The organism is Aeromonas eucrenophila (genome assembly GCF_000819865.1).
Lineage (GTDB): Bacteria > Pseudomonadota > Gammaproteobacteria > Enterobacterales > Aeromonadaceae > Aeromonas > Aeromonas eucrenophila.
Window position 1 is genome coordinate 746,252 of sequence record NZ_CDDF01000005.1, and the last position, 57,671, is coordinate 803,922.

45 protein-coding genes and 1 tRNA gene (1 of these 46 cut by a window edge) are annotated in these 57,671 nt (G+C 59.1%); 33 read left to right on the forward strand and 13 right to left on the reverse strand.

Annotated features, from left to right (window positions below; translation table 11 throughout):
- From BN1124_RS07330 to BN1124_RS07340, 3 genes are all read left to right on the forward strand, one after another.
- Positions 1 to 2,134, forward strand: a 2,134-nt coding sequence (locus BN1124_RS07330; protein ID WP_197066181.1) for a type I secretion C-terminal target domain-containing protein, incomplete at its 5' end; no start/stop codon positions are given.
- A gap of 88 nt (positions 2,135 to 2,222) precedes the next feature.
- Entirely contained in the window at positions 2,223 to 2,780 is a 558-nt protein-coding gene (locus BN1124_RS07335; protein WP_042640462.1) for a hypothetical protein, read from the forward strand.
- Between the two features lie 55 nt (positions 2,781 to 2,835).
- Positions 2,836 to 3,537 (forward strand): SIMPL domain-containing protein, encoded by a 702-nt coding sequence (locus BN1124_RS07340; RefSeq protein ID WP_042640464.1) that lies wholly within the window; start codon positions 2,836 to 2,838, stop codon positions 3,535 to 3,537.
- A gap of 593 nt (positions 3,538 to 4,130) precedes the next feature.
- Here the strand turns inward: BN1124_RS07340 and BN1124_RS07345 are convergent.
- On the reverse strand, positions 4,131 to 5,474 hold the full coding sequence (locus BN1124_RS07345; RefSeq protein WP_042640466.1) for a carbohydrate porin: 1,344 nt from the start codon (positions 5,472 to 5,474) through the stop codon (positions 4,131 to 4,133).
- 635 nt (positions 5,475 to 6,109) lie between these two features.
- Here BN1124_RS07345 and BN1124_RS07350 point away from each other — a divergent pair.
- The 8 genes from BN1124_RS07350 (at position 6,110) to chbA (ending at position 13,559) form a co-directional block, all read left to right on the forward strand.
- Entirely contained in the window at positions 6,110 to 7,054 is a 945-nt protein-coding gene (locus BN1124_RS07350; protein ID WP_042640468.1) for a DUF7916 family protein, read from the forward strand.
- A gap of 130 nt (positions 7,055 to 7,184) precedes the next feature.
- A complete protein-coding gene (gene celB, locus BN1124_RS07355) occupies positions 7,185 to 8,495 on the forward strand; it encodes a PTS cellobiose transporter subunit IIC (RefSeq protein WP_197066182.1) in 1,311 nt (436 codons plus the stop codon).
- A 64-nt stretch (positions 8,496 to 8,559) separates the two neighbouring features.
- Positions 8,560 to 9,933 (forward strand): nucleotidyltransferase family protein, encoded by a 1,374-nt coding sequence (locus BN1124_RS07360; protein WP_082041480.1) that lies wholly within the window; start codon positions 8,560 to 8,562, stop codon positions 9,931 to 9,933.
- A gap of 81 nt (positions 9,934 to 10,014) precedes the next feature.
- Positions 10,015 to 10,731, forward strand: a complete 717-nt coding sequence (locus BN1124_RS07365; RefSeq protein ID WP_042640474.1) for a sugar isomerase domain-containing protein — start codon at positions 10,015 to 10,017, stop codon at positions 10,729 to 10,731.
- A 10-nt stretch (positions 10,732 to 10,741) separates the two neighbouring features.
- Positions 10,742 to 11,452 carry a GntR family transcriptional regulator gene (locus BN1124_RS07370; protein ID WP_197066183.1) on the forward strand — a complete coding sequence of 237 codons (711 nt, stop codon included), beginning with the start codon at positions 10,742 to 10,744 and terminating at the stop codon, positions 11,450 to 11,452.
- A 13-nt stretch (positions 11,453 to 11,465) separates the two neighbouring features.
- Positions 11,466 to 12,815 (forward strand): 6-phospho-beta-glucosidase, encoded by a 1,350-nt coding sequence (locus BN1124_RS07375; RefSeq protein ID WP_042640478.1) that lies wholly within the window; start codon positions 11,466 to 11,468, stop codon positions 12,813 to 12,815.
- A 45-nt stretch (positions 12,816 to 12,860) separates the two neighbouring features.
- A complete protein-coding gene (locus BN1124_RS07380; protein WP_042640480.1) occupies positions 12,861 to 13,178 on the forward strand; it encodes a PTS sugar transporter subunit IIB in 318 nt (105 codons plus the stop codon).
- A 30-nt stretch (positions 13,179 to 13,208) separates the two neighbouring features.
- Positions 13,209 to 13,559, forward strand: coding sequence for a PTS N,N'-diacetylchitobiose transporter subunit IIA (chbA, locus tag BN1124_RS07385; RefSeq protein ID WP_042640915.1), 351 nt, complete (start codon positions 13,209 to 13,211; stop codon positions 13,557 to 13,559).
- Positions 13,560 to 13,627: 68 nt separating this feature from the next.
- Here chbA and BN1124_RS21525 read toward each other — a convergent pair whose 3' ends face one another.
- Positions 13,628 to 14,032 carry a hypothetical protein gene (locus BN1124_RS21525; RefSeq protein WP_197066184.1) on the reverse strand — a complete coding sequence of 135 codons (405 nt, stop codon included), beginning with the start codon at positions 14,030 to 14,032 and terminating at the stop codon, positions 13,628 to 13,630.
- Between BN1124_RS21525 and BN1124_RS07390 the strand changes: the two genes are divergently transcribed.
- From BN1124_RS07390 to BN1124_RS07400, 3 genes are all read left to right on the forward strand, one after another.
- A complete protein-coding gene (locus BN1124_RS07390; RefSeq protein WP_197066185.1) occupies positions 14,031 to 16,907 on the forward strand; it encodes an Ig-like domain-containing protein in 2,877 nt (958 codons plus the stop codon). The two genes, BN1124_RS21525 and BN1124_RS07390, sit on opposite strands and share 2 nt — an antisense overlap.
- 82 nt (positions 16,908 to 16,989) lie before the next feature.
- A complete protein-coding gene (locus BN1124_RS07395; RefSeq protein ID WP_042640484.1) occupies positions 16,990 to 17,895 on the forward strand; it encodes an ROK family protein in 906 nt (301 codons plus the stop codon).
- A gap of 123 nt (positions 17,896 to 18,018) precedes the next feature.
- Positions 18,019 to 19,404 carry an SVAGG family GlyGly-CTERM protein gene (locus BN1124_RS07400; RefSeq protein ID WP_042640486.1) on the forward strand — a complete coding sequence of 462 codons (1,386 nt, stop codon included), beginning with the start codon at positions 18,019 to 18,021 and terminating at the stop codon, positions 19,402 to 19,404.
- 135 nt (positions 19,405 to 19,539) lie between these two features.
- Here the strand turns inward: BN1124_RS07400 and BN1124_RS07405 are convergent, their stop codons facing one another.
- A complete protein-coding gene (locus BN1124_RS07405; RefSeq protein WP_042640488.1) occupies positions 19,540 to 20,916 on the reverse strand; it encodes an amino acid permease in 1,377 nt (458 codons plus the stop codon).
- Positions 20,917 to 21,275: 359 nt separating this feature from the next.
- On the opposite strand from BN1124_RS07405, the gene BN1124_RS07410 reads away from it, so the two are divergent.
- Complete coding sequence (locus tag BN1124_RS07410) at positions 21,276 to 21,569, forward strand: hypothetical protein (protein ID WP_042640490.1); 294 nt, start codon at positions 21,276 to 21,278, stop codon at positions 21,567 to 21,569.
- Positions 21,570 to 21,680: 111 nt separating this feature from the next.
- Here the strand turns inward: BN1124_RS07410 and ppsR are convergent, their stop codons facing one another.
- Complete coding sequence (ppsR, locus tag BN1124_RS07415) at positions 21,681 to 22,493, reverse strand: posphoenolpyruvate synthetase regulatory kinase/phosphorylase PpsR (protein ID WP_042640492.1); 813 nt, start codon at positions 22,491 to 22,493, stop codon at positions 21,681 to 21,683.
- A 308-nt stretch (positions 22,494 to 22,801) separates the two neighbouring features.
- Between ppsR and ppsA the strand changes: the two genes are divergently transcribed.
- On the forward strand, positions 22,802 to 25,174 hold the full coding sequence (gene ppsA / locus BN1124_RS07420) for a phosphoenolpyruvate synthase (protein WP_042640494.1): 2,373 nt from the start codon (positions 22,802 to 22,804) through the stop codon (positions 25,172 to 25,174).
- Between the two features lie 320 nt (positions 25,175 to 25,494).
- Positions 25,495 to 26,472: a helix-turn-helix transcriptional regulator gene (locus BN1124_RS07425; RefSeq protein WP_042640496.1), complete on the forward strand. Its 978-nt coding sequence runs from the start codon at positions 25,495 to 25,497 to the stop codon at positions 26,470 to 26,472.
- Positions 26,473 to 26,550: 78 nt separating this feature from the next.
- On the opposite strand, the gene BN1124_RS07430 is transcribed toward BN1124_RS07425, so the two are convergent.
- On the reverse strand, positions 26,551 to 28,935 hold the full coding sequence (locus BN1124_RS07430) for a beta-glucosidase family protein (RefSeq protein ID WP_042640498.1): 2,385 nt from the start codon (positions 28,933 to 28,935) through the stop codon (positions 26,551 to 26,553).
- Positions 28,936 to 29,871: 936 nt separating this feature from the next.
- Between BN1124_RS07430 and BN1124_RS07440 the strand changes: the two genes are divergently transcribed.
- From BN1124_RS07440 to BN1124_RS07455, 4 genes are all read left to right on the forward strand, one after another.
- Positions 29,872 to 30,279: a winged helix-turn-helix domain-containing protein gene (locus BN1124_RS07440; RefSeq protein ID WP_042640502.1), complete on the forward strand. Its 408-nt coding sequence runs from the start codon at positions 29,872 to 29,874 to the stop codon at positions 30,277 to 30,279.
- Positions 30,272 to 30,967, forward strand: coding sequence for an EAL domain-containing protein (locus tag BN1124_RS07445; RefSeq protein ID WP_042640504.1), 696 nt, complete (start codon positions 30,272 to 30,274; stop codon positions 30,965 to 30,967). The genes BN1124_RS07440 and BN1124_RS07445 overlap by 8 nt, the downstream gene beginning before the upstream one ends.
- Before the next feature lie 766 nt (positions 30,968 to 31,733).
- Positions 31,734 to 32,438 (forward strand): EAL domain-containing protein, encoded by a 705-nt coding sequence (locus tag BN1124_RS07450; protein ID WP_042640506.1) that lies wholly within the window; start codon positions 31,734 to 31,736, stop codon positions 32,436 to 32,438.
- A gap of 362 nt (positions 32,439 to 32,800) precedes the next feature.
- Positions 32,801 to 34,294, forward strand: coding sequence for a sensor domain-containing diguanylate cyclase (locus BN1124_RS07455; RefSeq protein WP_048822936.1), 1,494 nt, complete (start codon positions 32,801 to 32,803; stop codon positions 34,292 to 34,294).
- 219 nt (positions 34,295 to 34,513) lie between these two features.
- Here BN1124_RS07455 and BN1124_RS07460 read toward each other — a convergent pair whose 3' ends face one another.
- Positions 34,514 to 34,975, reverse strand: coding sequence for a serine protease chaperone (locus BN1124_RS07460; RefSeq protein WP_042640508.1), 462 nt, complete (start codon positions 34,973 to 34,975; stop codon positions 34,514 to 34,516).
- A 19-nt stretch (positions 34,976 to 34,994) separates the two neighbouring features.
- A complete protein-coding gene (gene asp / locus BN1124_RS07465) occupies positions 34,995 to 36,872 on the reverse strand; it encodes a serine protease Asp (protein WP_042640510.1) in 1,878 nt (625 codons plus the stop codon).
- A gap of 327 nt (positions 36,873 to 37,199) precedes the next feature.
- Here asp and modF point away from each other — a divergent pair, with 327 nt between their 5' ends.
- A complete protein-coding gene (gene modF / locus BN1124_RS07470; RefSeq protein WP_042640512.1) occupies positions 37,200 to 38,657 on the forward strand; it encodes a molybdate ABC transporter ATP-binding protein ModF in 1,458 nt (485 codons plus the stop codon).
- Here the strand turns inward: modF and BN1124_RS07475 are convergent.
- Positions 38,650 to 39,189 (reverse strand): isochorismatase family protein, encoded by a 540-nt coding sequence (locus tag BN1124_RS07475; protein WP_042640514.1) that lies wholly within the window; start codon positions 39,187 to 39,189, stop codon positions 38,650 to 38,652. The two genes, modF and BN1124_RS07475, sit on opposite strands and share 8 nt — an antisense overlap.
- A gap of 243 nt (positions 39,190 to 39,432) precedes the next feature.
- On the opposite strand from BN1124_RS07475, the gene BN1124_RS07485 reads away from it, so the two are divergent.
- Both BN1124_RS07485 and BN1124_RS07490 read left to right on the forward strand, forming a co-directional pair.
- Positions 39,433 to 39,630 (forward strand): hypothetical protein, encoded by a 198-nt coding sequence (locus BN1124_RS07485; RefSeq protein WP_042640518.1) that lies wholly within the window; start codon positions 39,433 to 39,435, stop codon positions 39,628 to 39,630.
- A 471-nt stretch (positions 39,631 to 40,101) separates the two neighbouring features.
- Entirely contained in the window at positions 40,102 to 40,923 is an 822-nt protein-coding gene (locus tag BN1124_RS07490) for a MetQ/NlpA family ABC transporter substrate-binding protein (RefSeq protein WP_042640519.1), read from the forward strand.
- 78 nt (positions 40,924 to 41,001) lie between these two features.
- On the opposite strand, the gene BN1124_RS07495 is transcribed toward BN1124_RS07490, so the two are convergent.
- Entirely contained in the window at positions 41,002 to 41,724 is a 723-nt protein-coding gene (locus BN1124_RS07495; protein WP_042640521.1) for a phosphatase PAP2 family protein, read from the reverse strand.
- Positions 41,725 to 42,022: 298 nt separating this feature from the next.
- On the opposite strand from BN1124_RS07495, the gene BN1124_RS07500 reads away from it, so the two are divergent.
- The 7 genes from BN1124_RS07500 (at position 42,023) to dedD (ending at position 50,864) form a co-directional block, all read left to right on the forward strand.
- The gene (locus BN1124_RS07500; protein WP_042640524.1) at positions 42,023 to 43,144 is read left to right on the forward strand and encodes a 4-phosphoerythronate dehydrogenase; all 1,122 of its coding nucleotides are present in this window, start codon (positions 42,023 to 42,025) and stop codon (positions 43,142 to 43,144) included.
- Positions 43,145 to 43,282: 138 nt separating this feature from the next.
- A complete protein-coding gene (locus tag BN1124_RS07505) occupies positions 43,283 to 44,299 on the forward strand; it encodes an aspartate-semialdehyde dehydrogenase (RefSeq protein WP_042640526.1) in 1,017 nt (338 codons plus the stop codon).
- A 296-nt stretch (positions 44,300 to 44,595) separates the two neighbouring features.
- Positions 44,596 to 46,704: a FimV/HubP family polar landmark protein gene (locus tag BN1124_RS07510; protein ID WP_042640528.1), complete on the forward strand. Its 2,109-nt coding sequence runs from the start codon at positions 44,596 to 44,598 to the stop codon at positions 46,702 to 46,704.
- A 160-nt stretch (positions 46,705 to 46,864) separates the two neighbouring features.
- Positions 46,865 to 47,674, forward strand: coding sequence for a tRNA pseudouridine(38-40) synthase TruA (gene truA, locus BN1124_RS07515; protein ID WP_042640530.1), 810 nt, complete (start codon positions 46,865 to 46,867; stop codon positions 47,672 to 47,674).
- A gap of 118 nt (positions 47,675 to 47,792) precedes the next feature.
- A complete protein-coding gene (gene accD / locus BN1124_RS07520; protein WP_033130918.1) occupies positions 47,793 to 48,656 on the forward strand; it encodes an acetyl-CoA carboxylase, carboxyltransferase subunit beta in 864 nt (287 codons plus the stop codon).
- A 13-nt stretch (positions 48,657 to 48,669) separates the two neighbouring features.
- Positions 48,670 to 49,938: a bifunctional tetrahydrofolate synthase/dihydrofolate synthase gene (gene folC, locus BN1124_RS07525; RefSeq protein ID WP_042640532.1), complete on the forward strand. Its 1,269-nt coding sequence runs from the start codon at positions 48,670 to 48,672 to the stop codon at positions 49,936 to 49,938.
- 152 nt (positions 49,939 to 50,090) lie between these two features.
- Positions 50,091 to 50,864 carry a cell division protein DedD gene (dedD, locus tag BN1124_RS07530; RefSeq protein ID WP_042640534.1) on the forward strand — a complete coding sequence of 258 codons (774 nt, stop codon included), beginning with the start codon at positions 50,091 to 50,093 and terminating at the stop codon, positions 50,862 to 50,864.
- 100 nt (positions 50,865 to 50,964) lie between these two features.
- Here dedD and BN1124_RS07535 read toward each other — a convergent pair whose 3' ends face one another.
- From BN1124_RS07535 to BN1124_RS07545, 3 genes are all read right to left on the reverse strand, one after another.
- Positions 50,965 to 51,321, reverse strand: coding sequence for a TusE/DsrC/DsvC family sulfur relay protein (locus BN1124_RS07535; protein WP_042640537.1), 357 nt, complete (start codon positions 51,319 to 51,321; stop codon positions 50,965 to 50,967).
- Between the two features lie 22 nt (positions 51,322 to 51,343).
- Entirely contained in the window at positions 51,344 to 53,500 is a 2,157-nt protein-coding gene (yccS, locus tag BN1124_RS07540) for a YccS family putative transporter (protein WP_042640539.1), read from the reverse strand.
- A 444-nt stretch (positions 53,501 to 53,944) separates the two neighbouring features.
- Positions 53,945 to 54,601: a Bax inhibitor-1/YccA family protein gene (locus BN1124_RS07545; RefSeq protein ID WP_042640542.1), complete on the reverse strand. Its 657-nt coding sequence runs from the start codon at positions 54,599 to 54,601 to the stop codon at positions 53,945 to 53,947.
- Between the two features lie 184 nt (positions 54,602 to 54,785).
- On the opposite strand from BN1124_RS07545, the gene BN1124_RS07550 reads away from it, so the two are divergent.
- Positions 54,786 to 54,873 (forward strand) — tRNA-Ser (locus BN1124_RS07550).
- A gap of 112 nt (positions 54,874 to 54,985) precedes the next feature.
- On the opposite strand, the gene BN1124_RS07555 is transcribed toward BN1124_RS07550, so the two are convergent.
- The gene (locus BN1124_RS07555; RefSeq protein ID WP_042640544.1) at positions 54,986 to 55,909 is read right to left on the reverse strand and encodes a helix-turn-helix transcriptional regulator; all 924 of its coding nucleotides are present in this window, start codon (positions 55,907 to 55,909) and stop codon (positions 54,986 to 54,988) included.
- A 130-nt stretch (positions 55,910 to 56,039) separates the two neighbouring features.
- Between BN1124_RS07555 and BN1124_RS07560 the strand changes: the two genes are divergently transcribed.
- On the forward strand, positions 56,040 to 57,671 hold the 5' portion of the coding sequence (locus BN1124_RS07560; protein ID WP_042640545.1) for a TonB-dependent siderophore receptor. It continues 525 nt past the right edge of the window; 1,632 of the gene's 2,157 nt are visible here — the first part of the coding sequence; it begins with the start codon at positions 56,040 to 56,042; its stop codon lies beyond the right edge, outside the window.

The window sequence follows — 57,671 nt, forward strand, 5'->3', positions numbered from 1 at the left end:
CAAGGACGACGGCCCGAGTGCAAATGCAGTGACCAATGCGGGCCAGGCCACTCAGGTACAGAACACGAACCTGATGTTGATCCTCGATATCTCCGGCAGTATGGGCAATTCATCGGGGTATCAAGGCATGACCCGGATGCAGGTCATGCAGAAGTCAGCTCTTGAGCTGCTCGACAAATACAGTGCCTATGGCACCGTCATGGTCAATATCGTGACATTTGCCACATCAGCGGCCAACCCCACAGGGGTCTGGGTAAGCGTCGACGCAGCCAAGGCAATCATCCTCGGGTTGTCGCCGACAGACGCAACAAACTATGACGATGCACTCAATGAGGCCATCAAGGCGTTTGGCGATACCGGAAAATTAGCCGGTGCCCAGAATGTGTCCTACTTCATGTCGGATGGTGAACCCAATGAGAGTGCATTGAGTGGATCTTCTGCGACGGTCCCTGATGGCAACAACTCCCTGGGAGGAGGTGACGGCATTGATGGCGATGGCTCGACTCTGACGAATGAGGCCAAAGATTGGGCTGACTTCCTGAAGGCGAATGACATCAACTCATTCTCACTTGGTATGGGGTCAGGCTCTACCGCATCGGCGCTCGATCCTATCGCCTATAACGGTGTCAGTGAGGTGAATACAACATCGATCATTGTGACTGACTTCAGTCAGTTGGCGGCCACATTGCTCAGCACAGTGGTAGCTCCGCCTCTGTCCGGACAACTGATCGATGGCGTGACGGCGAGCACGGGGGCAGATGGCGGTTGGATCAATGCCATTACGGTTGCAGGCGTCACTTATACCTATAACCAGAAGACCGATGTGTCTGGTTTCAGCGGTGGGGCCTCGGCTGGTACCTTCAATACGATCACCAACGAATGGTCAATCACGGTGGCCGGTGGCACCTTCAAGATTGACATGGACAACGGTCTGTATACCTATACGCCGCCCTCTTCCATCCCGGTGGGAGGGATCAGCCAGGTCATCGGTTACAGCGTGATCGATAACGATGGAGATACCGCGTCCAATACCTTGTCTCTTATCGTCAACCCGGCGATCGGACCCACAGTGGTACGCGATGACTTCATCGTCACCAATCAGGATCCGTCAACCATCCCGGATTGGGCTTTGCTGGCCAATGACACCGGGCCGCTGGCTGCGACCCAGACGATCACTGGAGTTTCTGGGGCCGTGAGTGGCACAGTGACTGACAACGTGGGCTCAGTAACATTTGATGATACGTCTGGCAATATCACGCCCAATACCTATGAGGGGTCGTTCAACTACATCAATAGCACGACAACGGATACGGCCAAGGTATTCGTGGATGTGCAGAGTGGCTCGACGCTCACCGGGGGCTATCTCGACGAGATCCTGATTGGTGGTTCAGGCAATGACACCATCAACGGCAATGCCGGCAATGACATCCTGCTCGGTGGTGCCGGCAACGATGCACTGAATGGAGGCGAGGGTAACGACATCCTCGCCGGTGGGGCTGGCAGCGACATCTTGAATGGTGGAAATGGAAATGATACAGCGACCTATATCGACTCTGCTTCTGGAGTAACGGTAGCGCTGAACGACAGCGGTAATAGCACACTTGTTGGAGGAGGGGCTGCAGGAGACAGCCTTAGCTCGATTGAGAATCTGATCGGATCCAGTTCCAACGATACTCTGACCACCGGCAATGGAGCCAATATCCTCAGTGGCTTGGCCGGCGACGATATCCTGAACGGTGGTGGCGGCGACGATTTGCTGATTGGTGGCACTGGGAGTGACACTATGACGGGGGGCGTTGGCAAGGATACCTTCAAGTGGATGGCGGGGGATGCTGGCGGTACAGATACCATCACCGACTTCACGACAGGAACAGGGGCAAATAGTGATGTGCTCGATTTGAGTAGCATGTTGACGGGAGAACATGCGACTGGAGCGTCGCTGGATTCGTATCTTAACTTTGCCTATGATTCGGTCTCTAATAAGTCCATATTGACCGTTGATCTAGATGGGGTTAGTGGTGGCACGACCCATACCATCAACTTTAATGGTGTGAATCTGACAACGCTTGGAGGCTCCGAGGTAGATATCATCAATAACCTGCTCACCAACGGCAACCTCAAGGTTGATCCATAATCAAACCATGGGGACCGGGCATGCCCGGTCCCTGTTCTTTGATGGCGAGGACGGCTAAGATAGCGGCAGTATCAGGAGTAGAGTCACCATGCAGTCATTCAACTGGGTCGACATCGATGGCATTCGCTACAGCTGGGACGGGCAGGACTGCATCATCTGCACCGGCCGTTTTGGCTATCAGGCCACTATGCAGGGCGACAAGATAAGTGCCCTCGATCTGGAGAACGAGGATGGTGAGGTAGCGGGGCGGCTCAATGTGGACTTTGCCGCATCCCATATCAGCTTCACCCCGACGGAGGATGCTCCCTTGCCCCACATGATGGTGCTGGTTGGCCATGAACAGGGGCAACAGGAATACTCGTTGCAGAGCCTGAGCGACGGCGCCCTGCAGGGGCTGCTCAGCCAAGAGGACGATTTTGACTGGAGTTCGCTGGCGGTGGTGACGGCAACTGAGCCCATGTCCCCTCCCCAGGGTCATGTTCTGTCGTGGGACTCCTTTCATTTCGAGGATGACTCGCTGCTGGGAGCTCAGGGACCTGCGCCCGTGCTCGCGAGCCGTGGCAGTCCGCTGGACGGCGAGATCAGTATCAACATCGACATGACCAATCAGGTGTTGGAACATATCCCCCCGTTGCACGATATATGAATCTCATTCGACGACGGGCATAATGACCTCCATCAAATTGATGGAGGTTTTTTCTATGTGGCGTCCCCTTCTTACCCTGTCTGCGCTGGTCATCAGTGCCCCCTTGCTCGCCATTGAGGTGCCTCAGGCCCCTCATCTGGTAGTCAGTGGCTACGCCGAACAGAAGGCCGAACCCGATATGCTGACGCTCAATGTCTCGGTCACGGCCCTGGAGAAACAGGGCATCAAGGCCAAACAGCAGGTCGATACCAAGGTGGCCGCCTTCTTTGGCCAACTGGAGAGTCTCGGCATCGAGCGCAGCGATGTGGAGGCCGGTAACCTGGTGATCTCCCCCGAGTATCAATATCCCCAGAACAAGCAGCCCGAGATGGTGGGCTACCGTGCCCAGCGCCAGCTCTCCGTCAAACTCTATCAGCTCGACAAGCTGAGCCAGCTGATGGACACCGCCCTCAAGGCGGGGCTGGAGTCCGTCTCCCAGATTGAGTACGGCCTCAAGTCACCGCAGGTCATCAAGGAGCAGGCCCGTCTTGGCGCGGTAGCCGATGCCACCAACAAGGCTGAGTCTTTGGCCAAGGCGTTTGGCATGAAGCTTGGCAAGGTTTACAGCGTCGAGTACCGCAACAACTCTCCCATGCCGGTCTACAGCCGGGCCATGAAGGCCGCCGCGGCCCCTGCCGCCGATATGGTGGAAAACAGCTACCAACAACAGCAGATCAGCATCACGGACAATGTGGAAGCCGTGTTCCTGCTGGAATAACGGAATGGCTACTTGGCCCTGTTTCATCATGGTTTTTAAAACAAAACCCGGGGCTGATACCCCGGGTTTGTTGTTTTTAACAACTATGGTCTCTTGGCTTGATACGACGGGGGAGGAGGCCGACGATCTGCCCAACGTCATGTGAACGGGCCAGAAAGCCATTGCTGCAGGATAGGGATAACCCGCTGTCGCCGGCAATAAAAAGCGGATAGCCAGATCTTGCTGCACGACGAGCTATCTATGCTTAAAAAGCAAAGGGACGGCGAAGGGTGCTTGGACAGAGAACGTAGCTATTCCACATTTTGTGGTGAATGACCTGCTACCACAATCCGGGGCACAAAGCCGGGCATGAGCAAAAAAGCCCCCGCTCTGTAACGGGGGCCATGATGTTGATCCTAGTGTTACTATCGGATCCTGTGGATCTCCTCTCCGTGTCGATGCCAGGTTACACCCTCAGGTGGCCCATCGGGCTAATTGTGTGGTTCATATGTGTTCTCCCTGGTGATGAATGCAATTTATGCAGGGTTATCGTAAGGGAATCCATCGAACCACTGTTGTGGAAAGAGATCCGGGTTTATTTCAACTTACGGTGCTTACCACCACACATTGACCATGGCGCCGACAGCCCAGGTATCGTCGCTGTTATGGCCTTCGAAGCTATGAGTGGTGTCGTCCCAGTTGCTGTTGTCGCTGTCCAGATAGGAGGTGTAGACACGCAACTCTGGCTCGCCACGGCCAAAGGACAACGCTTGGGCGAGTGTGACTTTGGAACCGCTGCGGTCATAGTCGATACTGTTGACGCTCTTGTCGTCCTGGAAGTACCCAACGTCGAGATAGGTGCGGGTGATATCCGACCAGTGATAAACCACACCGGCGTTGACGGCCATGCTGGAGCCATCACCCTCGTCACCATTCCACTGCTCGACGCTGTCGGCCTCGGCATAAGTGAGCACATGGGTAAAGTCCCAATCAGCAGAGAGCGGGATGGCGCCAAAGTTGCGGATGGCAAACCCTGAACCGTCTTTCACTTCCCCGTTCAGCACATCGGCTGCACCAAATTGGACGCCTTGCAGGGCCGAGCCATCCAAATAGTACTGCAGCACGGTGCGGTTATAGCCAGATTCGCCAATTTCCTGTTTGAGTTCCACCAGGAAGGCATGGCCATCGGCGTAATCATGTTCACCCAGTTCCGGATTGTCGATTTGGGCGTCGGTGGGGTCGGCATGGAGGAACCTGTAGCCCATTGCCAGCGTGCCTTTGTCCCAGACAGGGAGATTGTCATAGAGGATCTCGTAGTTCATGGCGTCGATGAGGGTGCCTTCCAGGGCTCCTTCTTCAGAGTCGATGCTCGGATTGTGAATGACGCCATCGAGATCCCGATGCAGCACGGCGAGGGAGAGGTTGCCCGGACCAACTTTAATATCCTCTACACCGGCACCCACTGTGGTCTGACCCCAGTAATAGTGGTCGGTCATATCGATGTAGTAATTGCTCTTGTATTGGCGGATACCCGCCCATGCGGTTTCGCCCTGGCCCATGAAGTTGCGCAACTGCATGTTCATGTTTTCCCAGCCGAAGGGGCTATCGTCGGCGTTGCTGTTGGTATCGCCGTCCCACATGTTGAACATGGTCTGTACATAGACGGAGCGATCATTTTCGTTATACAGCTCGGTTCCGAAACCGATCTCGGCGTAGTTATCAAACTCGTTGCCGATACGGCCTATTTTATTTTTCTCGAAAGAGTCGCCGCCAATGTTGTTTTCCATGCTGCCATCGGCACCACCCGCAACACCGGCTCTAAAATAACCAAAAAAATCAATGTTCTTGGCTGCAGTGGCCAGAACGTCAGCGGTCGTTGTCCCCTCGGCCGCCATGCTATTCGTTGCCCCGAGGGCGAGTGCGGCGGCAACCATGGTGTAACAGATCGATTTTTTCATAACTCTAAATCCCTATCATTAGTTATGTGACTCACCCAGCCTTGGCAAAGGCAGCAACCTAGACCCGTGAACGGCCGATTGAGCACCGTATATCGGTATCCTGACCTCAAGGTTCGGACTCATTCTTTTGCCTCCCCCTCCGGATTGGTATCAACATACCAGACCAATATTTTCATTGAAACACTCTGTTACATAATCGTGAGCACAATCACAGTCAGGGACTTGTTTTCGAACGAAAGCCACATCTCATCCGATGAAAAACCATGGAAAGTGATGGAGAAGGGCATTCTCCAGCAAGGTTCTGATGAATCCAGGTGGTAACAGATAGTGCTGTCACGCTTGGTTGTACTCGATCGGAAATTTCATAATATGTTGATTTTATTGATATAAAAATAGATCTTGTTTGTTGATATAAATATCCATATAAGGGGTGTTATTGGTTGTTCAGCGCGGTGTGACAGGGATCTGGCGGGCATGGAAGTGGTGATGCAGATGACTGAGTATCATCTGAATCATGGGTTTGGAGGGGTTTTGCAATCGCCCTCACATTTCGGTGAAATTGTGGTAGATACCAAAAGTGGTCTTTGTTATTTTGCGACCAATTGGTATTCATCTGCGATGTGGTTGGAGTCTTTATGAAGCGAATGTTTGAAGTCCTCAGCGCCGATGTCCTGGCGACGACGCCGGAGCAGCTGCTGCAGATGATCCGGCATAGCGAGGGGCGGACCCTGATGGCCGAGACGGTGGTGAGCTGCCAGCCCTTCTCCGAGGGGGTGAGCAATCCAGAGCTGGCGGCATCGTTTGGCGCAGACATGATCACCCTCAACACCTTTGACCTGGGCCAACCCTTTGTCGAAGGTCTGTATGACGAAGCGGTCGACGACGATGCCTGCCTCGCCACCCGCTATGAGCAACACGCCAGCTTCATTCGCCAGCAAGCGAGCCTGAATCGGGTGGTGCAGGATTTAAAGCTGGTATCGAGTCGTTTTATTGGCTGCAACCTGGAACCCGTGCCGCAAGACATTAAGTATCCGGCCGGTTTTCGGGTATCGGCAGACAACATCAAACAGGCGGTGGCCCTGGGTCTGAATTATGTCGTCATCACCGGTAATCCCAATACCATGATCACCGAAGAGGGGATCATCGACGCCATTCGCATGGCCAAGGCGGTGGCTGACAATCAATTGCTGATCATTGCCGGCAAGATGCATGGCGCCGGTACAGGCACAGAGGTTGCGGCTGACGCGCTGCTCAAATATTGCCAGGCGGGGGCCGACATCATCATGATCCCGGCACCTTACACCACCCCAGGCATGACACCAGAAACCGCCAAGGCGCTGATAGAGGTTATTCATGGTGCCGGCAAGCTGGCCTTATGTGCCATGGGAACCTCTCAGGAAGGCGCCGACAGAGCGGTCGTCGAGCAAATTGCACTTAATTCCAAGGTGGCCGGCGCAGATATTATTCACATCGGTGATGCGGGCTTTGCCGGTATTGCCGACCCGGAGAACATCAAATATTGCTCAATCGCCATTCGTGGCAAACGGCACACCTATCGCCGGATAGGATTGCGCCGTTAATTAATGTCATTAAATGCTTTTTGAAATGGAGCCTGTTATCAGGCGTATTTAAACAATTCTGTTGCGTTGATATATGGCGAGGGATGCTATGAATAATGCCAATACGAAAGATCCAATTGAAAAATATGTGATGCCGCTGGCTCAGCGGTTGGGAAATAACCGTCATCTGATCGCTATCCGCGATGGGATGGCACTGGTCATGCCCTTCATGATCATTGGCTCGCTGTTTTTGATCCTGGCTTTCCTGCCGTTCCCCGGCTACGAAGAGTACATGACCGAGAGCGGTCTGATGGACAAACTGCTGCTGCCGGTCGGTGCAACCTATGATCTGATTGCCATCTTTGCCACCTTGGGGGTGGCCTATCGTCTGGCACAGAAATATACCCAGCTCGATCCCATTATCGCCGCCGCCGTTGCGCTGGCCGCCTATATGCTCGTCACGCCCTACAACATTACCCACACCATAGAGGCAACCGGTGAGGAGATCAGTGTCAGTGGCATCAACCTGGCCTACATGGGTAGTGCCGGCATGTTCCTGGGGATCCTCATCGCCATCTATGCAACCGAGGTCTATCGGTGGTTGATGGTCAGGAACATCAGTTTCAAATTGCCCGATTCCGTCCCGCCCGCGGTGTTGAAATCCTTCGCGGCCCTGATCCCGGCGTTCGTTGTGCTGACCTCGCTGTGGCTGGTGCGTCTGGCCATCGAAGCGGCTGATCTTGGCAATTTGCACACCATCATCGAGAACATCCTGACGGCCCCGCTCAAGTTGATTGGCGGCAGTTATATCGGCGCCTTGGTGGCCACCACGATGGAGCATGCGTTGTGGGCCGTGGGTATCCATGGCAGCAATATCGTCTCCAGCATTATGCTGCCCATCTGGCTGGTCTTCACCGATGAGAACCGGATCGCCTTCCAGGCCGGTACCGAAATCAAAAACATCATCACCGATCAGACCAACTCCATTTTCCTGAACTTTGGTGGTTCTGGCAGCATGATGGCACTGGTGCTGTTGCTGGCCTTCCGCGCCCGCAGTGAACAGTGCCGCTCCATCGGCAAACTGGGCCTGCCTTCATCGCTGTTCAACATCTCCGAACCCATCATGTTTGGTCTGCCCGTGGTGCTCAACCCCATCATGGTCATTCCCTTCATACTGGCGCCGGTTGTTGGCCTGACCCTGACCTATATCGGCATGGCCAGTGGCCTAGTAGCGCTGCCGGCAGGTATTTCGGTGCCTTGGACAACCCCCATCTTCATCGGTGGTTACCTCTCCACGGGGGGGCATATCTCGGGTGCCGTGATGCAGCTGATAAACCTGTTGGCAGCCATGGCCATCTACTACCCCTTCATGAAGAAATGGGACAGCATCTGCCTCGCCAATGAAAAAATGGTGACGCAAGAGACGCCGGAAGAAGACGAAAAGGCAGCACTCTCCTTCTAAGTGGATCAGCGGCAGACGTTGAGTCATCGGGCTTAACGTCTGCGAATAAACGGGGTAAGGCATCATGCAGGCAATCGTGGTTACGGCAGGAAAGGGCACCAGGTTATGGCCATTTACCGAGATAAGAAGCAAATCCATGCTGGCCGTCAGTAATATGCCGATCCTCTATTGGTTGCAGCAGGCCTTGGCTGCCGCCGGGGTCAATGAGGTGACCATACTTGCCGATGCGCATGAAGGCCAACTCGCCCAGTTTGTTCACCACAATAAGGCAGCGTCTGCGACCCGCATCCACTCGGTGGCCGGGGCCAAGGATATAGTCGAGGCCTTGCTGGGGTATCAGCAGCACAACCCTGTGACCGATACGGTGCTGGTGATCCCCGGGGATTGTCTCATTGAGGCGGAAGATCTGGCGCGGCTGATCAACAGCCCCTCTGCCAACGCCGTCTTGCTGAGAAAATTGCGTACCGAGGAGCGCTCAGATCGGTTGTGTTTCAATGCCGAGCAGGATTTCAAGTTGTTGGCGCACCCACGGCGGGAGGGTTTCGATTGCGAGATAGTCGCCTATAAGCTGAGTGCCGATTTTTTCAGTGCGGCACTGCCTTACACAACAGAAATCTATGACCATGTTCAGGTTGGCATGATGCCTTCGAGCGAGAAATTTCTGGAGTCAGCCCTGGTTGGCTGGGCGCAGCAGGTTGCCGTCGACTTTATCCATTGCGACCAACCCAGCTTCAACCTCGACTACCCCTGGAATATTCTGGAGGTCAACGGCTATCTCAATCGTCAGCGCTGTCAGCAACTGAGCGCGAGCGAGATCGCACCGAGTGCCACCGTCTCGCCCCGTGCCGTGATCCGCGGGCACATCAAGCTCGGCCAGCACAGTCATATTGGTGACGGGGTTATTTTCCAGGGCAATGCGATTGTCGGCGATCATTGTCAGATAACAGACGGCGCCATCATAGGCCAGAACGTGGTTATCGGTCATGGTGCGACCATCAAGGAGTATTGCAAGCTGGCCGATGAGACGACGGTGGGTAATCAGGCCATCATTGGTCACTGCGCCGAGTTGGCGGGTGTTATTTTCGAGAGCACCTATCTGTATCATAACTGTGAGATTGCCGGGGTACTCGGTCGCAATGTGGATATAGGTGCCGGCACAGTGTTCGGTACGCTGCGGTATGACGATGCCAAGACCAGCCATCTCATCAATCAAAAGCGAGTGACGCCTCATCATTACAGTAATGTCGTCTACATGGGGGATTTTACCCGCACCGGGGTGAATACCGTCATCATGCCCGGTGTGAAGGTTGGCTGTCGTTCCGTAGTCGGCTCGAATGTTGTGTTGGCCGATGATCTTCCCGATGAGCGCATTATTCAGGTTGAACAAACATTGATTAGCAAACCTTGGGGCAGTCAGCGTTATGGCTTTAATAGCTAGGGCCTCTCCATAGGAATACAGAATAATGTATTGGTAAATTCCTGAGCTTATATTTATGGTCAATCGTCGACAGGGTGACTTATGTTTGAATATGTAGAACTATTGCAGCGCAGGCTTGATACCTTGATCAGCTGCAATGCTGACAATATGAAAAAAGTCATTTCATTATTTTCCGATGCGATATTGAACAACCACATGATTCATATCCTTGGCACAGGTCATTCTCATATGGTCGGCCTGGAAGGGTTCATTCGTGCCGGGGGGCTTGGCAATATCAATGCAATCCTCGACTCAACGGTGACGACCAGTGACGGTGCCCTGCGCAGTTCCAAACTGGAGAAGTTGCCGGGACTGGCGGCCATCCTGTGGTCAGAGCAACCCATCAGTGCCGGTGATTTGATTGTCGTGGTCTCCAATTCGGGACGCAACGCCTTGCCGATTGAATTCGCCCAGATAGCGCAGGCGCGTGGCCATAGCGTGGTCGCCATCACCTCGGTAGAGCAGTCGAGCGCCTACCCAAGTTTGCATCCTTCGGGGCAAAAACTGTTGGATGTGGCAGACATAGTCCTTGATAATTGCGTTCCGAGTGGAGATGGCTTGTGCCTGGTCAACGGCCGAGTCACTGGCGCATTTTCTACAGTGGCAGGTGTCGTCCTGCTCAACAACATAGTAGTGGAAGCGCAAAAGCAGGCATTGGCTCGACATGGTACGCCCTTGATATTCTCTAGTCAGAACGTCGATGGCTTTAATAATGATGATGTCTATGCCCACTTTGCCGGTCGCTTGAAGTCAATGTGAGGAGATGATTTTGTCCAGTTACCGTTATCAAGAAGTCTGTGCACAGCTGAAAGAGTTTATTCTCAATGAGAAGGACTTTCAGAAATTACCCGATGAGAGAACATTGGCACAGCAATTCTCGGTAAGCCGGGTAACCATTCGCAAGGCACTGGCATTATTAAAAGAAGAAAAGATAATTGACGTTCGTCACGGTTCGGGAATATATATAAACAATAATAAGATGATTAACTCGTTTGAATTTGGTAGCCTGACTCAAGACATGAAGACAATTGGTAAAGAAGTGGCTACCGAGCTTCTTAATTGTTACGTGATGACAACTCCGGCGCACGGAGAGTTGAGCGGTTTTTCAGGTGAGCATATTATTTGTCTGGAACGGGTGCGCAGTGTCGACGGTATTAAATCTATTCAAGAACTCAATTATCTTTGTGCCGAGCGGTTTCCTGAATTAGACAGAAAAGTAGAAAGCAATCAGTCTCTTTATCAGCTGTTGCTGCAAGAGTATCAAGTCAAATTCGATCGTGGTGTTGAAACATTATCTGCTGGTTTTATATTGCTGGATACGGCCGGTAAATTAGATGCATCGGCACTCAGCTGCGCAGTAAAAGTAATTCGTGCGGCTTATGAAGGGGACCGACTGGTTGAATACACAATCTCCTATACATTGGCCGAGCATTATAGTTGGCAGTATGAGTTGAATAACGTCACTTTATTACACAGATAATCAGGTTGGTCATATGCAGAAAGCGATTAAAGTGGTGACTATCGGCGGGGGCAGCAGTTATACCCCGGAGCTGATGGAGGGATTCATCAAGCGTTATCATGAGATGCCGATCAGTGAATTCTGGTTGGTGGATGTGGCCGAAGGGGCAGAAAAGCTGGGCATCATCTTTAACCTGTGCCAGCGGATGATCAAAAAAGCGGGCCTGCCCATCAAGCTTTATCAAACCCTGGACAGACGCGATGCCCTGCCTGGTGCCGATTTTGTTACCACGCAGTTTCGCGTCGGGCAATTGGAGGCGCGAGCCAAGGATGAAAAGATCCCGCTTTCTCACGGGGTGCTGGGGCAAGAGACGAACGGTGCCGGTGGGCTGTTCAAAGCGCTGCGAACGATCCCGGTCGTCTTTTCCATCATCAAGGATATTGAAGAGCTGTGCCCGAATGCCTGGCTTATCAATTTTACCAATCCGGCGGGTCTGATCACCGAGGCGGTCCAGCGCCACACCGATTTCCGCCGCTTCATCGGGGTCTGTAATGTCCCCGTTGGCATGAAGATGTTTGCCAGGGAGTTGCTCCGCTGTGATGAGCATGCCGAGGTGAATATGGATCTCTTTGGCCTGAATCACATGGTGTTCATGCAGGATTTCCTCGTCGATGGTGATTCTAAGATGGAACAACTGCTGGCGGAGGTGACCAGGGAGAGCAACCAGCAATCGGCCTCGGTAAAGAATGTCTCCGATCTTCCCTTTGATATGGACTTTATCAATGGTTTGAAGCTGATACCTTGTCCTTACCTGCGCTATTACGTCAAAGAGAAAGAGATGTTGGCGATAGAGCTGGGTGAATATTACAAAGGCGGGACCCGAGCCGAAGTCGTACAGACGATTGAAGCCGATCTCTTCAAGCTCTATCAGGACCCCGAGCTGGATATCAAACCGAAGCAACTGGAAGAGCGTGGCGGTGCTTATTATTCTGATGCGGCCTGCGATGTCATCAGTGCAATCGTGAATGACAGTCACACCGAGCATTATGTGAATATCTGCAATAACGGTCATGTCAAAAATATTCCACATGACTGGTGCATCGAAATTAGCTGCACCATCAGTAAAGAGGGCGCCAAGCCAAAAGCCAATATCGAGTATTTTGACGAGCGGGTGTTGGGGGTGATCAGTTCAATCAAGTCTTTTGAAATAGCCGCCAGCAAGGCAGCCCTGACGGGGAATTATCAAGACCTGATCGTGGCCATGAATTTGAGTCCGCTGATTCATTCAGATACATCAGCAAAGACTATCGTGAATGAAATGCTATTAGCCCATCAAAAACACTTACCACAGTTTGAAAAAGTGATTGCGAAACTGAGTCATTAAACAGTAACGTGTATGTGAGTATTGATACCAAAAGTCAGGTGCCGTATGAACAAGAAAATATATCTGTTTTGTGCCGCGGGCATGTCAACTTCGTTGTTGGTCAATAAAATGAAGGAGCACGCAACCAAACATGCCGTGCCGGTAGATATCCAGGCATTTCCCGAAGCATTGATTCTGGAAAAGGGAGTGGAAGCCGATCTCATCCTGCTGGGTCCGCAAATTAAATATATGCTCAATGACTTTGCTTTAAAATTCCCGGATAAGCCGATGGCGGTTATTGATTCATTGATTTATGGCAAGATGGATGGCCTGGCGCTGCTGAAATCCTCCATCGCTATGATTAAGGCCCACCAAGCACAATAGTTTTTCTAAACAAGTAGGAAACAGATGGATATGTTTGATATTGAACTGCCAGCCTCGGAGGCTGCTACCTCTGATTTGGAAGAACAGGTGATGGGGTTGATCATCAATTCCGGCAATGCACGCAGTTGCGCCTATGAAGCACTGGCATTGGCTAAACAAGGCAACTTTGAACAGGCCGAGGAAGTGATGCAGGCGGCCAGAGCCGCACTGAATGAAGCCCATCTGGTGCAAACCCAATTGATCGAACAAGACCAGGGGGAAGGCAAGACCAAGATGACCCTTATCATGGTGCATGCGCAGGATCATTTGATGACATCCATGCTCGCCCGCGAATTAATAGGCGAATTGATTCAGGTTTATAAGAGGCTGTCAGAAAAATAGCCTCTATACGTCACAGTAATTAACGTTCTTTTGCTAGAAGCCAATATGTCAAACTAATTGACACCCACTTAATAGATGCCCGAATACATTTGATTATTTAAATGGAGCTTTGTCATGGAAAAAAATGGAATTTTCAATAAATCCAAAATAGCGGTGGTTATTATCACCGCGATGCTCGGCCTGTCAGCTTGTTCTGAGGACGACAGTAATTCGGCGGATACAAATACCCCGAGTAACCCGAGTAACCCGAGTAATCCAAGTAATCCAAGTAATCCGAGTAATCCAAGCAATCCGAGTAATCCAAGCAATCCGAATAATCCCAGCAATCCAGCGAATCCCACTACACCCGATAACTCCGTGGTGGATTCAGAGCCGGCACCCGTGCTCGATCTCGATGCGCCGGCAAAGATCAAAATGGGGATCTGGAATAACACCGAGCTGGTCGTCGGCCAATCCCGCTCGATCGAAGCCATGTTGATCCCCGATGAATCCTTGCCTTATCCGGGCAGCCCCGAAGAGGTGCTGCATAAGCAGGGTATCACCTGGTCCAGCTCCAACGAGTCGGTGGCAACCGTCGACAAATTTGGCCGGGTCAAGGCCCTGAGCACAGGCGCGGTGGAAATCTCCGCCCGCTCTGTGACCAACACCACGGTAGTGGGCGTCGCCAAGCTGAATGTGGTGGCGACGCCGACCCTGAACAAGCAGAACCCGACTGTGATGATCCAGGGCGACAAGCCGGCCAAGAACCCGATCTTGCTGGAGAAGCAGGTCACCCGTTATGCCTCTACCAATGTCAGCCAGGAAGCCGCTGACATTCGTGCCCAGATGGCCGCAGATGGTAGCGACGAAGTCCTGCAGGACAACATCCGCTGGCTGATCCAGGAAAATACCAACCCGGGTCGTGAAGGCGTCTATATCGTGCGGGAAGACAGAACCGCCACCAACCGTGACCGCATGATGTACTTCATGGGTAACCGTTACCTGCCCATCGAAGCGAACATCTCCATGACCGGTGAGGTGGAAGTCAACGCCCCGGTGGACTATGTGCCGCAGGTGCCCACCCAGATCATGTCTGATGGCAACAAGGGGATCTGGATCACCTCCGCCAGCGGCGCCCTGAGCCACATCGCCATGGTGCGCATGAACCCGGATGCCAAGGCGAGCCTGATGAGTGACGTGACCCAGCGCGTGGTCGATCGCCGCGGCTCCGTGTCCGATGCCAGCTATCGTCCCGATGGCAGCACCGGTACCTGGCACCCGGAGATCACCGACAACGATGGCCTCTGGACCTCCATGTACGGCGGCGGTGAGCTGATGCGTTATGCCACCCTCAAGCGGGAAGGGGCTGACAAGGGAGAGATCGAAGCCGCTCGCAAGACGGCGCTGCGTGCACTCAAATTCGATCTGCTGCTGAGCAACATCTCGGGCCGCAAGGGCGAGGTGAAGACCAAGGTCCGTCCTATCGTGGGGGCTGACGGTGGTAGCTACAAGCTGCAGACCCTGGTGCTGCGCAAGGATGGCGAATACGCCATCAACAACAAGCCGACCGGGCCGGCAGGCAATGGCGGCAAGGTGGGTCTGGTCTATAACATGAAGCCGATCGACGACAGCCAGTTTGTCGACGATCCCTATGCCATCGGTGCGCTGAACGATACCAACACAGACTATGACACCAAGACCCGCACCATCGAAGGCTTCTTCGCCCGTACCTATGCCTTCCAGGGGGCCGATACCAACGGCTTCACCGAAGGTTACGTGCAAGGCGGTGCCAACAACTATTTCCCGGGCGGACACACGGTGGCGCGTGCGGGTGAGCTCGGCACCAAGGGGGATCTGACCGGCAAGAAAATTGCCAAGTTTGTCTACTGCGATGGCGTGCCAACAGATTTGGGCGGCAACAAGGATTGCAACCCGGTTGGCGAGAAGATGGCCGGCCTCGAGATCAATGCCGAGCTGCCGATCCCGGACGTGCTGCAGTGTACCGGTGCCTTCGCCACACAGAGTGATTGCGCGAATGCCATGGAAGACGATCAGGGAACCATCTTTACCGAGGAGCAGGTGCTCTACAAGGCGGACACCAGTAACGACGAGTCCATCGGCCACTTCTTCATCTACCGCATTGCCTACGACATCCTCGACGAGAGCAACCCGGAAGAGAAGGCCACCAAGGATCTGATCCGCACCACCATGCAGAAGTGGGCCGACCAACTGATCGCCAACGAGTACAACTTCGTGGATGCCAGTGGCCAGCCGACCAAGTGGGGCAAGACCTCCCGTGATTACTTCAACAACGATTACGCATGGGAAGATGCGGCCCTGAACTCAGTGGTGCTGGTTGCCGGCATGAAGGTGGCCGCCTATGTCACCGGCGAGCAGCGTTACGAGTCTGAATATCAGGCGCTCGCCAGCAAGCAGGGTTATGACTACGCGACCCTGGCCAAGGAGTACTGGAGCCGTTGGGCGGCCTTCGCGGGTGCCCAGTACGGTGCCGACACCTCCACCATCGGCTGTCTGGATTCGACCCCTGTCGTCGAAACCGGTGACAACACCAAGAACTCCCCCTCCATCGGCACCTTTGCCAGCGGCAACGACGGTGGTGGCATGTGTGGTGACGGCATCGAAGATCCGAACGATCCGGTGCAGGTCGAAGAGTGGGTGCGTGAGGTGGTCAACACCTCCGATGAGGAGATGGCGGCGCTGGCCTGGTACATCCTGTTCACCACCGAACAGCAAGGTACCGAGCTGCATCAGCAATACGTGGAAGCTTATGACGAGTGGTACCGCTCCATGGGTTACCAGGAGAACCCCTTCTTCGATTACGTCCGCCAGCTGGGCCAACCGAAGACGGAGCTGACCAACGCCTCGGGTAACAACCTGAAGAAGACGGCCGCCTGGCAGCTGCACCGCCACCCGATCGACACCAGGCGTTGGGGTGCCTATGACTTCGCCCGTCCCGATGTATGGAAGGCGGGTATAGGTTCGGAAGCCGCGACCCGTGAGGATCGTTACCCCATCATCCGGACCAATGATGCCGCCATTGTCGATAGCCGGACCATGCGTGATCAGGTGCTGGCCGAGGGGTCACACACCACCCTGCCGCTGGATGAGCGCATGCTCACCAAGTTCAACAACAGTACCTTCAACCTGGGCTTCAAGCCGCTCCAGTATCATCAGTGGCTCGATAAGAACGCCGCTTGCTTCGACAACGATGCCAGCACGGCCTGCGCCTATACAGGCACCAAGCCGAACCCGGCTTATGGCAGCCCGACCACGTTCGAAGGCTCGACCACCTACACCTTGCCGTACTGGATGGGACGCTTCCACAGCTTCCTGGCCAAACCGGAATAACGGGGTGAGTTGTCAGCGTGCATAAACGGAGGAGGCAGATGACTGCCTCCTCTTTCTCGTTTGATTGTCGAGAGGATCACAGATGCAGGGATCAGACATTTTCATTGGCATCGATCTGGGGGGCACCCAGTTGCGGGTGGCCGCCATCACGGGGGAGGGCGTCATCCTGGAGCAGCTCAGGATGCTGACCGACAGTGCCCGTGGTTACAGGGCCATCGTTGCCGACATGCAGCGCGCCTGCCGACGCCTGACACAGGCGCATCGGGTCGCCGGAATAGGGGTCATAGCCCCGGGGCCGCTGGATGCGGTCAACGGGGTGATCCATGCGCAGCCCACCTTGCCGGACTGGGATGCGGTCCCGCTTCGGGCGATGCTGGAGGCCGAGTTCGGCCTGCCGGTACGGTTGGAGAACGACGCCAATGGTGCCGCCTTGGGGGAAGCCCTGCTCGGGGCGGGCAGAGGCCATAGCAGCGTCTTCTACATCACGGTGAGCACCGGTGTCGGCGGTGGTTTCATCTACAAGCGGCAGCTGATCAGCGGCGCACACAACTGTGCCGGCGAGATTGCCAATATGATCATCTCCGAAGAGGGCCCCCATGGGGACGGCCTGAACCGGGGCGCGCTGGAGAGCCTGACCAGCGGCACGGCGCTGGGACAACAGGCGAGGGCGTGGGGATTGGCGGATGCAGCCGCGCTGCTGACCCAGGCCGAGCCAAGAGCCCGTTTCGTCGCCAACCTGAGCACCGGCATTGCCAACGTCATTCACACCCTCAACCCGGACATCATCATCATGGGGGGCGGAGTGATGAACTCCCAGGCCCTGTTCTGGGATGAGTTGCAACGGCAGACAGATGAGAAGCTCTACCCCTACCTCAGGGGCAAGACCCGCTTCGTCCTGGCGGCGCTGGACGGCAATGCCGGTATCGTGGGGGCCGCCCTGTTGGCCCAGCAGCGGCTTGAGGAAGAGACGAGCCCGTCCCGGGGGTGAGTGTTTAAGCGCAGGCGTGAGGCTCAACCAGCAGCACCCGCCGACGCTTGCCGACAGTGACCTGCGTGATTTCCACGAACAGCTTCGATTGTTACTCAACAATCATTGACATGGATGTAGCACATGAAAGGAAACCTGATTGCCCTGAGCCTGTTGCTCGCCACCGGCGCCGCGATGGCAACCACCACCATAGACGTGAACTTCATGGTGCCGCAGGCCATGGCCGACAGCCAGGGTCGCGAGGCGCTGTTTGCCGGCCTGCGCGCCAACCTCGGCAAGGTGGACGAGTTCTACCTGTCGAAGTACACCGGCATCACCAAGAATGGCAAGCCGGAGGATATCCACTTCAACCTGCGCCAGATCCTCGTGCTCAGCGACAAAACCGCCGATCCTGAGTGCCAGGATGGCTTGGCCCATACCGCTATGGTGCTGTACCAGGACGGACAGATTGCGGCCAAGGGCAATATGGCGCCCAGTGAGCCCGGGTACGACACCGCCTGCATCTCCCCCGAAGATGCCGAGCTTATTCGGCTTGCCGGGCGCAGCTCAGGCGCGGATTTCTGGGTCACGCTGCACGATGGCTTCCTCCACGGCTATGCCATCGGGCTGGCGAGAGGCCAGATGGATGCGGAGGTGAAGCTCACCAATGTTGCCACCACCGGCGGCTACTATGCCCCCGGCAGCCTGGCACACGAGTTCCTTCACTTCTTCGGCGGGGTAGACCTTTACAACAAAGCGGAAAATGCCCTCTGTCAGCCTGACGGTGCCTGGTCGGGGCGCTTGATGTGCCGTAGCCCCCAAGTCCCGAACGCCAACCTGTTTGGCAGCACTCGGTACCTGGATGAGAAGCTGTTTTTGCAACGCTTCTACGACAGGGCCGACTCGACCATGGACGACTGGACCTATAACGGCATCAACCGCAGCCGCTCCGCATTCGCGGCATCGGGGGCGGCGGTGATGACGGCGCCAATCAACGGCAGCCGTGTCGCCAGCCTGCAGGTGAGTGGCAGCACCCTCTCCCGGGAGGTGCCCTTCCTCACGCTGAGCGTCAGGGTGAAGGGAGCGGGCCAGTATGCGCAGCCCGTCGCGGTGGAGCTCTATACCCAGGGCGTCACCGCCAGAGCCGGCGATAACTACTTCGATGATGTCACCCAGACCCTGACATTCGATCCGGGCAACCCCGACTACGAGGTCACGGCCGACGGCAGCTGGGTGAAGACCGTGCGACTCACCAGCAAAAACCTGGACTTCAGTGGAGACAAGACGCTGCTCCTGGGCCTGCGCGCTGGCAACGCCACCGCGGTCAATGCCGCTCAAACCACCATCACTGTCGCCAGAACCGGTCCGGCCCCTGCCCAGGCCGAGCCCGAGCCCGTCCAGAGCAGCGATGATGGCGCGAGTGTGCCTGTGATCAAGAGCACTGACGAGGGCTTCGGTGCTGGCGCCAGCTCGCCGCTGGTGTTGCTGGGGCTGGCTTGCCTCGCCTGGTGGCGCAGAAAGTACCGCTAATGGAGGCTTTGGGGTTGCCACCCTGGCCGAGCAGGGGAGGGGATACAAACGATGGGCATCACCGCCTGAATCAACGGTGTGCCCATATGAAAAATGCCGGTCATTGACCGGCATTTGCGTAAGAAGAGCGGAGGCTTAGCCGAGGTTGGTCGCGACAGGGCTACGACGCTTCAGTTTGAACTGATAGCCGATGGCCAGCACAATCAACCAGACCGGGATCAGCATCACCGAGATCTCCATGCCCGGGGTCAGGTACATGATGACCAGGATGGCGGCCATGAAGGCGAGGCAGAGGTAGTTACCGAACGGGTGCCAGAACGCCTTGAACTTGGGCTCTACCCCTTCGGCCTGCTTGGCCTTGCGGAACTTGAGGTGGGCGAGGCTTATCATGGCCCAGTTGATGACCAGGGCGGAGACCACCAGCGCCATCAGCAGACCAAAGGCCTTGCCCGGCATCAGGTAGTTGATCAGCACGCACAGCAGGGTCGCGGCGGCAGACACCGAGAGGGCGACCAGCGGCACGCCGCTCTTGTTGGTCTTGAGCAGGCTGCGCGGGCCGTTGCCCTGCTTGGCCAGGCCAAACAGCATGCGGCTGTTGCAGTAGACACAGCTGTTGTAGACCGACAGTGCGGCGGTCAGCACGACGATGTTGAGCACGGTGGCCACCAAGTCGCTGTCCAGGGCGTGGAAGATCATCACGAAGGGACTGCCACCTTCCACCACCTTGCCCCAGGGGTAGAGGGACATCAGCACGGCCAGGGCACCGATATAGAAGATGAGGATGCGGTAGATCACCTGATTGGTGGCCTTGGGAATGCTCTTCTCGGGATCGTCGGCTTCTGCCGCCGTGATGCCGACCAGCTCCAGACCGCCGAAGGAGAACATGATCACCGCCATGGCCATCACCAGTCCGTTGATGCCGTTGGGGAAGAAACCGCCCTGATCCCACAGGTTGGTCACGCTCGCCTCGGGGCCTGCGCCACCGGAGAACAGCAGATAGCCGCCAAAGCCAATCATGCCGACGATGGCCACCACCTTGATGATGGCAAACCAGAACTCCATCTCGCCGAACGCCTTGACGTTGGTGAGGTTGATGGCGTTGATCAGCACGAAGAAGAAGGCCGCCGACATCCAGGTCGGGATCTCGGGCCACCAGTACTGCACGTAGATGCCGACCGCGGTCAGCTCGGCCATGCTCACCAGCACGTAGAGTACCCAGTAGTTCCAGCCGGAGGCGAAGCCGGCAAAGTCACCCCAATACTTGTAGGCAAAGTGGCTGAAGGAGCCGGCTACCGGCTCTTCCACCACCATCTCGCCGAGCTGGCGCATGATGAGGAAGGCGATGAAGCCGCCGATGGCGTAGCCGAGCAGCACCGAGGGACCCGCCATCTTGATGGTCTGGGCAATGCCGAGGAACAGGCCGGTACCGATGGCACCGCCCAATGCGATAAGCTGAATGTGGCGGTTTTTGAGGCCGCGTTTCAGCTCTCCGCCCTGTTGTTGAAGATCCATTCTTCCGTCCTTACGTCGCTGAAGTCACTCGTCTGTCGCCCGTCCACCTTTGCACTTCCTGTGCCCCGGCGCGGCACACTGTGCCGAAAACGTGACGAAATCCGTATTAATTTCGTTACGGTGTGCCACTCATCGTTTTTTATGGTGGCTACCAACCCGAGCAGAATAGTGATAATCGACCGCCCATGCACCTGTTTTCCTCATCATTGGCGCGTTTTTTGGGACCGATGCAGGTTTTTTATGATCCAGACGGGGGTTTTGGGAGTGATTGCTGGTTTTATGGGCGATTGGATTTAGAGTGGTTGACATGGCGGTATCGTCGTGTCCTATTGTCGTTCTTCTTCACGAAAGGACTCATTATGGTCGAACGTATTGTCGGGGGGCTGCTGTTCGCCGCGCTCTGGTTGGGGCTCTGGCTCTCCCCCATGTTGCTGACGATGGCAGCAGCCTGCCTCATCGTCTGGGGATGGCAGGGGGCGGATTATCTGGTGGCCAACATCATCATGGTGCTGACACTGGCCGCGGGCATTGGCCTGGTACCCGCCTGCTGGCTGAGTGAGCGGGTACGCAAGGGCCCCGGTCTGCTGACCCTGCATGGCTGGCTGATGAACAATAAAGAGCTCAACAAGCCGGGCTCCCGCCCTCATTTATGATGGCAATGACGCCGACGCACCCCGTCGGCGTTATTTTTGCCCCTCTCTACTGTTCATTTATATTGCCGCACCCTTTCCTGCTGGAATTTCATACCAATCATGTCATGTTTGTCAGCACAGTTGACGGCGCAAGCCGGTGGCCTCCAGGATCTTGGCGCTGATCTCCTCCACCGAGTGAGAGCTGGTGTCGAGGAAGTGGATCGCCTCCTGACGAAACAGCCGCTCCACGCTCGCCAGCTCCTGATCGCACTGCTCAAGGGACGAATAACGGCTGTTGGCGCGGCGCTGGTTGCGGATCTCGTGCAGCCGCTGGGGCGCTATGGTGAGGCCGAACAGCTTGTGGCGGTTGGCCTTGAGGGCCGCAGGCAGCTCGAGTGAGCCCATGTCCTGTTCGATGAAGGGGTAGTTGGCTGCGCGAATGCCAAACTGCAGCGCCAGATAGAGGCTGGTCGGCGTCTTGCCGCAGCGGGACACCCCGATGAGGATGATGTCCGCCTCGTCATACTCCTTGGTGGTGATGCCATCGTCGTTGCTGAGGGCGAAGTTCACCGCCTCGATGCGATCGTCGTAGAGCTTGCGGTTCTCCATGCCATGGGTGCGATGCAGCCTGGGCTCGGCCTTGATGCCGAGCTCCTGTTCGAGCGGGCTCACGAAGGTGTTGAGAAAGTCGTGGCTGCTGGCCTGGGCCTTGAGCACCTCTTCGCGTACCTGGGGGTCGACTATGGTGTGAAACAGGATGGGGCGCACCCCGGTCTGGCGAAACTGTTCGTCGATCCGCAGCCGTACCTGGCGGGCCTTCTCCTGAGTCTCTACGAAGGGGATGGTGACCTGCTCGAACACCAGGGGGAACTGGCTCAACACGGCGTGACCGAACACCTCGGCGGTGATGGCGGTGCCGTCGGATACATAGAATACGGTGTGCAATGGGGACTCCTGTGATGCGCTTCGGTGCGGTGGCAAGGTAGAAGTATCTCTCGAAACCATATCACCTTTGTCAACAGGTCTGCCGTAGCCAAGTTGTGAACTCGCTTGCAAACCTGAGTCGTTACCTTTTTGTGTCGGCATTGTAGAATGTCTGTGTCAAACGGCCATCCCCAAATCTTGCAGGGGATATTTTTGACAATAAGTAGAAAACGTTTTCATGGTCGTTGGCAAGCACACACCAACAAAAACATATGATTTGGCACAGCAGGTGCGTTGACACCCTGGCCCACCAACCTGGAGACATGCAAATGCAACAGTACGTACTCTGGTACGAGCAGCTCGGTATGCAGGACGTAGAGCGCGTCGGCGGCAAGAATGCATCCCTTGGCGAGATGATCAGCAACCTCGCGGGTGCCGGTGTATCCGTGCCGGGCGGCTTCGCGACCACCGCCTTTGCGTTTAACGAGTTTCTGGAGTTAAGCGGCCTCAACGGCAAGATCCACGACTTGCTCGACAGCCTGGACGTGGACGACATCGCCGCCCTCAACCGGGCCGGCCAGCAGATCCGCGACTGGGTGGTGGACGCACCATTCCAGCCTGCGCTGGAGCAGGCCGTGCGCGCCGCCTATGACAAGCTGAGTGCGGGTCTCGAGGCCTCCTTCGCGGTGCGATCCTCCGCCACCGCGGAAGATATGCCGGACGCCTCCTTCGCCGGCCAGCAGGAGACCTTCCTCAACGTGCGCGGCATCGATTCCGTCATGACCGCCATCAAGCATGTGTTTGCCTCCCTGTTCAACGACCGCGCCATCTCCTATCGGGTGCATCAGGGCTATGACCACAAGGGCGTGGCGCTCTCGGCCGGGATACAGCGCATGGTGCGCTCGGATCTCGCCGCCTCCGGCGTCATGTTCACCCTGGACACCGAGTCCGGTTTCAACGACGTGGTCTTCATCACCGGCAGCCAGGGCCTGGGCGAGATGGTGGTGCAGGGCGCCGTCAACCCGGACGAATTCTATGTGCACAAGCCGACTCTCAAGGCCGGTCGCCCCGCCGTGGTGCGCAAGACCCTGGGCTCCAAACTCATCAAGATGACCTACTCCGATGACGCCGGTCACGGCCGTCAGGTGAAGATCGTCGATACCTTGGATGCCGAGCGCAACCGCTTCTGCATCACCGATGAAGAGGTGATGGCGCTGGCGAAACAGGCCCTCATCATCGAGCAGCACTACGGTCGCCCGATGGACATCGAGTGGGCCAAGGATGGTCAGGACGGTCAGCTCTACATAGTCCAGGCCCGCCCCGAGACGGTGCGCAGCCGCCAGGAGGCGAACACCCTGGAGCGTTTTGCGCTGAAACAATCCGGCAAGGTGCTGATCGAGGGGCGCGCCATCGGCCACAAGATTGGCTCGGGCCCGGCGCGGGTCATCTCCTCCATCAGCCAGATGGACGAAGTGCAGCCCGGCGACGTGCTGGTCACCGACATGACGGATCCGGACTGGGAGCCCATCATGAAACGGGCCTCCGCCATCGTCACCAACCGCGGCGGCCGCACCTGTCACGCCGCCATCATCGCCCGTGAGCTGGGGATCCCGGCCGTGGTGGGCTGTGGCGATGCCACCAAGCGCATCGAGCCGGGCCAGCTCATCACCGTCTCCTGTGCCGAAGGGGACACCGGCTTCATCTACGACGGTGAGCTCGACTTCGACGTGGCGGTGACCGAGGTGGGCAACATGCCGCGCCTGCCCATCAAGATCATGATGAACGTCGGCAACCCGGACCGCGCCTTCGACTTCGCCCAGTTGCCCAACGCCGGCGTGGGCCTGGCGCGCCTCGAGTTCATCATCAACCGCATGATCGGCGTTCACCCCAAGGCGCTGCTGGAGTTCAACCAGCAGACTCCGGAGCTCAAGGCCACCATCACCAAGATGATCGCGGGCTACGACAGCCCCCGTGAATACTATGTGGCCAAGCTGAGCGAAGGCATCGCCACCCTGGCCGCCGCCTTCTGGCCGGAGCGGGTCATAGTGCGGATGTCGGACTTCAAGTCCAACGAGTACGCCAACCTGGTGGGCGGTCGTGACTACGAGCCCCACGAAGAGAATCCCATGATCGGTTTCCGTGGCGCCTCCCGTTACATCGCCGACAGCTTCCGCCCCTGCTTCGCCCTGGAGTGCGAGGCGATGAAGCGGGTGCGTGATGGCATGGGCCTGACCAACGTCGAGGTGATGATCCCCTTCGTGCGCACCGTGGGGGAAGCGGAGCAGGTAGTGGAGATCCTGGCGGAGAACGGTCTGCGCCGTGGCGAGCGTGGTCTCAAGGTCATCATGATGTGCGAGCTGCCCTCCAACGCCCTGTTGGCGGATCAGTTCCTGCAGCACTTCGATGGCTTCTCCATCGGCTCCAACGACATGACCCAGCTCACACTCGGACTGGACCGGGATTCCGGCCTCATCGCCCACCTGTTCGATGAGCGCAACGAGGCGGTCAAGGCGCTGCTGTCCATGGCCATCCAGGCCGCCCGCAAGGCGGGCAAGTATGTGGGCATCTGCGGTCAGGGCCCGTCCGATCACCCGGACTTCGCCGCCTGGCTGGTCGAGCAGGGCATAGATTCGGTGTCCCTCAACCCCGATACCGTGGTCGACACCTGGCTCTATCTGGCCGAGCAACACAAGGCCCACTGATCCGACATAACAGTCGCGGACGATAATAAAAACGGCGCCCACAGGGCGCCGTTTTTATATCTGACAGCAGCTGTGTCATCTATTGTCCGATGCCTCTGCGCTGCTTGTTCAAAATAAGCGTGTCAGCGCGTGCTTTTACACTCCGTTACATCGGCGTGCCTGCCCGGCGTTTCATAATAAGCCCCTGATCGGATGGGGCTGGATATATTCCCACATGCGAACGAAATAGCGCCTCTTTGGGGCTAGCCATCAATGAATCACATCAATATTGCCAGGGTAGGCGGATGTCACAGAGCGTATCAAATCAGGTGATCAGGAGAATGTTGGCGGCCTGCCAACAACAAGGGGGAGACTCGGAGGCCATATTGATGGCGGCCGGTCTGACAGTATTCGATATCAACCGGACGCAGGGCCGGATCCTGGCCCAGAGCCATTACCGCGCACTGAGCCTGATGCAGGGCTATTTGAGCGGGTTTCACCAGGAGATCCTCTCCTATGACATAGACCAGCTCTATGGGCACTACCCGCCGCTCATCAGCCTCTGCCTGAACCGGCCATCCCCCCGGGCGGCCATCGAGGCCCTGCTGGCCTATCGCACCGTCATCGGCAACTGCGACGATTTCCGGGTAAAGACGGGCGCGCTCCACACTCAATATGAGTATATCAATCAAGGGCCTGCCATCCTGGGGGCGAGTCAGGCCATCCCCAACTTTGTCATCCTCTACCGGATCCTGCGCGTCTATGAACCCGCGATCGAGGTGTCGCTGGGCTTTATCGGCAAGCCACCGGCCCACCACGGTCAGCTGGATCACTTCTTCGGCACCCGCTGCCGCTGGGAGCAGGAGGCGAATACCCTGACTCTCGCCAACACCCTGCTGGATAGGCGCAGCGATTGTTACAACGAGCCCCTTAGCCGTTTGCAAATCGGCCAGCTTGAGCATATTTGCGCCGAGATAGCCGAGCGGGTGCCCTTTACCCATCAGGTGGGGGAGCGGATCCGTCACAAAATTTGCGAGGGGGGGATGGAGAGCGATGAGAATGTGCTAGAGGATGTTTGCTCGACCATGAATATCAGCCGCTGGACCCTGAACCGGAAATTGCAGGGGGAGGGTGGCAGCTTCTCCACCATTTTAAAACAGGTCAGGATGACGGAGGCCTGCCGATTATTGGAGCAAGGGGAGCAGACGCTGCAAAATATCAGCGATCTGGTGGGTTTCTCCTCCCAGAGTGCCTTCAATCGTTTCTTCAAGGCCAATGCCAATATGACCCCGCTGGTCTATCGCAACTCCCGCCAATAAAAAGGGACCGGGGCAATCCCGGTCCCTGATGATGGGGCCACAACATGGGAGTGGGCACTGGCGCCCACTCCCGCCCCGTTATTTGGTCACCGTGGTCACGGTGGCGGCATCCACCCCGCTTGGCAAGGCCAGCGCACCCGCCGTGGTGTGGCTTACCACTATCTCCTTGCTCACCGTGAAGGTCACTGGCACCGTGGCCGACACATCCGAGGAGGGGCTGATGTAGGCACTGTAGTTGCCCGGCTCCACTATCCACTGGTTGCCGGCCTCGTCGAAGCTGGCGAGGAGGCTGGCCGGAATGGTGAAGCTCAGCTGCTCGCTGGCGCCAGGGGCGAGCTGCTTGGTCTTGGCGAACGCCTTGAGCTCTATGGTCGGTTTCTTCAGCTTGACCTCGGGGGCGCTGACATAGACCTGGGCCGCCTCCTTGCCAGAGACGGCACCCGTATTGGTGATGGTCGCTGTCAACACCAGGCTGCCGGCCGCGCCGCTGACCAGGGTGTTCTGGGTAACTGCCGGGCTGCCATAGCCGAAGCTGGTGTAGGAGAGGCCAAAGCCGAAGGGGTAGGAGACCGCCTGCTCGAAGGTGCTGTAGTAGCGGTAGCCCACGTAGATCCCCTCGTTGTAGTAGAGATCGTCCGGCTCGCCGTCACCGTCGGTGTCCTCACCCGGGAAGCTGCCCGAGGAGGGTACGCTGGCGTAGCTCGCGGGGAAGCTCTGGGCCAGCTTGCCGCTCGGGTTGACCGTGCCGGAGAGCACGTCCGCCACCGCATGGCCTGTCTCCTGGCCCGCCATGTAGGCCAGCAGGATGGCGTCCACCTTGTGGCTCCACTGGGCGGTATCGATCACCCCGTTGACGTTGAGCACCACCACCACTTTCTTGCCCTGGGCGTGGAAGGCGCTGCTCACCGCGTCGATGAGGGCACTCTCGTCGTCACCGAGCAGGTAGTCACCTTTGCCACTGCTGCGGTCGGCCCCCTCGCCGGCCTGACGGCCCAGGCTGATTACCGCGACCTCCTGTTCGCTGGCGGCGGCGGTGATGAGGCTGGTCAGCGCGGGGCTGACGGCCGCCTCGGCGCAGGTGTAGTAGCCCTTGGCGCCAAATTGTCCCTCGTGATAGACCTTGTTGTTCTCATAAAAATCGCGGTAGTAAGCCTGCAGTGCTTCGCTCACCGGGAAACGGCTGGCCAGCCCCTGGGCTATGGTGGTGAGGCTGGCGGCATTGACATCCCCGCTGCCGGTGCCGCCCTTGTAGGTGTTGGTCTGGTTGATGCCAAAGCTGGCCACCTTGCTGGTCGCGGCAAGGGGCAGGGCGCTGGCTTCGTTGCGCAGCAACACCATACTCTCGGCCCCGGCCTGGCGGGCCAGCGTGGCGTGAGCGGCCAGATCCGGGCTGTTGCCGACGGGCAGTTGGCTATAGGAAGGGCTCTTCATCACCTGGGTCAGGATATTGATGGCCGCCTCTGTCACCTTGGCCTCGCTGAGATCCCCCTTATCGATGGATTGCTGCAACTGCTCCTTGACGTTGCCTGGCTCGATCAAATCCTGTCCTGCCAACACCTGCTTGTAGGCGTTGTTGGCCACGTCCCCGGCAAACCAGTCGGACATCACCAGCCCATCGAACTGCCACTCGCCGCGCAGCACCTCGGTCACCGTATCCTTGCGCTCGTTCACATAGGTGCCGTTGACCTTGTTGTAAGAGGTCATCACCGCCCAGGGTTGTGACTCGTCCACCGCTATCTGGAAACCGCGCAGATAGATCTCGCGGAAGGTTCTCGGCTCACCGATGTCGTTGATCTGGTTTCGGTTGGTCTCGGAGTTGTTACCAAAGAAGTGCTTGATGGTGGTGCCGACCCCGTTGCTCTCCACCCCGTTGACGATGGCGGCGCCCATCTTGCCGGTGAGCAGGGGATCTTCCGAGTAGTATTCGAAGTTGCGGCCATTGAGCGGGTTGCGCTGAATGTTCATGCCCGGCGCCAGCAGGATGTCGACGCCGTACTGACGCATCTCGTCCCCCATGGCTGCTCCCACGGATCTGACCAGATTGACGTCCCAACTGGAGGCCAGCAGGGTGCCGATAGGCCAGGCGGTGGCATGGTAGCTGGCACTGTCGCCATCGCGGTTGGCGTTGATCCGCAGGCCCGCCGGCCCGTCGGCCAGTTTCAGGGCCGGAATGTCGATGCCGTCGGCGCTGCGCAGCACCCCGTTGATATAGCCCGCCACCCCGGCAACGTCCTGCTTGACGTTGATGGCGCCGTCGGCGCTGCCATAGCCGGGGCCGGAGAGCAGGTCCAGCTTCTCGCCGAGGGTCAGTCTGGCCACCATGGCCTCGGCCTGACCACGGTAATAGGCATCGTCTTTGACTAGGGGAGCCGAGTCGTTCTGGTTGCAGCCGACCAGGATCCCGGCGAGGGCCAGGCTAACGCAGAGTGAAACCGCTTTCATTTTTGTTGTGGTAATAGGCATGAAGACTTCCTCTAACTGTCTGAATAAAAATTGGAAAATACGATATCTATGCCAGATGGTGAGGTGGCCGCTCTGGTGGCGGTTTACCATGGGCAGAGAGGGCGGGCTCATCCTTGGGTGTGGATGAAATGGGCCAGGAGCAGGTTAACAAGTTGGCGCAGGCCAGCATTGCCCCGGGGGAGCGAGAAATGTGCCGTTGGGAGCAAGAGGAGCAAGTTGTGACCCCGATCCCATTGGCCGGGGAAGTGGTGAGGCTGATGGCGTGGTGCCCGAAGAGAGGGCGGCTATAGGGTGATGGCACCGCCATGGACGGTAATGTGAAGCAGGCGCCTCATCCTATTATCTTATCGGATTGAAGCAGGACTAGAGAGCTGCCTAAATAACCATTCAGGTTATTATTTAGGCGACATCTGGTGGATACCAACCAATTTATTCTCCATAGAGGCTATGGTCGGCCTCTTATTAATAAGGCCGAACTGGCCCGATATATTGGCGATAGGGATCCCGTACTGACATATCCCCTGATAATAGAGCCCTGCCCAGCAGGGTGAGATCCCGCATATTGGCATTATTCTCATCAAGCTGGCCATCTCGTCCCACATCACCCGGGCGGGCACTCACCCGACACAGATGCTGAGTGTTAGCTCCATCATCTTTTTTAACAAAAATAAAATTTGCAGTTTTATAAATTGCAATTCATGCATTTTAAAGAGATTAAATTCCGCCCGCATGAGTCCTATTAATCGAATGATCTTGCGTATGTTACTGTTATATATGTAATTTATTATTTTTTGAATAAATTATTTTATTATCATCAATTCACGCACCACTTCTGTGAGAATACCGTTGTTCAACCTGAACACGACGATTGGGCGGTCATGACGGAGCGCAGAGGGGATGCAGGATCGTCGGTTACGGTGAACACGGAGGCTGGTTATGCTTGAATTTGAAATGATAAAAGAGCGCAAAGAACGCGCAGCGGCAATTTACTTGGTAAACAAGGACAGAAGCATCGTTGTCGATCTGATGAATGGTACTTTTACCTTTCTGTATTTTGCCGGTACGCAGCAGAGTCAAATAATAAGAATGGGCTCGAGAGAAGCCAGTGTCCTCCGATACCTAGTGAGCAACAGCGGTTATCTGGTGTCCAAGGATGAAATATTGAACAGCGTCTGGCATGGCCGGATTGTGTGTGAAAATACGGTGTCGGTGGCATTGTCCAATATCAGAAAGCTCTTGCGAAGGGTGGATCAGGATTGCCGTTGTCTGGTGACGGTCGCCAGAGCCGGCTACATATTTTACCCCTACCGCTCGGGATTCACCGTCGAGGTTAGCCATGACTGACCATCTGGAGAGGGCGCAGTTAGGGGTCATCAGGCACGCCCTGGAACCCATCGTCGAGCTCGATGCCGGCCATATTCTGTCATTTGAAGTCTGTTCATTCTCCGAGAGCAAGGCTCTGCTCGATCAGTCGTACTTTGGCGATGTCGAGCAGTACCCCATGGTCTCGCTGCTGACGCGACAGCTGGAGTTTTTTCAGAAACTGAACCTGCACGAGCCCCAGCTCTACCGTGCGGCCTTTGTCAACGTGCCCCCCAGCCTGTTTGAGCACTGGTTGTCATGGCAAGACTTCGTCCCCTTTATCCTCCAATTCCGGCTGAGCATCGGCTGCAACACGGCCAGCCTGGTCGATGGCATGTCAGCGCAGGCCCTGGAGCGTCTCCTGCAGCTCAAGGAGCTGGGAGTGACGCTCTGGCTGAATAATGCCGATGACGCCTTGTACAAGGTGCCTGCCGATATCTTGCACGCCTTCAGCGGCATCAAGATAAACAAGCGCTTCTTCTGGCAATGCTTCAACAGGAATGACGCGGCCTTCATGGAGCATGCCTTCGCGGTCTGGGGCAACAAGAGCGTCATCGTCGAGGGCGTCGAGAACAGGCACCACCTCTCCTTTGTCAGGGCCCAGGGGCTGATGCAGGGGCAGGGATTTCATTGGCGAGCGAAGCTGTCGCGCCATGCCCACTGGCACTGAGGCCATGGCAGGATCCGCCCATCGAAGCTAACCTAGCGTCCGCATATCGACCTCGTTCGGGTCAGTGTATGCGAAACCGTCCGATGGCCCGGGCTTTATCCCCTGGCGCTGTCCGGGGAGGAGGCACAAGGCTGGCTGATCTCGGGCTGGTTCAATCCACTCATGATAAATCGGCGCCCCAATGGCGCCGTTTCCCATGGAAATAACCTTCGTCACCGCTATCGATAACATCTGAGTATCACATCAAGAAATAAGGAGAATTATGGGAACCTGTCAGACGCCAGGCTTCTTATGGGTTGTCTCCTCGCCATGAAATAAAGACTGGTCTTGAAAGCGCTTTCTTATTGCTGTCCTCGATGTTGATAAGTGCAATGGCTCAGGATTTAATTCCAAAGAATGTTGAAAATCCACTTTTTCATCTTGCTCATTCTCCCCCCTTCTCTCAGTTGTTTTCCTGTACCGCATTGTTATATAACGTTTTTATTGCTTTGCAATGGCTGTGTGATTTTATGGTCCTTCACCTGTTTCCTTATTTTTTGAGCATAAAATGATTCAGTCTGGATACAGCAAGCGAATTGATAATAGCGCCGCATAAGGGGAGAAGTCGGTGGGCCAGACAGGGTCATGGCATGGGTTGGTAAAGAGGTGGCCATGTTTGGGGTGGATATCCGAGATGAGGGAGTGACTCGTTCGAGTTATTTTTTTTGTCATTGCCTGGTGGCTGTCACCCTATTCTATCCACGCCACTCAGGAGGGGTAATAGCGGATGACGATCACCATTTGCCATAGCGCCGAAACTTCTCACTATATCCGGCACACGATTGAACCCATCGCCCATCTCCATGCCGGGGATATTATGGCAGTTGAAGTTATTTCATTTTCAGAACATAAGGCTGTTTTCTCTAAAGCCGATTTCAACAGCATGGCCACTCCTTACGCCACATGGCTATTCACACAGCAACTGGCGTTCTTCCAGGCGCTGCATAAAAACGACAATGGCCTCTATCACACGGCGTTTCTCAGTGTCGACCTGACGTTGATGGAGTGTTTTATCTCTTGGGACGATTTCAGTGCGTTGATATCGGGTTTTGGACTGAGCATGGCCTTCGAGATGGCGGATATCGCCGGGGGCATCTCTGATGTGGCGTTGAGCAATATGGCGAGGCTCAGACAGTCAGGGGTCAAGTTATGGATAAACAATGCCGACGAATCCTTGCTGTCCATGGACCATGTGTCATCAGCCTTGTTCGATGGCATCAGGGTCAATAAGCAATTCTTCTGGCGCAGTTTCACCCGGTGCGATGACACCGCCATGACCCGGCTCACGGCGGCATGGGGTCATGACAATGTGATCCTCGAGGGGATCGAAAATAAACATCACCTCGCTTTCGTCAAGTTACATGGTTATGTGCAGGGGCAGGGTTTTTACTGGCGGGCAAAATTATCACGCAGCCTCATCTCGAGTCAGTGACAGCTGAATAACCTCATCGGTTCGAAGCAATGCGGTAAACACATATTAAAAATATTCGACCGTGCTTTTATATGGACATGCAGAAAATAAAACGCCAGCACCTCTCATCTTATAAAAAGGGAGCAATGGCGATGAATCACAATGCATTGATGGCTGATATCCATATCGGCGTGATGCTGTGCATCAATGAATTTCCCTGACTGAACCTTGTCGCCAATATGGACAAGGCGGGCTGATGCCTGCTTCATCGCGAGCGGGTCGGGGCCATACCATGAGATATATCGAGGGTCTCCTGCATGTCTCACACCGTCCGTCCAACGACCAAATATGCTTTCAGTACCAAATATTTCTGGTTACTGGCCATGCCCATGTTGCTGGGGATCGGCGGTGTATTTGCACTCTCTATCTTTAACCACCGCGCCGCGGTGGAGCAGAAGTTGATCATTCTCAACCACGCCATCGCGATCGCCGAAGAGGAGAGCCTCGAGCAGGTGGAGCAGGTGCTGGCCACCGAGGTCAACGCCGACGAACTGCGCCCCCTGACCTTCTCCGACGAGACCAAGGCCTACAGTCGCAACCTCTGGAATGGCAAGGTGACGCTCGGCAATCAGTTGAACCTGATCTACTACGCCGATTCGAGCGGGCAGAGTTTTTCCAACGACGAGGAGCAGGATCTGGCCTGGGATGCCAGCAAGCTTGACTCGACGAGCCGCACCTGGTTCAAGGGGGCGCTCGGCACGTCCGGTTTCAACTGGACCGGGGCCTATCAGGACGGGTTGACCGGGGCCTATACCCTGACCGTCTCCCATCGGCTCAAGCCCTTTGACGGGGTGAAGGATCGCGTCATCAGCCTCGACATCAACCTGCCCGCCTGGTCGCAGCGGCTCAGCACCATGCTCTACCGGGACAACGGCTTGAATCACCTGCTGTTTGACCGAACCACCGGCCAGATCCTGGTCCACTCCCAGGCCGAGCTCAATGGGCAGGTCGTCGCCTATCCCTGGTTAGCGCGGCTGGAGGGGGCATCCGGCACCTTCTTCTCGGACAAGATCGGCCAATACGTGGCTTATCAGGCCCTGCCGGGGCGTTCGAACATACTGGCGATCACGACGCAGCCGAGGCGAGACGCGGTGGCCCTGGTGGGGGGCGGTGCCGTCATGGTGCTGCTGCTGTTGTCGAGCGCTCTGTTCATCGTGATGGCGATCCTCTTTCGCTTGCGGCTGTCGGCGCTGATCGGGGGGCTTATCCAGATGGTGCGCCTGCTGCGTTTGAGTTCGACGCAGGAGAGGGCGACGATGATCCTGCCCGATTTCCCGGAGATAGCGGAGCTGCACGAGGAGCTGAATCTGGTCTCCGATCGCTTGCAGGCGTCGCACGATGCGGCCAATCGGGACGCGCTGACCGGTCTTTACAATCGTCGCTTCCTGGATGAACGGCTCAGGCAACTGCACAGCGAGGGGAAGCCGTTCGTGCTGGCGCTGGTGGATCTCGACAACTTCAAAAGCATCAATGACGGCTATGGCCATGCCGTCGGTGATGTGGTGCTGCGCCGCTGCGCCTCGCTCGGGCAGGAGCGGCTGGCCAATGCGGCGTCCCTGTGCCGCTATGGTGGCGAGGAGCTGGTCGCCCTGTTCGAACACTGCACCCTGGCCGAGGCCGAATGGATGATGACGCTGTGGCGCCAGGGGGTGGGTGAGATGAAGTGGCGGGATGATGCGATGAAGGTGACCTTCAGCGGCGGCATCGGTGCGGCCGAGGGGCGCACTCCGGAGGAGCTGATGGAGCTGATCGATCAGGCGTTGTACCGCGCCAAGCAAGATGGCAAGGATCGCATCTACCGCGCCACCGGCCTTTGATGGAACAATCCTGCCACCCTTCTGTGCGGTGGTTGGTGGGCGTTGACCGCGCCCGCTTGCCAGCCGGGCGCGAGGCGTGGCAGAGGGAGCCCGGATGCGGGCCATCTCCCCTTGCCAGGATCCTGGCGTCTTCTCCCATCACATCCATCGGCGACCGGCCGACCATGAAAAAGGGGCCAGTGGCCCCTTTGACGTGATCCCGCGGGATCGGATGCTATCTCACTTGGGCTGCTGCTGGGCGCCCCCCAGCTCTATCTGCACCTCTATGCCCTCCTGTTTCAGCTGACTGGCGATGGCGTTGAGATCCGTGCCTGGCTTGGCCTCCAGCAGGGCGATGCCGCCGCTGCTCTGCTTGAAGCGCAGACCGTGGCGGCTTGCCAGCGCCTTCGCCTCGGCATCCTCGGCCGCCACCAGCAGGGTGCCGCTGACGATGAGCTCAGGGCTTGCGACCCCTTGCAACAAGACGTCGCCGCTGCGCAGGCTGGGTTGTACCGCCTTGCCATCCAGACTGCGGGCGACCCGCTTCTTGCTGCCGTTATCCGGCGTGAGGTAGGTCTGACCGTTCACCTCTATGGTGCGGTACTGTTTGCCATCGACCACCACGGATTCGTCGGCCGTGGCCGACACGGAGACCGAGGCCAGCAGGCTTGCCAGGGCAAGGCTGAGTAAGCTGTGTTTCATGTTGTGACTCCTGTGCACGTTAGAGAGGGGCTGCGTCATGGCCGATCACCTTGAGGGACCAGTTGAGCAGTTGACCCGGCTGGCTGTTGTTGCGCTCGGTCAGGGTGCTGCGCACATTGGTGCCGCGATTGAGCAAGGAGACCTGACGGGTGCCGCTGGCGACGTCGGTCACCGCCAGTTGCCACTCACCCTCGGCGGATTCCCCGTAGAACTTGTGGGAGAGCATGCGCATGTCGCGCAGCCCCTTGGTGCGCACGTATCTCAGCTGCTGCCGGTCGAGGGATTGCCCCACCAGGCTGTTGTTGGGGTTGAGCAGCACGCTGCGGGTGCCGGACGGGGAGACCAGCTCGATCAGCAAGTCAGGCAGACGCTGGTGATCCAGGGTGACCAGCACCTGCACCGCTTCCACGGTCAGCGCCTGATCGACCCGGGTGCTGGAGGTGGTCGGGCCGCTGCCCAGATCCGGGATGGCGCCTGCGGCGCGATCCTGCACCGTCACCTTCTGCCACGGCAGTTGGACCAGCGGCGGCAGGGGATTGTGAGTGGCGGCGCTCGCCAGGGTCTTGTTCACATCGATGAGGCCAAAGCCATAGGTCGGGTTGAACCAGATCCCGGCGGCGTTGCGCTCCCAGCCTTCCAGCCCGGTCACCTGGCGCTGCTGGCCGTTGGCCGCCCTGTAGCTCAGTTGCACCGCCGCCTGATTGGCGTCGATGCGGGTGGCATTGCGCGCCAGCAGATCCCGCAGATCCCGCACCGACAGATCCGGATAGGCCGACATCAAGAGTGCCATGGCGCCGGCTGTGTTCGGGGTGGCCGAGGAGGTGCCGTTCATGGTGCCGTTGTAGTCGCAGCTGGCATCCAGCGCCGGGTTGCCGTGCAACCGGTTGGTGCTGGGATCGTCTACCCGGTTGTAGCCCATGTCGCAGCCGGGCAGGTCGGTGGTCACTATGGCAGGGGAGGCGGTGCCGTACTCGCCGCCCGGGGCCGTCAGGAACACGTTGCTGCCGACGCTGGAGTAGGAGGAGCGCACGCCGTCCGCGTTGCTGGCGCTGACCACCAGGTTCCAGAAGTTGCTGTTGGAGGGATCGATGTTGCTGTTTTCAAACGGCAATCTGAGCTCGCCACCGGTGCGGTTGAGCACATAGTTGCCGGCGGCGATGCGGCTAAAGCCGTTGCCCGCCGCCTTGATATAGGCCGCCCCTTGATCCTTCTGAGTCATCTGCTCGAACAGGCGATCGAGTTGCACCTGATCCAGCCCGTTGGCCCCCTGCGGGTCGACCAGGCTCATGCCGTAGCTCTGGTTGAAGACGCGGTTGTCACTGCTTGCCTGGCTGCTGCCGAGGGCATAGAGCCAATCTTGCTGTAACTGCTGGCTGTTGTCGTCGAGCAGGTTGAAGCCCTGCAACTGGGCACGGGGGGCCACCCCCCGGGTGCCGATGGCGTTGTCCACCGCGGCTATGATGCCGGAGACGGAAGTGCCGTGGGCGCTGTCCGGATCGGTCGGGGTCGGGTCATTGCTGCCGGTCACCACGTTCTTGGAGCCGGGGCGAACGTTGTCCGCCAGATCCGGGTGGGCGATGGCCAGACCATCGTCTACCACGGCCACGTTGATCCCCTGGCCGAGCACCGAGGTGCGGTGGGCCCACCAGAGATTGAGGTCATTGCCCGCTACGCCGCCACGGGCGCTGAAGGAATCCTGACCGCTGTTGAGCAGGTGCCACTGTTGATCTTGCAGAGGGTTGATGCCGGGCAGGCAGCGTTCTGCGCTGGTGCGGCCGGTGTCCAGGTTGGCTTCTCTGCCGGTGAGGGGGGTACAACTCTCTGTCGCCTGAACCGAAGTGACAGGCAGGGCCGAGAGCAGGGCCGTGATTGCCAACGCTAGTGATGTTTTTCTCATTGATAAACTCCATCTTAAGGGCGCACCGTCCGAGGTGCGCTGGCATCTATACATGAGAAATTGCGATTCAAAAGACTCTCCATTCAAGAGTTGTGAAGGGGTTCATACAAATCTCAAATAAGCCCATATGGGGGTATAAACGGGACCAAGATCATGTTTTATTGAGAGCTATTCGCATCCATTGCTAATGATCTTTTTGTCTATAGCTCTCTCTGTTTTTACACCCATAGAGGGATGCCAGCCCTGGCTCTCCCCTGTGCCGTCCATGGCTGTTGTCCGCCGCGATCCCTGTTAAGGTAGCGACAGACAGGTTAACAGGATGGACTCATGACCCTATTGCAGTGGCACTCGGCCAGGCTGGCCCTTCGCGGCGATCGCACCCTCTTCATTCCCGAACTGACCCTCTCACCGGGGCAGTGCTGGGCCTTCGTCGGCAGCAACGGCAGCGGCAAGACGGCGCTAGCCGCGGCCCTGTGCGGCGAGCTCGCCCTGCAATCGGGGCAGGCCCAAGGGCAACTGGCGGCGGCGCGCCTATCGTTCGAATCTCAGCAGCAACTCGGCGAGCGGGATTATCAGCGGCGCAACACCGACATGCTGGGGGAAGAGGAGGAGGCGGGCTATCAGGTATCCAGCCTGATGCTGGAGGAGGGGGAGGAGCCTGAGGCGCGGACCCTGCTGACACGCTTTGGCATCGAAGGGCTCTGGGAGCGCCCCTACCGTTATCTCTCGAGCGGCGAGGGGCGCAAGCTGCTGTTGGCCCGCGCCCTGTTGTCCAGACCCGAGCTGCTGGTGCTGGACGAGCCGTTCGATGGGCTGGATCAGGGCTCGCGCCACGAGCTGATGGCGCTGCTGGCCCAGCTGGTTGGGGAGGGGCAACGGCTGGTGGTGATCGTCAACCGCTTCGACGAGATCCCCCCCTTCGTCAGCTACCTGGGCCTGCTCGGGGAGCGCTGCCTGCTGCTGGCAGGAGAGCGAGCAGCCGTGCTGGAGAGTCGGGAGGTGGCCCAGCTGGCACGGGTCGAAGGAACCCTGGCAGAGCTGCCGCCGCCCCTGGCGGCCCCCACTCCCTTGCCTGCGGGCCCCCGGGTGCAGATGCGCAAGCTGCGAGTCGCCTACGGGGAGCAGGTGGTCATAGACGGGCTCGACTGGACCATAGCGGAGGGGGAGCACTGGCAGCTGGTGGGCCCCAACGGCGCGGGCAAGTCGACACTGCTCTCCCTCATCACCGGGGATCATCCGCAGGGGTACAGCAACGATCTGCATCTGTTCGGAGTGCGCCGGGGCAGCGGCGAGAGCATCTGGGAGATCAAGCGCCACATCGGGCTGGTCAGCCCGGCCCTGCACCTGGACTACCGCGTCAACTGCTCTGTGCAGACGGTGATCTTGTCGGGCTTTTACGACTCCATCGGCCTCTACAGCCGCCCCGGGGATCGCCAGCTGGCCCTCGCCAACCAGTGGCTGGTCCTGCTCGGGCTGGGGGAGCAGGGGGCCTTGCCGTTTCACAGCCTCTCCTTCGGTCAGCAGCGGCTGGTGCTCATCGCCCGCGCCCTGGTCAAGCATCCGCCGCTGCTCATTCTGGACGAGCCGTTGCAGGGGCTGGATCCCCTCAACCGCCACCTGGTGCGGGAGATGGTGGTGCGCCTCATCGGCGAGGGCACCCAGCTGCTGTTTGTCTCCCACCACGCCGAGGATGCCCCTCCCGGCCTCAGCCACCGCCTGAGCTTCGTGCCGGATGGCGCCGGCGGCTATCGCTATCTGCAGGAGCGATTGGGGGAGGTTATCTGACGAGGACCAGGATCGGGCGAAACGCCGGATGGCGGCAGTCCTCCATCAGCTCGTAGAGGCACATCTCTACCGAGGTGAGATGTGCGCCCCGTGCCGCCAGCTGGCCGATGGCGAGTTCCCGGTTGGCGGCGGTGCGGGACGACGTTGCATCCACCACCAGCGAGACGCCGGCCCCGCTATCGAGCAGCCCCAGCACGCTCTGGTAGACGCAGATATGGGCCTCGATGCCGCACACTAGCCAATGCTTGACCCCGCTCTCGACGAGGGCCGCCGCCACCCGTGGCTCCCCCAGGGCACCGAAGCTGAACTTGGCCAGCACTGGGCTGCCGGCTTGCAGCGGCTGCAGCTCGGGCACGGTGGCGCCGAGCTTGTCCGGATTTTGCTCCAGCCAGATCACCGGCAAGCCCAGGGCCTGCGCCCCCTGCACCAGCCGCGCCGTGTTGGCGATCAGCTCCTCACTCCCCTCCACCAATCGGGCCAGCTTGCCCTGAATGTCGACGACCAGCAGGCCGGTCTGGTTGCTCTGCAGCATTACTGTCTCCTCGATAAATAGCGGATGAGAAAGGGCGCCATATTGAGACCCATTGCCTCGTACATCTCGAAACAAATTTTGCGCTGACGCCCCCGGCGGGCGGGGTTAGTATCCGCGCCATGAGACGGGTCACCAGCCGTGCTCGCCCGGCGTGGCGAGCGGCATCGGCTGTCATCGGTCTCTGTAGTGGGAATGACCATGCCTTCGTAGTCGGACGATATTTTATTAACGATGGGTATCACCATGAAGAAAATAATCCTGTTTGTCCCCCTGATCGGCCTCCTGGCCGGTTGTTCCAGCCCGGCGCAACGCATGGCGGATTGCCAGGCGCAGGGGATCAGCAAGGACACCTGCTATCTGGCGGAGCAGAATCGCCAGACCGCCCTCCAGGCTACCTACCAAAAGCAGGCGATGGAGAACGCCAGCAAGGCGGTCAAATAAACCGGCGCCAGCCGTGCATTGCCAAGGCCCTGCCGTCGATGACGGCGGGGCTTTTTGTTGGGCCCAGATTGTTGAAAGCACCTTGTTGCAGTCGGATTGCCGAGTGCGAATGGATGTCCCGCCTCACTTCCCCGCAAGTTGCAGACCATCCGTTCTCTCCCGGCGAGTATGCTGGGTTGCCCGAACCTGGCGACATCCCAACACCACCATAGGCCAGCCGAGCCCACCGGGGGAGGGTGCAATGGGATAACTGTGTGGTTTATCAAAGATTTTCTGTGCTGGAGACATGAGGGGCTTAACTACCTTGCGGTTAAGCTTGCCCGATTTTGTTGCTTGGCGAAGTCGAAAGGCTCTGCTATGGTGGCTGAAATTAGCCATTTGGATGGCTAGATGGTTGTGGTGGTACTGCCCGTCGTGGCAAAGACCGCAACCCGGCCACCGTTTCGATGATCAGTACGACAAGGAGTCCCCATGCAGCGCCGTTCCTTCTTCAAACTCTCCGCCCTTGCCCTGCTCGCCGGCAGCGTCTCTTTCACCGCCCTTGCCGCCGATCCGGCCAAGCAGGAGATAGTGATCGGCACCACGGTGGGGGATTTTGCCGACATGGTGACCGACTCCATCAAGCCGCAGCTGGAGGCCAAGGGCTACAAGGTGAAACTGGTGGAATTCACCGACTACGTGACCCCCAACATCGCCCTGGCCGACGGCTCGCTCGATGTGAACTGCTTCCAGCACAAGCCGTACCTTGAGAGTTTTGCCAAGGACAGGGGCCTGTCCCTGGCCCCCATCACCCAGGTGCCGACCGGCCCCATGGGGCTCTATTCCGGCAAGCTGGCCGAGCTGAAGGCGCTTAAGGAAGGGAGCACTGTCGCCATCCCGAACGACCCCACCAACCAGGCGCGGGCCCTGTTGATGCTGCAAGATCTTGGCTGGCTCACCCTGAAAGAGGGGATCAACCCCCTCAAGGCGAGCGAGTTTGATGTGGTGAAGAACCCGCACAATATCAAGCTGGTGCTGCTGGAAGCGGCGCAGCTGCCCCGCTCCCGCGAAGATGTGGACTTCTCCGTCATCAACGGCAACTTCGCCGCCTCCAGCGGCATCCCGTTCAGCACAGGGCTCTTCCTCGAGCGCAGCTACGACTTCATCAACTGGGTGGTGGTGAAGAGCGATGACGCGGCCAAACCCTTCGCCAAGGACGTGATCGACGCCTACAACTCCCCCGAGTTCAAGGCTTATGCCGCCAAGCGCTTCCAAGGCTACAAGTACCCCCAAGGTTGGCAGAGCAAGGGCTGATAGCCCGCACGACGGATAGTAAAACGGGCACTCTGGGGTGCCCGTTGTCATTGATGCGCTGCGTATCTTGCTGACGAGTCAGTAACGGTGCAGCCACCAGCGGGCGGCCAGCAGGGCGGTCAGGCTGCCGAGCAGGGCGCTCGCCAGCACGTCCAGCGGCCAGTGCATGCCGATCAGGGTGCGTGACAGGGCGATGGCGACGGCCCAGACCGGCAGCAGCCAGGCGCCTCTGGGGGCGCGGGCCAGCCAGATCAGGCCGAAGAACTGGGCGAGGCTCATGGCGGCGATGCTGTGGCCTGAGGGGAAGGCGTAGTTCACCTCGCCCTGCCAGTGGTTGCCAAGCCATTGGGGCAGCGCCAGCAACTGGCTCGCCGCGTGGACCTGCTCGCTGCGCAGATCTGGGCTGGCGGCATAGAACTGGCGAATGGCGGGGATGAGGTTCTGACCCTCCAGCCAGAGCAGATAGGGGCGGGGCTCCTCGGTCAGCTGCTTGATGAGGCTCTTGATCACCCAGTCCCCCACCAGCACCGCAAACAGCGCCGCCCCCAGGGCCAGCAGGGCGGATCTCTCCAGCGTCAGCTTGTGTCGGGTCAGCAGCAGCAGGGCGGCTATGGTCAGGGCGATGCCGGGCACGTCCACCATGCGGGTGAGGGCATAGGGCCACCACAGCCAGGCCGATTGCAGGGAATGCTGCATGAAGGGTTGCCAGGGCAGGCAGGCCAGCAGTACCAGCGGCAGGATCAGGGCGGCGCTAAAACCCAGCACCTGACGGCGTGGCAGCGAAGAGGGTAGCGTTGTCATGACGAGGCTCTTAACGGGGCGGCCCGGCGGCCGCTAAAAAAGAGGCGCCATTGTGCCAGCCAGGATCCCCGGGTCAAGTCGCGGGGCAGGGGCAACAACATGCGGTTACATATTGGTGCCTGCCATCGTGGCTGGGAGGGGAAATCCCTGGACGGGGTCTCGAGGCGCCTTATGTCAGGTTGGATATGGCCGCTCTCGCCCTTGGACCATGAGAATAAGCATCTGAAACTCGAGGCGCTTTGCGCTAGAATGTCGCCCCTGTGGCCGGTTGTGACCCTCAAGCTCATAAGAGAAACTGATGAAAATCGTCGTTGATGAAAATATGCCCCATGCCCGGGAGCTGTTTGCCGAGTTTGGCGAGGTGGTCCCCCTGCTCGGGCGGCAGATCTCGGCATCGGATCTGCAGGATGCGGACGTGCTGCTGGTGCGCTCCGTGACCCGGGTCGATGCCAGCCTGCTCGCGAGCAGCCCGCGGCTCGCATTCGTCGGCACCGCCACCATAGGCACGGATCACATCGACAAGTCGCTGCTGGCCACCAGGGGCATCCCCTTCTTCAGCGCCCCCGGTTGCAACAAGTATTCGGTCGGTGACTATGTGCTCTCGGCCTTGTTGGTTGTGGCGGAGCGCCATGAGCTGGTCTTGAGCGACATGAGCCTCGCCGTCATAGGCGCGGGCAACACCGGCGAGTGCGTGGCGGGCAAGGCCGAGGCGCTCGGCATGAAGGTGCTGCGCTGCGATCCGCCCAGGGCACGCACCGAGGGCGCCGCCAGTTTTGTGGATTACCAGACGGCGCTTGAGGCCGATTTCGTCAGCTTCCATGTGCCACTGACCCGCAGCGGGGACGATGCCACCTTCCACCTGCTGGATGCAGAGCAGATCGCCGCCCGCCCAGCCGGGCAGTTCCTTATCAACGCCTCCCGCGGCGAGGTGTGGGACAACCGGGCCCTGCTCGTCCGCCAGCAGGGCGATGCGCCCCTGCGGCTGGTGATGGACGTCTGGGAAGGGGAGCCCGAGCCGCTGAAGGCGCTGGTGCCTCATACCGAGATAGCGACCCCGCACATCGCCGGTTACAGCCTGGAAGGCAAGGCGCGCGGCACCTGGATGCTCTATCAGGCGCTCTGCCAGCAGCTGGGTCGCACGCCGCGCCAGGATCTGCAAGCCCTGCTGCCTGCCCCCGAGGTGCGCGAGCTGACGCCGGGTCAGGGCACGGATCAGGCGCTTATCAAGCAACTCGTGCACCTTATTTATGACGTGCGCCGGGACGACGCCCGTTTTCGCAACCGACTGGCACAGCCCGGCAGCTTCGATGAGCAGCGCAAACATTACCCGGAGCGACGGGAGCTATCCTCCTTGCAGGTGCGTGGCCCCTTCGCGAGCGAGACCCTGGCCCGGCTCGGCTTCATGGTCCAAGCCGGCTAAACCGGATGCAACACCGGCCAGGGCGATGTCGCCCGGCCCGAGCCGACCCGAGTCGGCTCCTCAACCCTCATATCAGGCAGGTCTGCCTGCCAGCGGTGACGCCAGCCGTCACCGTCATCATCACAGGAGAGAACATCAGTGAGTCAGCAATTCAACGTAGCGGTATTGGGCGCGAGCGGCGCCGTGGGTGAAGCCATGATCGAAGTCCTGGCGGAGCGCGCCTTCCCGGTGGACACTCTCTACCCGCTGGCCTCCAGTCGCAGCGCCGGTGATACCGTGCGCTTTGGCAGCAAGAACGTCGAGATCCTGGACGTGGAAGAGTTTGACTGGAGCCAGGTGCAGATCGCGCTCTTCTCCGCCGGCGCCGAGGTCTCCGCCAAGTGGGCGCCGATCGCCGCCGAGCACGGCTGCATCGTCATCGACAACACCTCCTGCTTCCGTTACGACGAGGACGTGCCTCTGGTCATTCCGGAAGTGAACCCGGACGCCCTGGCAGATTTTCGCAACCGCAACATCATCGCCAACCCGAACTGCTCCACCATCCAGATGCTGGTGGCGCTCAAGCCCCTGCAGGATGAGGTGGGGATCGCCCGCATCAACGTGGCGACCTACCAGTCCGTCTCCGGCTCCGGCAAGGAAGGGGTGAGCGAGCTGGCGGGTCAGACCGCCCACCTGCTCAACGGCCGTCCGGTGGAGCCGACCCTCTACCCGCAGCAGATCGCCTTCAACCTGATCCCGCAGATCGACAGCTTCACCGACAACGGTTACACCCGGGAAGAGATGAAGATGGTGTGGGAAACCCAGAAGATCCTGGGGGATGCCAGCATCGCCGTGAACCCCACCTGCGTGCGGGTGCCGGTGTTCTACGGCCACGCCGAGGCGGTGCACGTCGAGCTGCACCAGCCGCTGGACGCCGAGCAGGTCAAGGAGCTGCTGCGCAATGCGCCGGGCGTCACCCTGTTCGATGACGACGCCGACTACCCGACCCCGGTGCGCGACGCCACCGGCAAGGACGAGGTGCTGGTGGGCCGGGTGCGCCAGGATATTTCTCACCCGAGCGGTATCAATATGTGGATCGTGGCCGATAACGTTCGTAAGGGTGCGGCAACCAACAGCGTGCAGATCGCCGAACTGCTGGTGCGTGACTACCTCTAAGCCTGGCGGTCGCCCGGTGGCGGGGAAGGAGCTCCGCCCCGAATCAAGGTTTCCAGATGTGACCAAACACGCAGTCTCCGGTGTTGGGAATGTTGCGTGAGATCAGTCGATTAAGTTTTTTTCTACACTCTTTCCGGTACGCTGACCCGCATTGGGTGCGCGCCGGGCACGAGTTGAACGCTAAATATGTCGGATCGCTGGCTTGAGACTGGCGCCTGATTTATATTGAGCCGATTGTTTTGGGGTAACTATCCAGATTTTTCAATGTGATAGGGCCATCATCCGAAGGAACGAATATGGGACATTCCCGCATAACGCTGGCAACGCTACTCGCATTGGGTCTTCTGGGCACGGTTCAGGCCGACGAGGCGGGGCGCGAGCCTTTCTTTGTCGAGCTCAAGGGGCCGGATGGCTCACCGCCCCCCGCGGTGCAACCACAGCCTCAGGCCCAGCCCGTGGCTCCCGTCGTCTTGCCCAAGGCACAGCCCATCGTCCGTCAGGTTGCCCCCGCCCAGGCGGGCAGTTATGGCCCCGTTCGTCCCACCGACACCCTCTGGAGTCTGGCGAGCAAGCATAGGCCCTCCAACAGGGTCAGCGTCTACCAGACCATGGTGGCGATCTACGACAAGAATCCCCGCAGCTTTGCCGATGGCAACATCAACCACATCCTGGTGGGATCCCACATTTTGCTGCCAAGCGCCGCCGAGGCCAGCCGCATCACCGATGCCCAGGCTCGCCAGCGCTTCAACAGCGACAACGCCAGTTGGAAGGGGCTGAGCCCCAAATACCTGGCCAACAAACATGCCCAGCCCGCCAAGCCGGTCGAGACCAAGGTCGCCGCCGCGCCCGCCAAGGCCCCCGTTGCCAGCGCGCCCAAGGCGGCCCCTATCCCCGCGGCCGCACCCAAGGTCGGTACGCCGCCCGCGGCGAGCGAAGTGAAGGCGCAGGTCAAGGTGGCCGAGCCAGCCCCGAGCGCGGCGGCTGCGACCAGCGCGGCCGTGGCCAGCGTGCCGGCCCCTCTGCCTGCGGATGTCGCGGCCCCGGTCGGCAAGCCCTCCACCGAGATGGCGCTGGCGCTGGAAGATGCCAATGCCCAGCTCGGTCAGGTCACCGAGATGAACCACAGGCTCAAGCTGCGGTTGCAATCCCTGACCGAAGAGGTGGAGACCCTCAAGGCCCAGCTGCTGGATCAGACCGCGCTGGAGAAAGAGGTGGCCGAGCTCAAGGCCAAGCCGGTACCGCCTGTGGTGGCCCCGGTGCACAAGCAGAACTGGCTGATGGAACTGCTCGCCTCGCCGCTCAACCTTGCCATGATCATCCTGTTGCCCGTGCTGCTGGTGCTGGCGCTGGTGACGCTCTGGCTGCGGGCCCGCGCCCGCCGTGAGCTGGAGGAGCAGGAGAAGAGCCTGTCCGAATCCACCGCCATGGTGATGGGGGAGGAGAGCAGCGAGTTCGATCAGCTGATGACGGTCGGCATCGCCGACGATGAACCCATGCACCCCAGGCCGGATCTCAATGGGCCCGATGACTCCGCGGCATTCAAAGAGTCCAACGATGTCATCTTCAGCGACGATGGGGATCTGGCGCTCTCCGCCTTCGACATCGAGCCGGCGGTGGCCACGGCGAACCGGGATCCGGATCTGGTACCCGAGCTCGACCTGGCCCATGAGGGCGACTTCGATACCCCCAAGTCCAGGCATGATCCGGCCGACGATCTGCTGAGCGAGGAGGAGCTGCAAGCGGCCCTGTTTGCCGAGCTGGACGCAGATCTGGATACCGACTTGGCCCAGGATCAGCTGTCGACGGCCACCGATCGTCGCCGTGATGAGGAGCTCGCCAACTTCGACCTGAGCGATTTCGGCTCGGCCTTCGACGAGCCCGCCGACCAGGCGCCGGCGGCGAAGAGCGGGGCGGCCGATTACGGCAAGAGCGATGTGGACGACATGCTGGCCGAGCTCGGTCTGGAGCCGACGCAGCCGAAGGGCGCTGCCCAAGCGCCCGCCTGGGATCCCAACGAGCTGGCTCTCGCCGATTTCGAGGATGCCTTCACCGAAGTTGACTCTCACCCGGGCGAGGTGAAACCCCGCGAGCAGGTGCAGGCGAACGACTACGTGGAGATCGACAAGCTCCTGGCCGAGGCCAACGCCAGCAATGCGGAGCAGGAGCCTTATCAGGGCTTCTCCCTGGACGTGGGGCTGGATGGCTTCCCAGAGGTGTTGCCGGAATCCACCGGATTTGACGTGGATGCGGACGATGGCGGGGTGGGAGCCAAGCTGGATCTGGCCCGCGCCTACCTCGAGATCGACGACAAGGAGAGCGCCCGCGAGCTGCTGCAAGAGGCCGCGGCCCAGGGTAGCGAGCACCAGCGTACCGAGGCCGAGCGGCTGCTCAAGCGCCTGGGTTGAGGCGCTGGTGACGACGAAGAGGGCAGCCCATGGGCTGCCCTCTTTTGTTATGACGCCTGTGCCGGGCCACCAGGATCCCGCAGACTTGGGACTTTTTGGCCCAAGCGGGTATAATCCGCCCCGTTTCTTTCACCGTTTCCTGATAAGACAAGTGTCATCCATGCGAATTGCCCTAGGTATTGAATATGACGGCAGCCGGTATTTCGGCTGGCAGCGTCAGCGAGAAGTGATCAGCGTACAGGCCGAGCTTGAGACGGCCCTCAGCCGCATCGCCAACCATCCGGTCTCCATCCAGTGCGCCGGTCGCACCGATGCCGGGGTGCACGCCACCGGCCAGGTGATCCACTTCGATACCGACGCGAACCGCGCCGAGGGGGCCTGGACCCTGGGGCTCAACTCCAACCTGCCGCCGGACATCGCCGTGCGCTGGGTCAAACAGGTGGACGAGAGCTTCCACGCCCGCTTCAGCGCCACCGCCCGTCGCTACCGCTACGTCATCTACAACCACAACTACCGCCCGGCGATCCTCGGCAGCGGCGTCAGCCACTATCACGAGACCATAGACGCCGAGCTGATGCACCTAGCGGGCCAGAGCCTGCTGGGGGAGCACGACTTCAGCACCTTCAGGGCCATCGCCTGCCAGTCCAACACCCCCTGGCGCAACATCACCCACCTCTGTGTCAGCCGCGAGGGGCCTTATATAGTGCTGGATATCCGCGCCAACGCTTTCTTGCACCACATGGTGCGCAACATCACCGGCTCCCTGCTGCTGGTGGGGCAGGGCCTCAAACCGGTGGAGTGGATTGCCGAGGTGCTGGCGGCCAAGGATCGCAATCTGGCCGGCCCGACCGCCAAGGCGGGTGGCCTCTATCTGGTGGACGTGGATTACCCGGCCGAGTTCGCCCTGCCGCAGTTGCCGCTCGGCCCGCTCTGGCTGCCGGACTCGGCACCGGGTACGACCAGTTTTTAGTAACTGGCCCCGAAAATTTGTGGTTTAATGATCCGTCATTTATTGCCATCGCGCCGTAAGTCATTGAACTACCAAGGCACGATGCGTTTTGTCAGGCACAAAAGCATTAAGGAATTCCATGAGCTGGCTTGAGAAGATCCTTCCCAAGAGCAAGATCACTACACCGCGTCGTCACAACATTCCGGAAGGGGTGTGGACCAAGTGTACCGCTTGCGAACAGGTGCTCTACCGGGCAGAACTGGAGCGCAATCTCGAAGTGTGCCCCAAGTGTGATCATCATATGCGGATCCGCGCCCGCGCCCGCCTCGAGAGCTTCCTCGACGAGCAAGGCCGCAGCGAAGTCGCGGCCGAGCTGGAGCCGCAGGACATCTTGAAATTCAAGGATTCCAAGCGCTACAAGGATCGTTTGTCTGCCGCTCAGAAAGAGACGGGAGAAAAAGATGCGCTGGTGGTGATGAAGGGGACCCTCAAGGGGGTACCGGTCGTCGCCTGTTCATTCGAGTTCTCCTTCATCGGTGGCTCCATGTCCTCCGTGGTCGGTGCCCGCTTCGTGCGCGCCGTCGAGGAGTGCATCAAGGAAGGTCGCGGTCTGGTCTGCTTCTCCACCTCCGGTGGGGCGCGGATGCAGGAGGCGCTGTTCTCCCTGATGCAGATGGCCAAGACCAGCGCTGCGCTGGACCGGCTCACCAAGGCGGGCCTGCCTTTCATCTCCGTGCTGACCGACCCCACCATGGGCGGCGTTTCCGCGAGTCTGGCCATGCTGGGCGACATCAACGTGGGCGAGCCCAAGGCGTTGATCGGCTTCGCCGGCCCCCGGGTCATCGAGCAGACGGTGCGCGAGAAGCTGCCGGAAGGCTTCCAGCGCTCCGAGTTCCTGCTGGAGAAAGGCGCCATCGATCTCATCATCGACCGCCGCGAGATGCGCAACCGCCTGGCCAGCCTGTTGGCCAAGCTGATGAATACTCAGGTCATTGAAGAGTGAATCTAAGCGTAAGATGAGTTCACAGATGCAATCTTCCCAAAGCCGGTCGCTGGTCGACTGGCTTTCTTATTTGGAGCAGATCCACCCGGTCAACATCGACATGGGATTGGACAGGGTCGGCGCCGTCGCCCGTCGCATGGGCCTCACCGAGCTGCCGTTCAAGGTGATCACGGTGGCAGGCACCAATGGCAAGGGCTCCTCCTGCGCCATGGCCGCCAGCATACTGATGGCCGCCGGCTACAAGGTGGGAGTCTACTCCTCGCCGCACCTGCTGCGCTTCACCGAGCGGGTGCGGATCGATGGGGCTGAGCTCACCGATGGCGCGCACTGCGAGGCCTTTGCCGCGGTGGAAGCCGCCCGCGCCGAGATAGCGCTCACCTTCTTCGAGTTTGCGACTCTGGCGGGCTTGTGGCTGTTCCGGCGCGCCGCACCGGACGTGCTGCTGCTGGAAGTGGGGCTGGGCGGTCGGCTCGACGCCACCAACGTGGTGGAGTCCGATGTCGCCATGATCACCTCCATCGCGCTGGATCACTGCGACTGGTTGGGGGATACCCGCGAGGCGGTGGCGGTGGAGAAGGCCGGTGTCTACCGTGCGGGCAAACCCGCCATCAGCGGCGAGCCGAATCCGCCAGCCACCATCGCCAGCGAAGCCCTGCGTCTTGGTGCCCATCTGCGTCAGGTCGGGGTGGACTTTTCTGCCGATGAGCACGCTGAGCACTGGGATTATCACGGTCTGCACCACTGGCTGAACCTGCCCAAGCCCGCGCTGCCGCTGATGAACGCGGTGACAGTGCTGGCGGCGCTGGAGTCTCTGGGGCTGCCGCTGCCGGAGACCGCCATCCGACAGGGGCTGGCGAATGCCCGGCTGGCCGGGCGGATGCAGCGGCTGCAAAGCGCGCCCCTGGTGATCGTCGATGTGGCCCACAACCCCCACTCGGCGGCCTATCTGGCGAGCCAGTTGCGCCTGATCCCCTGCAAGGGGAAAAGGCGCGCCGTGGTCGGCATGCTCAAAGACAAGGACATGGCGGGGTCGCTTGCCGAGCTGGATGGTCTGATTGACGACTGGTATCTCGCGAGCCTGCACGGCCCGCGCGCCGCCACTTCCGCCCAGCTGGCCGCAGCCCTACAGGTTGCAACGCCGGGCGAGCAGGGCCAGGCCGTGCTGTTTGAGTCGGTGACTGAGGCTTATCAGGCGGCGCTGGCCGTTTCGAGTCCTGATGATATGGTCATTGTGTTCGGCTCGTTTTACACTGTCGCCGATGTGCTGGCGGCGAGTGCCTGATTGGCTAGTCGCGAGTCTGGACTCAGGGCGCAAGATCCCTCGTCAGGTCTTATGGATAGATGTTCATCTGGCCTTGACGTTGCAGGGGAGTCATTATCCCTGAGGTCTGCAAGAATGGCAGTGAGTTCTAAGTAACATGGGTGGAAAATAACTTGGCTTCGAAGTTTCAAAACAGATTGGTGGGGACCGTTATTCTGGTCGCCCTGGTTGTCATTTTTCTGCCGGATCTGATGGACGGCAACAAGCTGGAGCAAAAGGACGAGGCCTTTGCCAACATCCCGCTGCGCCCCGAGCTTGAGCCGGCCAAGCCCGCGTTGCAGGTCTCGGCCGCCAGCAGTCTGCCGGCGGACCACGTCGCCAGCCAGCAGCAAGCGGCGGCGGCCGAGCAGTGGCAGGTCGAGGAGATCGGCGATGCCGTGACCCTGGCCGCCAACCAGAATCAAGCGGCCGCCCAGGCGCAGCAGCCCGTGACCCAGCCGGTTGCCCAGCCTCAGCCCAAGCCCGAGGTGGTTGCCAAGAAACCGGTGGAACAGCCCAAACCAAAACCGGTTCCCCCCAAGCCGGTCGAGGTGAAGAAACCGGTGGAAACCAAGCCGCAGGTGGGCCAGATCAAGTCCATGGACGATCTCATTGCGAGCAAGATGACCACCCCGGCTACTCCGGCGCCTGCCGCGGCGGCCCCTGCCCAGGGCAGCTGGATCCTGCAGCTCGGCGCCTTCAAGAACGCAGACAGCGTCAATGCCCTGGTGAGCAAGCTGCGGGCGGCGGGCTACTCGGCCCAGACCTCACCCCGCACCCCGGTGCAAGGCCAGATCACCCGGGTCTTCGTCGGACCGGACGTGTCCAAGGCCAAGCTGCAGGGGATGCAGAGCAAGATAAGCCAGATGACCGGCCTCGGTGGCTCTGTGGTGGCTTACAACCCCTGATGGTTCAAGCAGATAAAAAATACCGCGCCTCATTTCACAGATGGGCGCGGTATTTTTTTGGCCCCCGTTCGGGGGCGGGTAGCAAGAGATCAACTGGTGTTTAGATGCATTTCACCGGTTTGGGCAGGCCGGCTATCTTGGTGGCCTGCTTGGCGGGCCCCTCCGGGAACAGCTTGTAGAGATAGCGGCTGTTGCCCTTCTCGGGGCCGTACTGCTTCTCCATCGCCTTGACCAGGGCGCGGATGGCAGGGGAGGTGTTGAACTCCAGATAAAACGCCCGCACGAAGCGCACCACTTCCCAGTGCGGCTCCTCCAGCACTATGCCTTCCCGCTCGGCCAGCACCAGTGCCAGCGCCTCGCTCCAGTCTTCGATGTGACGCAGATAGCCCTTGGCATCGGTCTCGATGGTGTGGCCATTGAATGTCAGCTGATGATGTTCAGACTGCGGCTCAGACATAGGGGGCTCCTCGCAAATAAGGCTATCGGGATTGGGCGGGCATGGTAGCGCCTTGATCCCTCGTGAGCAACCGGCTCTCGTTGGCGAGTTCCAGCAGCTCGTCCGCCAGCTGGCTGATGAGGTTGAGCTGCTGGGTCAGCATCAGCTGCTCCTCGCTGCTGTCCGGGGCGATGAGCGGGCACTGGCCCTCGAGCTGGGCCGGCATTTCCCCCGCCATGTGGCCGGCGGCGCTCTCCAGGGTGTGGCTGATGTGGCGGCTGATCTCGTCGAGATCGGCGATGGGCTCGAGCTTGTCGCGATGGGCGCCCAGCGCCGAGATGTAGGAGAGCAGCGCGTGATTGCGCCAGGTGAGGGTGAAACAGAGGTTCAGGAAGCGGCGGCGCTTGCTCGGCTCCACCAGCATGCTCTGCCAGGCCATGGCCAGCTCGCTGTCGGCCAGGTGGGCACACTTGCGGGCGACTCTGTAGTCGAGGGATTCATCCCGCTGACGATGCAGGCTGGCGAGCACCGCCGAGAGATAGCGGGCGTTGGCCGACAGCGAATTGGCGATGAGGCTGGGCAGTCGCTTGTATTGCCAGTCCGGCCACAGCCAGGCCACCAGGGCGTAGGAGAGCAGGCAACCGAGCAGGGTATCGAGCAGGCGCGGCCCCAGGATGGCGAAGCCGATGCCGTCCAGCAGGTTGAACGCCATCAGCACATAGAGGGTGATGAAGCAGACGGCGGCGCTGTAGTTGCTGCGCACCTGGGTGAAGAACAGGAAGGCGGCGAGCCCCATGATCCCCAACTGCAGATGCAACTCGGGGAACAGCCAGAGAACGGGCACGCCGATCAGGATGCCGGCGAAGGTGCCGAGCATCCGCTGCACCAGCCGTCGGCGGGTGGCGCTGTAGCTGGGTTGGCAGACGAACAGGACGGTCAGCAGGATCCAGTAGCCCTTGTCCAGGTGGAACGCCTGCAAGATGCCATAACCCACCACCAGCCCCAGGGTGAGGCGCAGGGCGTGGCGAAACACCATGGAGTTCGGGGTTAGGTGTTGCTTGAACAGGGTCAGCAGCGGCAGGGGCGCAGGCCTTGCCAGGCTGGGCAAGCTCTGGGGGGGCAGGGCCGGATTTTGCAACTCCTCGGCGCTCGCCAGCAGCTGGTTGATGCTGGCCAGATTGCGGCGCAGGAACTTCATCGGCGTCAGCAGCGTCTTGGGGTAGTGCTGCTTGAGGTGAGTGAACTCCAGCTGATCGCCAAGGGCCTCCAGGGTCCAGTGGATACGCTTGTGGTGGACGTAGGGCTTGTGCACCAGGATGGCGTAGCCAAGCTGCTGGCACGCCTCAGAGAGTTGCAGAAACACCTCCTGGAAACCGTCGAGGACGATGCCTTGCTTGAGCTCGGCCTCCAGCTTGCTGTAGGGGTAGTGACTGGAGGTGGCGCGCTCCTGAATTTCCAGGGCCAGCAGATAGAGCCGCAGCAGGCTGGCGAGCTCGGGCGCCGCCTTGTGGCGGGTGCTGAGGCGGGCGTTGAGCGCCGTCTTGGTCAGATTAAGGGCGTTGACCAGGTTGATGTTGAGCTGGGCCAGGTTGTGGCGAATGGCCTGGGCGCCGTGCTCGTCGGCCGGGAAGAAGCGAGACTTTTCCAGCAGGTAGCGAGACAGGGCGAAATAGCTCTGGGCGAGCTGCTCGTGCAGCGTCTTGTAGGGCAACAACCAGAGCCAGAGCAGCGACACCAGCCCGTACCAGAGGGCACCGGCGCCGAGCGCCAGCGGCTGGTAGAAGAGATCCGGTGCCTTGGCGGCTCCCAGCATGGTGTAGATGGCGACAAGCAGGGCACCGAAGCTGATGGTGGCGTAACGCTGACCGAGCGCCCCCACCATCACGAAGATAAAGGTCGAGCCGGCGAGCCCCAGGGCAAACAGCCAGGGGGTGGGGAAGAGGTACTGTACGCACAGGGAGGCAAACAGGAAGCACACCAGCGTCATGGCGAGGTTCTTGACCCGGCCCCAGAGACTGTCGTCCGTCTCGGCGATGGCGCCCGCCACTACCCCGAGGGAGAGCAGCACGGTGAGCCGGATGTCACCCTGGATCAGGGCGAAGGCGAGCAGCCCCACTATGGCCAGCAGCACCTTGAGGGCGAAGTAGATGTGGCTGTCGCTCAGCAGACGGCGCAGCAGGCCCGCGAGATCAATGGGCATGGGAAACACCGTCCTTGAGTGCAGTGAAATCGATATGACTGTCGCTTAGCAGGCGGTGCAATAGGAGGCCCGCGAGATCAATGGGCATGGGAGACATCGTCCTTGAGTGCAGTGACATTGATGTGGCTATCGCTCAGCAGGCGGTGCAATAGGAGGCCCGCGAGATCAATGGGCATGGGAAATACCGTCCTTGAGTGCAGGGCCATCGGTAGAGTGAGTAATCAGTGAACGGTGCAGCAGACTGACAAAAACCATGGGCATGGGAGAGATGCAACCCTTGAGCGAATCGAAAGCGAGAGGATAGTCCGTCGGCCACGAAAGAGCCCTGATCCAAATCAGGGCCGCGCTGTTCATGCAGGCTTTCGCACCGACTCGCCTCCACCCTAGCAGGGGTGGCGGCCAATAAAAACCCCGCCGAAGCGGGGTTTTCTGTACGGGTTGTACTTAGTTGCGGTTGCCACCGAGCAGGCTCAGCAGGCTCAGGAAGATGTTGTAGATGGAGACATACAGGGTCACGGTGGCGGAGATGTAGTTGGTCTCGCCGCCGCGAATGATCTGCTGGGTGGTCAGCAGGATGGCGCCGGAGGAGAACAGCATGAACATGGCGGACAGGGCCAGGCTCAGGGCGCTCATCTGCAGGAAGATGTTGGCGACCATGGCCACCAGCAGTACCCAGAAACCGACGAACAGCATGCCACCGATGAAGGAGAGGTCACGCTTGGTGGTCAGGGCATAGGCGGACAGACCGAAGAAGGTCAGCGCGGTACCGCCGAGGGCGGTCATCACGATCTCGCCACCACCGTTGTTCATGTACATGTTGATGATGGGGCCCAGGCTATAGCCCATCAGACCGGTCAGGGCGAAGGTGAACACCAGCCCCATGCCGTTGTCGCGGTTCTTCTGGGTCAGGAACATCAACCCGTATACGCCGATGAGGAACACGGCCCAGTGCAGGGGCGGCATGTTCATCACGGTGGCAACCCCGGCCACCACGGCAGAGAAGCCAAGAGTGAGGGAAAGCAGCATGTAGGTGTTGCGCAGCACCTTGTTGGTGTCACGCGCGGCACTCTGGGTGCCAGTGTAGATAGAACGGGTATCCATCTTGATGTCCTCTTGATTTCCGGGTTGAGGCGGCACATTCCGCTTCGTTAACGCATTGTATGCACTGAATGTAAGGATGACGAGTGCTGATTTCAAGCGGCTCTCCAACCAGTTGTAGCCCATTGTTCCAGAACAAATATGTATTGCATATGAACAAGGGCTTGACGTAGTATGCACGCCGTTCGGAGGGGTGGCAGAGCGGCTGAATGCACCGGTCTTGAAAACCGGCGATGGGCGACCATCCGTGGGTTCAAATCCCACCTCCTCCGCCATCTATATAGCCCAATCGATTGAATCGGTTGGGCTTTTTTGTTTCTGCGATTCCTTGTGTGCCGCCGGGCCAGGTGGGGAAGGGGATTGGGTCGTTGCCGGGTCCGCCGACCGTCACGCCTCTGTGGTTGCCGCGCCCTGTCTGATGATCTGCCTTGGCGAGAAGCCAAACAGCTTTCGAAACGCCGTGATGAAGTTTGCCGCGTGGTTGTAGCCCGCATGCTCGGCGGCTTCCTGCAGCGACATGCTGCGCTCTTCCAGCCTCACCTTGGCCTCTTGCAACTTTCGCTCGCGCAAGTAGCGCTGCAGGCTGATGCCCAGCTCTTTCTTGGCCGCCCGTTGCAGGGTGGAGACGCTCATGCCGAGTTCATCGGCAATGTCCGCCAGGGCCATCTCGTCCACCTTCTCATCCATCAGCAACATCTTCAGGCGAGTCGGCTGTTCGTTGTGCCGCTGGCCACAGACGAAGGCAATCTGCTGGATATTGACCATCAGACTCTCCCAGACGGTGAGGGCAAACGCCTCCCGCATCAGCATCTCGGGGGTATTCTGGCTGCTGGTGAGGTTCAGGGCCTCCGCTATCTGGCCAAGGTGCGGGGGCAGCGACCAGTCGAAGCGGCTCAGATGATGGCTGAAGATCCGCTCGAATGAACCGCGATGCTTGCCGGCCATCTGCTGCTCGAGCCAGGGCAGGCTGAGGGAGAGGACGATACTGCGGCTGCGAATATTTGCCTTGGCGGCCCCCTGCACTATGTCGGGCTCGGTATAGAGGATGGCGGTGGCGACGATGGGGTCTGACTTGTGGAAGCGGCAGCCTCTCAGGCGGTGGGTGGCGCCATAGGTCATCAGCGCCTTGCTCTCCAGCGGGATGGCGATGATCAGCTGAGGCGGCAGCTCGCGCTGGGTCGAGAAGTCTGCTTTATGGACTATGTCCTTGTTATGAAACAGGATGCCGTCCTGGATCACCAGGTTTTCCACCCTGCCGGTAAACAGGCCGCGTTTGCGGACCGCCGTATCTTTTACTACTGCGCCACTCATGTGCACTTTGACCAGATCGAAGAGTTAAATGACCAAACCGCAAAACTACTGCGGAAACTTGGATGCTATATTAGCCCCCTCAAAATCAAATGAAAATCATTATCATCTATGTTCGGGGGTCACTCTCACTATGGTCGTCTTTAAGGATAAAGCGCCAAGCCCACTGGCTTTGGCCGTCTCTGCCGCTCTGGCTGTTACCGTTGTTTCCCCGATCTGGGCACAAACAGCGAACATCACGCCGGATGAAACCGTCGTCGTCTACGGCAACCCGCTCTACGGGATGGCGCCATCGGAGGAGACGGGCGGCTACAGCGTCGACTCGGCCACGGTCGGGACCAAGACCCCGGCGGCGCTGAAAGACATTCCACAGTCGATCACCGTGTTGACCAACGACTATATCGAGGAGCGCAACTTCGTCGCGGTGGACGACCTGGCGAAATACACCCCAGGCCTGCGCACCATGGTCAACGACAGCGGTCGCTCCTCCATCTTCTCCCGTGGCTACGAGTACGACGAGGTGAACCTCAACGGCTTGCCATCGCCGATGCAGAGCAAGTTCGGCACCCTGCCATCCCTGGCCGCCGTCGATCGGGTGGAGATCATGCGCGGCCCGTCCGGCCTGTTCAACAGCACCAGCGAGCTGGGTGGCGTCATCAACATGGTGCTCAAACGCCCGACCGACGCCTTCAAGGGCTCGGTCACCGGGCGTTATGGCAGCTGGGACAGGCACTATCTGGAAGCGGACATGGGTGGTGCGCTCAACGAAGAGGGCTCGCTGCGTGGCCGCGCCGTGGTGGCCAACGCCGACATCAAGAACCAGGTCGACTACAACAACAACGACAACGGCACCTACTACGGCACCCTGGAGTTCGATCTCTCGGATCGCACCCTGCTCTCCGTGTATGCCCTGCACCAGACCAAGGACATACTGCCCACCAACGGGCTGCCGGCCTATAAAGACGGCACTATGCTCGACATTGGTCGCAGCACCTATCTGGGATCGGATGAAGACTTCTTCGATGCCGACACCACGGACGTGGGCGCGAGCCTCCAGCATGCCTTCGCCAACGGCGGGGTCGCGCAGTTCTCGGCCCGCTACATGGATCACGACATGCAGCTGGAGCAGACCTTCACCAACGGCTCGGTGGACGCGGCGGGCAATACCGGCCTGATGTTCAATGGTCAGGCGAATCAGCAGAAAAATATGGCGTTTGATGCCAACTACAGTCAGATGTTTGGTCTGCTTGGTCACAAGAGCGAGTTCGTGCTGGGCTCCGACTACAAGCGCTACGAGTCCGACATCCAGACCTACACCAACCGCAACATCGGCAAGATCAACGTCTTCAACTTCGATCCGACCACTGTCGCCAAGCCGACCTACAGCTACACCAAGAATGACCACGAGGAGCAGTCCGAGCTCGGCCTCTATGGCAAGGTCACCTGGCGCCTGCTGGAGCCCCTCGCGGTGATCACCGGGGCTCGTGTCTCCTGGTACGATCTGGACACCGTCAGCACCACCCTGAGTTCGGGCGCCCAGAGCAGCGAGTCCGGTGAGTTCAACGGCAAGTTCACCCCCTATGCCGGGGCCGTCTATGACCTGACCGATGAACACGCGCTCTACGCCAGCTACTCCCAGGTGTTCAAGCCCCAGACCAGCCAGGATGAGAGCGGCAACATGCTCAAGCCGCGGGAAGGCAGCCAGTGGGAGACCGGCATCAAGTCTGCCCTGCTGGACGGCCAGCTCAACACCCGGGCGACCGCC

Excerpts from the sequence above, each read along its gene's own strand:
- BN1124_RS07445 (WP_042640504.1), top strand. The coding sequence starts at position 30,272 with ATGACTGACCATCTGGAGAGGGCGCAGTTAGGGGTCATCAGGCACGCC.
- BN1124_RS07410 (WP_042640490.1), top strand. The coding sequence starts at position 21,276 with ATGGTCGAACGTATTGTCGGGGGGCTGCTGTTCGCCGCGCTCTGGTTG.
- BN1124_RS07500 (WP_042640524.1), top strand. The coding sequence starts at position 42,023 with ATGAAAATCGTCGTTGATGAAAATATGCCCCATGCCCGGGAGCTGTTT.
- BN1124_RS07375 (WP_042640478.1), top strand. The coding sequence starts at position 11,466 with ATGCAGAAAGCGATTAAAGTGGTGACTATCGGCGGGGGCAGCAGTTAT.
- BN1124_RS07555 (WP_042640544.1), bottom strand. The coding sequence starts at position 55,909 with ATGAGTGGCGCAGTAGTAAAAGATACGGCGGTCCGCAAACGCGGCCTG.
- BN1124_RS07460 (WP_042640508.1), bottom strand. The coding sequence starts at position 34,975 with ATGAAACACAGCTTACTCAGCCTTGCCCTGGCAAGCCTGCTGGCCTCG.
- accD (WP_033130918.1), top strand. The coding sequence starts at position 47,793 with ATGAGCTGGCTTGAGAAGATCCTTCCCAAGAGCAAGATCACTACACCG.
- BN1124_RS07425 (WP_042640496.1), top strand. The coding sequence starts at position 25,495 with ATGTTGGCGGCCTGCCAACAACAAGGGGGAGACTCGGAGGCCATATTG.
- BN1124_RS07395 (WP_042640484.1), top strand. The coding sequence starts at position 16,990 with ATGCAGGGATCAGACATTTTCATTGGCATCGATCTGGGGGGCACCCAG.
- BN1124_RS07545 (WP_042640542.1), bottom strand. The coding sequence starts at position 54,601 with ATGGATACCCGTTCTATCTACACTGGCACCCAGAGTGCCGCGCGTGAC.
- BN1124_RS07440 (WP_042640502.1), top strand. The coding sequence starts at position 29,872 with ATGCTTGAATTTGAAATGATAAAAGAGCGCAAAGAACGCGCAGCGGCA.
- BN1124_RS07450 (WP_042640506.1), top strand. The coding sequence starts at position 31,734 with ATGACGATCACCATTTGCCATAGCGCCGAAACTTCTCACTATATCCGG.
- truA (WP_042640530.1), top strand. The coding sequence starts at position 46,865 with ATGCGAATTGCCCTAGGTATTGAATATGACGGCAGCCGGTATTTCGGC.
- BN1124_RS07495 (WP_042640521.1), bottom strand. The coding sequence starts at position 41,724 with ATGACAACGCTACCCTCTTCGCTGCCACGCCGTCAGGTGCTGGGTTTT.
- BN1124_RS07390 (WP_197066185.1), top strand. The coding sequence starts at position 14,031 with ATGTTGATCCCCGATGAATCCTTGCCTTATCCGGGCAGCCCCGAAGAG.
- BN1124_RS07485 (WP_042640518.1), top strand. The coding sequence starts at position 39,433 with ATGAAGAAAATAATCCTGTTTGTCCCCCTGATCGGCCTCCTGGCCGGT.
- chbA (WP_042640915.1), top strand. The coding sequence starts at position 13,209 with ATGTTTGATATTGAACTGCCAGCCTCGGAGGCTGCTACCTCTGATTTG.
- BN1124_RS07405 (WP_042640488.1), bottom strand. The coding sequence starts at position 20,916 with ATGGATCTTCAACAACAGGGCGGAGAGCTGAAACGCGGCCTCAAAAAC.
- BN1124_RS07360 (WP_082041480.1), top strand. The coding sequence starts at position 8,560 with ATGCAGGCAATCGTGGTTACGGCAGGAAAGGGCACCAGGTTATGGCCA.
- ppsA (WP_042640494.1), top strand. The coding sequence starts at position 22,802 with ATGCAACAGTACGTACTCTGGTACGAGCAGCTCGGTATGCAGGACGTA.
- yccS (WP_042640539.1), bottom strand. The coding sequence starts at position 53,500 with ATGCCCATTGATCTCGCGGGCCTGCTGCGCCGTCTGCTGAGCGACAGC.
- celB (WP_197066182.1), top strand. The coding sequence starts at position 7,185 with ATGCCGCTGGCTCAGCGGTTGGGAAATAACCGTCATCTGATCGCTATC.
- BN1124_RS07380 (WP_042640480.1), top strand. The coding sequence starts at position 12,861 with ATGAACAAGAAAATATATCTGTTTTGTGCCGCGGGCATGTCAACTTCG.
- BN1124_RS07400 (WP_042640486.1), top strand. The coding sequence starts at position 18,019 with ATGAAAGGAAACCTGATTGCCCTGAGCCTGTTGCTCGCCACCGGCGCC.
- folC (WP_042640532.1), top strand. The coding sequence starts at position 48,670 with ATGAGTTCACAGATGCAATCTTCCCAAAGCCGGTCGCTGGTCGACTGG.
- modF (WP_042640512.1), top strand. The coding sequence starts at position 37,200 with ATGACCCTATTGCAGTGGCACTCGGCCAGGCTGGCCCTTCGCGGCGAT.
- BN1124_RS07535 (WP_042640537.1), bottom strand. The coding sequence starts at position 51,321 with ATGTCTGAGCCGCAGTCTGAACATCATCAGCTGACATTCAATGGCCAC.
- BN1124_RS07350 (WP_042640468.1), top strand. The coding sequence starts at position 6,110 with ATGAAGCGAATGTTTGAAGTCCTCAGCGCCGATGTCCTGGCGACGACG.
- BN1124_RS07510 (WP_042640528.1), top strand. The coding sequence starts at position 44,596 with ATGGGACATTCCCGCATAACGCTGGCAACGCTACTCGCATTGGGTCTT.
- BN1124_RS07345 (WP_042640466.1), bottom strand. The coding sequence starts at position 5,474 with ATGAAAAAATCGATCTGTTACACCATGGTTGCCGCCGCACTCGCCCTC.
- BN1124_RS07430 (WP_042640498.1), bottom strand. The coding sequence starts at position 28,935 with ATGCCTATTACCACAACAAAAATGAAAGCGGTTTCACTCTGCGTTAGC.
- BN1124_RS07490 (WP_042640519.1), top strand. The coding sequence starts at position 40,102 with ATGCAGCGCCGTTCCTTCTTCAAACTCTCCGCCCTTGCCCTGCTCGCC.
- BN1124_RS21525 (WP_197066184.1), bottom strand. The coding sequence starts at position 14,032 with ATGGCTTCGATCGAGCGGGATTGGCCGACGACCAGCTCGGTGTTATTC.
- BN1124_RS07340 (WP_042640464.1), top strand. The coding sequence starts at position 2,836 with ATGTGGCGTCCCCTTCTTACCCTGTCTGCGCTGGTCATCAGTGCCCCC.
- BN1124_RS07365 (WP_042640474.1), top strand. The coding sequence starts at position 10,015 with ATGTTTGAATATGTAGAACTATTGCAGCGCAGGCTTGATACCTTGATC.
- BN1124_RS07455 (WP_048822936.1), top strand. The coding sequence starts at position 32,801 with ATGCCCATGTTGCTGGGGATCGGCGGTGTATTTGCACTCTCTATCTTT.
- BN1124_RS07335 (WP_042640462.1), top strand. The coding sequence starts at position 2,223 with ATGCAGTCATTCAACTGGGTCGACATCGATGGCATTCGCTACAGCTGG.
- asp (WP_042640510.1), bottom strand. The coding sequence starts at position 36,872 with ATGAGAAAAACATCACTAGCGTTGGCAATCACGGCCCTGCTCTCGGCC.
- BN1124_RS07475 (WP_042640514.1), bottom strand. The coding sequence starts at position 39,189 with ATGCTGCAGAGCAACCAGACCGGCCTGCTGGTCGTCGACATTCAGGGC.